Annotated in this window: 67 protein-coding genes, 2 tRNA genes and 1 pseudogene (1 of these 70 cut by a window edge); 49 read left to right on the forward strand and 21 right to left on the reverse strand. The window is 59.4% G+C overall.

Annotated elements, in window-relative coordinates:
- From F8N85_RS22090 to F8N85_RS22115, 6 genes and pseudogenes are all read right to left on the reverse strand, one after another.
- A pseudogene (locus F8N85_RS22090) lies at nt 1–527 on the reverse strand (hypothetical protein); the annotation flags it as partial.
- Nucleotides 528–747: 220 nt separating this feature from the next.
- Entirely contained in the window at nt 748–1,788 is a 1,041-nt protein-coding gene (locus F8N85_RS22095) for an AbrB family transcriptional regulator (RefSeq protein WP_150805642.1), read from the reverse strand.
- Nucleotides 1,781–3,295: a tripartite tricarboxylate transporter permease gene (locus F8N85_RS22100; RefSeq protein WP_150805643.1), complete on the reverse strand. Its 1,515-nt coding sequence runs from the start codon at nt 3,293–3,295 to the stop codon at nt 1,781–1,783. Before F8N85_RS22100 ends, F8N85_RS22095 begins: the two co-directional genes overlap by 8 nt.
- 1 nt (nt 3,296) lies before the next feature.
- On the reverse strand, nt 3,297–3,755 hold the full coding sequence (locus tag F8N85_RS22105; RefSeq protein WP_150805644.1) for a tripartite tricarboxylate transporter TctB family protein: 459 nt from the start codon (nt 3,753–3,755) through the stop codon (nt 3,297–3,299).
- Between the two features lie 55 nt (nt 3,756–3,810).
- A complete protein-coding gene (locus F8N85_RS22110; protein ID WP_150805645.1) occupies nt 3,811–4,788 on the reverse strand; it encodes a Bug family tripartite tricarboxylate transporter substrate binding protein in 978 nt (325 codons plus the stop codon).
- 77 nt (nt 4,789–4,865) lie between these two features.
- On the reverse strand, nt 4,866–6,158 hold the full coding sequence (locus tag F8N85_RS22115) for an OprD family porin (protein WP_150805646.1): 1,293 nt from the start codon (nt 6,156–6,158) through the stop codon (nt 4,866–4,868).
- 234 nt (nt 6,159–6,392) lie between these two features.
- On the opposite strand from F8N85_RS22115, the gene F8N85_RS22120 reads away from it, so the two are divergent.
- Together F8N85_RS22120 and F8N85_RS22125 are read left to right on the forward strand one after the other, a co-directional pair.
- On the forward strand, nt 6,393–7,064 hold the full coding sequence (locus F8N85_RS22120; RefSeq protein WP_150642080.1) for a response regulator: 672 nt from the start codon (nt 6,393–6,395) through the stop codon (nt 7,062–7,064).
- On the forward strand, nt 7,057–8,448 hold the full coding sequence (locus F8N85_RS22125) for a sensor histidine kinase (RefSeq protein ID WP_150805647.1): 1,392 nt from the start codon (nt 7,057–7,059) through the stop codon (nt 8,446–8,448). Before F8N85_RS22120 ends, F8N85_RS22125 begins: the two co-directional genes overlap by 8 nt.
- A 123-nt stretch (nt 8,449–8,571) precedes the next feature.
- On the opposite strand, the gene F8N85_RS22130 is transcribed toward F8N85_RS22125, so the two are convergent.
- Together F8N85_RS22130 and F8N85_RS22135 are read right to left on the reverse strand one after the other, a co-directional pair.
- Nucleotides 8,572–9,393 (reverse strand): HDOD domain-containing protein, encoded by an 822-nt coding sequence (locus F8N85_RS22130; protein WP_150805648.1) that lies wholly within the window; start codon nt 9,391–9,393, stop codon nt 8,572–8,574.
- 83 nt (nt 9,394–9,476) lie between these two features.
- Nucleotides 9,477–10,418, reverse strand: a complete 942-nt coding sequence (locus F8N85_RS22135) for a YgfZ/GcvT domain-containing protein (protein WP_150805649.1) — start codon at nt 10,416–10,418, stop codon at nt 9,477–9,479.
- Between the two features lie 149 nt (nt 10,419–10,567).
- Between F8N85_RS22135 and F8N85_RS22140 the strand changes: the two genes are divergently transcribed.
- Entirely contained in the window at nt 10,568–10,822 is a 255-nt protein-coding gene (locus F8N85_RS22140; RefSeq protein WP_150805650.1) for a succinate dehydrogenase assembly factor 2, read from the forward strand.
- Nucleotides 10,806–11,258 carry a protein YgfX gene (locus F8N85_RS22145; protein WP_150805651.1) on the forward strand — a complete coding sequence of 151 codons (453 nt, stop codon included), beginning with the start codon at nt 10,806–10,808 and terminating at the stop codon, nt 11,256–11,258. The genes F8N85_RS22140 and F8N85_RS22145 overlap by 17 nt, the downstream gene beginning before the upstream one ends.
- Here the strand turns inward: F8N85_RS22145 and nadB are convergent.
- Complete coding sequence (gene nadB / locus F8N85_RS22150; RefSeq protein WP_150805652.1) at nt 11,227–12,843, reverse strand: L-aspartate oxidase; 1,617 nt, start codon at nt 12,841–12,843, stop codon at nt 11,227–11,229. The genes F8N85_RS22145 and nadB overlap by 32 nt on opposite strands.
- Before the next feature lie 569 nt (nt 12,844–13,412).
- Between nadB and rpoE the strand changes: the two genes are divergently transcribed.
- The 4 genes from rpoE to F8N85_RS22175 all read left to right on the forward strand — a co-directional run bounded on the left by rpoE (nt 13,413) and on the right by F8N85_RS22175 (nt 17,274).
- Nucleotides 13,413–13,991, forward strand: coding sequence for an RNA polymerase sigma factor RpoE (gene rpoE, locus F8N85_RS22155; RefSeq protein ID WP_150642086.1), 579 nt, complete (start codon nt 13,413–13,415; stop codon nt 13,989–13,991).
- A 36-nt stretch (nt 13,992–14,027) separates the two neighbouring features.
- Complete coding sequence (locus tag F8N85_RS22160) at nt 14,028–14,615, forward strand: sigma-E factor negative regulatory protein (protein ID WP_150805653.1); 588 nt, start codon at nt 14,028–14,030, stop codon at nt 14,613–14,615.
- Nucleotides 14,616–14,627: 12 nt separating this feature from the next.
- Nucleotides 14,628–15,587 carry a MucB/RseB C-terminal domain-containing protein gene (locus F8N85_RS22165; protein WP_150805654.1) on the forward strand — a complete coding sequence of 320 codons (960 nt, stop codon included), beginning with the start codon at nt 14,628–14,630 and terminating at the stop codon, nt 15,585–15,587.
- Nucleotides 15,588–15,846: 259 nt separating this feature from the next.
- The gene (locus F8N85_RS22175; protein ID WP_150805656.1) at nt 15,847–17,274 is read left to right on the forward strand and encodes a DegQ family serine endoprotease; all 1,428 of its coding nucleotides are present in this window, start codon (nt 15,847–15,849) and stop codon (nt 17,272–17,274) included.
- Nucleotides 17,275–17,466: 192 nt separating this feature from the next.
- Here F8N85_RS22175 and F8N85_RS22180 read toward each other — a convergent pair whose 3' ends face one another.
- On the reverse strand, nt 17,467–18,900 hold the full coding sequence (locus tag F8N85_RS22180; RefSeq protein ID WP_150805657.1) for a M48 family metalloprotease: 1,434 nt from the start codon (nt 18,898–18,900) through the stop codon (nt 17,467–17,469).
- Nucleotides 18,901–18,997: 97 nt separating this feature from the next.
- Between F8N85_RS22180 and F8N85_RS22185 the strand changes: the two genes are divergently transcribed.
- Together F8N85_RS22185 and F8N85_RS22190 are read left to right on the forward strand one after the other, a co-directional pair.
- Nucleotides 18,998–19,237: a sulfurtransferase TusA family protein gene (locus tag F8N85_RS22185; RefSeq protein WP_150805658.1), complete on the forward strand. Its 240-nt coding sequence runs from the start codon at nt 18,998–19,000 to the stop codon at nt 19,235–19,237.
- 31 nt (nt 19,238–19,268) lie between these two features.
- Nucleotides 19,269–20,339, forward strand: coding sequence for an AI-2E family transporter (locus tag F8N85_RS22190; protein ID WP_150805659.1), 1,071 nt, complete (start codon nt 19,269–19,271; stop codon nt 20,337–20,339).
- 162 nt (nt 20,340–20,501) lie between these two features.
- Here F8N85_RS22190 and F8N85_RS22195 read toward each other — a convergent pair whose 3' ends face one another.
- Both F8N85_RS22195 and F8N85_RS22200 read right to left on the reverse strand, forming a co-directional pair.
- Nucleotides 20,502–20,975 (reverse strand): peroxiredoxin, encoded by a 474-nt coding sequence (locus F8N85_RS22195; protein WP_150805660.1) that lies wholly within the window; start codon nt 20,973–20,975, stop codon nt 20,502–20,504.
- A 10-nt stretch (nt 20,976–20,985) separates the two neighbouring features.
- Nucleotides 20,986–21,546: a glycine cleavage system protein R gene (locus F8N85_RS22200; RefSeq protein ID WP_150642094.1), complete on the reverse strand. Its 561-nt coding sequence runs from the start codon at nt 21,544–21,546 to the stop codon at nt 20,986–20,988.
- 327 nt (nt 21,547–21,873) lie between these two features.
- Here F8N85_RS22200 and dapA point away from each other — a divergent pair, with 327 nt between their 5' ends.
- The 5 genes from dapA (at nt 21,874) to F8N85_RS22230 (ending at nt 25,563) form a co-directional block, all read left to right on the forward strand.
- Nucleotides 21,874–22,752 (forward strand): 4-hydroxy-tetrahydrodipicolinate synthase, encoded by an 879-nt coding sequence (gene dapA, locus F8N85_RS22210; RefSeq protein WP_150805661.1) that lies wholly within the window; start codon nt 21,874–21,876, stop codon nt 22,750–22,752.
- A 17-nt stretch (nt 22,753–22,769) separates the two neighbouring features.
- On the forward strand, nt 22,770–23,885 hold the full coding sequence (gene bamC / locus F8N85_RS22215; RefSeq protein ID WP_150805662.1) for an outer membrane protein assembly factor BamC: 1,116 nt from the start codon (nt 22,770–22,772) through the stop codon (nt 23,883–23,885).
- A 4-nt stretch (nt 23,886–23,889) separates the two neighbouring features.
- On the forward strand, nt 23,890–24,648 hold the full coding sequence (locus F8N85_RS22220; protein ID WP_150805663.1) for an MBL fold metallo-hydrolase: 759 nt from the start codon (nt 23,890–23,892) through the stop codon (nt 24,646–24,648).
- A gap of 28 nt (nt 24,649–24,676) precedes the next feature.
- Nucleotides 24,677–25,390, forward strand: a complete 714-nt coding sequence (gene purC / locus F8N85_RS22225; RefSeq protein WP_150805664.1) for a phosphoribosylaminoimidazolesuccinocarboxamide synthase — start codon at nt 24,677–24,679, stop codon at nt 25,388–25,390.
- An 83-nt stretch (nt 25,391–25,473) separates the two neighbouring features.
- Nucleotides 25,474–25,563: transfer RNA gene (locus F8N85_RS22230), tRNA-Ser, on the forward strand.
- Nucleotides 25,564–25,674: 111 nt separating this feature from the next.
- Here the strand turns inward: F8N85_RS22230 and F8N85_RS22235 are convergent.
- The 9 genes from F8N85_RS22235 to F8N85_RS22275 form a co-directional block, all read right to left on the reverse strand.
- Nucleotides 25,675–26,892 carry a site-specific integrase gene (locus F8N85_RS22235; RefSeq protein ID WP_150805665.1) on the reverse strand — a complete coding sequence of 406 codons (1,218 nt, stop codon included), beginning with the start codon at nt 26,890–26,892 and terminating at the stop codon, nt 25,675–25,677.
- Complete coding sequence (gene xisR, locus F8N85_RS22240; protein ID WP_150805666.1) at nt 26,889–27,104, reverse strand: excisionase family protein; 216 nt, start codon at nt 27,102–27,104, stop codon at nt 26,889–26,891. Before xisR ends, F8N85_RS22235 begins: the two co-directional genes overlap by 4 nt.
- Before the next feature lie 53 nt (nt 27,105–27,157).
- Nucleotides 27,158–27,511 carry a hypothetical protein gene (locus tag F8N85_RS22245; protein ID WP_150805667.1) on the reverse strand — a complete coding sequence of 118 codons (354 nt, stop codon included), beginning with the start codon at nt 27,509–27,511 and terminating at the stop codon, nt 27,158–27,160.
- Nucleotides 27,504–28,556 (reverse strand): hypothetical protein, encoded by a 1,053-nt coding sequence (locus F8N85_RS22250; RefSeq protein ID WP_224795727.1) that lies wholly within the window; start codon nt 28,554–28,556, stop codon nt 27,504–27,506. Before F8N85_RS22250 ends, F8N85_RS22245 begins: the two co-directional genes overlap by 8 nt.
- The gene (locus F8N85_RS22255) at nt 28,546–28,749 is read right to left on the reverse strand and encodes a hypothetical protein (RefSeq protein WP_150805668.1); all 204 of its coding nucleotides are present in this window, start codon (nt 28,747–28,749) and stop codon (nt 28,546–28,548) included. The genes F8N85_RS22250 and F8N85_RS22255 overlap by 11 nt, the downstream gene beginning before the upstream one ends.
- A complete protein-coding gene (locus F8N85_RS22260; protein WP_224795728.1) occupies nt 28,746–29,009 on the reverse strand; it encodes a hypothetical protein in 264 nt (87 codons plus the stop codon). The genes F8N85_RS22255 and F8N85_RS22260 overlap by 4 nt, the downstream gene beginning before the upstream one ends.
- Nucleotides 28,997–29,446, reverse strand: a complete 450-nt coding sequence (locus tag F8N85_RS35615) for a carbon storage regulator (RefSeq protein WP_150805669.1) — start codon at nt 29,444–29,446, stop codon at nt 28,997–28,999. The genes F8N85_RS22260 and F8N85_RS35615 overlap by 13 nt, the downstream gene beginning before the upstream one ends.
- An 81-nt stretch (nt 29,447–29,527) precedes the next feature.
- Nucleotides 29,528–29,914, reverse strand: a complete 387-nt coding sequence (locus F8N85_RS22270; RefSeq protein WP_150805670.1) for a LuxR C-terminal-related transcriptional regulator — start codon at nt 29,912–29,914, stop codon at nt 29,528–29,530.
- A gap of 142 nt (nt 29,915–30,056) precedes the next feature.
- Nucleotides 30,057–30,746 (reverse strand): XRE family transcriptional regulator, encoded by a 690-nt coding sequence (locus F8N85_RS22275; RefSeq protein ID WP_150805671.1) that lies wholly within the window; start codon nt 30,744–30,746, stop codon nt 30,057–30,059.
- 104 nt (nt 30,747–30,850) lie between these two features.
- On the opposite strand from F8N85_RS22275, the gene F8N85_RS22280 reads away from it, so the two are divergent.
- The 34 genes from F8N85_RS22280 to F8N85_RS22460 all read left to right on the forward strand — a co-directional run.
- Nucleotides 30,851–31,162 (forward strand): transcriptional regulator, encoded by a 312-nt coding sequence (locus F8N85_RS22280; protein WP_150805672.1) that lies wholly within the window; start codon nt 30,851–30,853, stop codon nt 31,160–31,162.
- A complete protein-coding gene (locus tag F8N85_RS22285; protein WP_150805673.1) occupies nt 31,159–31,371 on the forward strand; it encodes a Cro/CI family transcriptional regulator in 213 nt (70 codons plus the stop codon). Before F8N85_RS22280 ends, F8N85_RS22285 begins: the two co-directional genes overlap by 4 nt.
- Nucleotides 31,372–31,564: 193 nt before the next feature.
- The gene (locus F8N85_RS22290; protein ID WP_150805674.1) at nt 31,565–31,954 is read left to right on the forward strand and encodes a hypothetical protein; all 390 of its coding nucleotides are present in this window, start codon (nt 31,565–31,567) and stop codon (nt 31,952–31,954) included.
- Nucleotides 31,951–32,244 (forward strand): hypothetical protein, encoded by a 294-nt coding sequence (locus tag F8N85_RS22295; protein WP_150805675.1) that lies wholly within the window; start codon nt 31,951–31,953, stop codon nt 32,242–32,244. Before F8N85_RS22290 ends, F8N85_RS22295 begins: the two co-directional genes overlap by 4 nt.
- On the forward strand, nt 32,241–32,537 hold the full coding sequence (locus F8N85_RS22300; RefSeq protein ID WP_150805676.1) for a hypothetical protein: 297 nt from the start codon (nt 32,241–32,243) through the stop codon (nt 32,535–32,537). Before F8N85_RS22295 ends, F8N85_RS22300 begins: the two co-directional genes overlap by 4 nt.
- Entirely contained in the window at nt 32,534–32,881 is a 348-nt protein-coding gene (locus F8N85_RS22305) for a hypothetical protein (RefSeq protein ID WP_150805677.1), read from the forward strand. The genes F8N85_RS22300 and F8N85_RS22305 overlap by 4 nt, the downstream gene beginning before the upstream one ends.
- Entirely contained in the window at nt 32,878–33,633 is a 756-nt protein-coding gene (locus tag F8N85_RS35075) for a Rha family transcriptional regulator (RefSeq protein ID WP_224795729.1), read from the forward strand. The genes F8N85_RS22305 and F8N85_RS35075 overlap by 4 nt, the downstream gene beginning before the upstream one ends.
- Nucleotides 33,627–34,250: a hypothetical protein gene (locus tag F8N85_RS22315; protein ID WP_150805678.1), complete on the forward strand. Its 624-nt coding sequence runs from the start codon at nt 33,627–33,629 to the stop codon at nt 34,248–34,250. The genes F8N85_RS35075 and F8N85_RS22315 overlap by 7 nt, the downstream gene beginning before the upstream one ends.
- On the forward strand, nt 34,247–34,474 hold the full coding sequence (locus tag F8N85_RS22320; RefSeq protein WP_150805679.1) for a hypothetical protein: 228 nt from the start codon (nt 34,247–34,249) through the stop codon (nt 34,472–34,474). The genes F8N85_RS22315 and F8N85_RS22320 overlap by 4 nt, the downstream gene beginning before the upstream one ends.
- A complete protein-coding gene (locus F8N85_RS35080) occupies nt 34,474–35,469 on the forward strand; it encodes a hypothetical protein (protein ID WP_224795730.1) in 996 nt (331 codons plus the stop codon). The genes F8N85_RS22320 and F8N85_RS35080 overlap by 1 nt, the downstream gene beginning before the upstream one ends.
- Entirely contained in the window at nt 35,453–36,250 is a 798-nt protein-coding gene (locus F8N85_RS22335; RefSeq protein ID WP_150805680.1) for an ATP-binding protein, read from the forward strand. Before F8N85_RS35080 ends, F8N85_RS22335 begins: the two co-directional genes overlap by 17 nt.
- Entirely contained in the window at nt 36,247–37,644 is a 1,398-nt protein-coding gene (locus tag F8N85_RS22340; protein ID WP_150805681.1) for a replicative DNA helicase, read from the forward strand. The genes F8N85_RS22335 and F8N85_RS22340 overlap by 4 nt, the downstream gene beginning before the upstream one ends.
- Nucleotides 37,637–37,936 carry a hypothetical protein gene (locus F8N85_RS22345; protein ID WP_150805682.1) on the forward strand — a complete coding sequence of 100 codons (300 nt, stop codon included), beginning with the start codon at nt 37,637–37,639 and terminating at the stop codon, nt 37,934–37,936. The genes F8N85_RS22340 and F8N85_RS22345 overlap by 8 nt, the downstream gene beginning before the upstream one ends.
- Entirely contained in the window at nt 37,936–38,481 is a 546-nt protein-coding gene (locus F8N85_RS22350; RefSeq protein WP_150805683.1) for a hypothetical protein, read from the forward strand. The genes F8N85_RS22345 and F8N85_RS22350 overlap by 1 nt, the downstream gene beginning before the upstream one ends.
- A gap of 151 nt (nt 38,482–38,632) precedes the next feature.
- Nucleotides 38,633–39,100, forward strand: coding sequence for a hypothetical protein (locus tag F8N85_RS22355; RefSeq protein WP_150805684.1), 468 nt, complete (start codon nt 38,633–38,635; stop codon nt 39,098–39,100).
- Nucleotides 39,101–39,318: 218 nt separating this feature from the next.
- A tRNA-Thr gene (locus tag F8N85_RS22360) sits at nt 39,319–39,394 on the forward strand.
- 824 nt (nt 39,395–40,218) lie between these two features.
- The gene (locus F8N85_RS22370) at nt 40,219–40,542 is read left to right on the forward strand and encodes a phage holin family protein (RefSeq protein WP_150805686.1); all 324 of its coding nucleotides are present in this window, start codon (nt 40,219–40,221) and stop codon (nt 40,540–40,542) included.
- A 595-nt stretch (nt 40,543–41,137) separates the two neighbouring features.
- Nucleotides 41,138–41,551 carry a hypothetical protein gene (locus F8N85_RS22380; protein WP_150805687.1) on the forward strand — a complete coding sequence of 138 codons (414 nt, stop codon included), beginning with the start codon at nt 41,138–41,140 and terminating at the stop codon, nt 41,549–41,551.
- Complete coding sequence (locus F8N85_RS22385) at nt 41,544–41,786, forward strand: hypothetical protein (protein WP_150805688.1); 243 nt, start codon at nt 41,544–41,546, stop codon at nt 41,784–41,786. The genes F8N85_RS22380 and F8N85_RS22385 overlap by 8 nt, the downstream gene beginning before the upstream one ends.
- Nucleotides 41,787–41,789: 3 nt before the next feature.
- A complete protein-coding gene (locus tag F8N85_RS22390) occupies nt 41,790–42,119 on the forward strand; it encodes an HNH endonuclease (protein WP_150805689.1) in 330 nt (109 codons plus the stop codon).
- A gap of 155 nt (nt 42,120–42,274) precedes the next feature.
- Nucleotides 42,275–42,751 (forward strand): terminase small subunit, encoded by a 477-nt coding sequence (locus F8N85_RS22395; RefSeq protein ID WP_150805690.1) that lies wholly within the window; start codon nt 42,275–42,277, stop codon nt 42,749–42,751.
- Nucleotides 42,752–44,434, forward strand: a complete 1,683-nt coding sequence (locus F8N85_RS22400) for a terminase large subunit (RefSeq protein WP_150805691.1) — start codon at nt 42,752–42,754, stop codon at nt 44,432–44,434.
- On the forward strand, nt 44,434–45,864 hold the full coding sequence (locus F8N85_RS22405) for a phage portal protein (protein ID WP_150805692.1): 1,431 nt from the start codon (nt 44,434–44,436) through the stop codon (nt 45,862–45,864). Before F8N85_RS22400 ends, F8N85_RS22405 begins: the two co-directional genes overlap by 1 nt.
- 2 nt (nt 45,865–45,866) lie before the next feature.
- A complete protein-coding gene (locus F8N85_RS22410) occupies nt 45,867–46,751 on the forward strand; it encodes a head maturation protease, ClpP-related (RefSeq protein WP_150805693.1) in 885 nt (294 codons plus the stop codon).
- Between the two features lie 3 nt (nt 46,752–46,754).
- Nucleotides 46,755–47,963 (forward strand): phage major capsid protein, encoded by a 1,209-nt coding sequence (locus F8N85_RS22415; RefSeq protein WP_150805694.1) that lies wholly within the window; start codon nt 46,755–46,757, stop codon nt 47,961–47,963.
- Nucleotides 47,964–48,005: 42 nt separating this feature from the next.
- Nucleotides 48,006–48,251: a hypothetical protein gene (locus F8N85_RS22420; RefSeq protein ID WP_150805695.1), complete on the forward strand. Its 246-nt coding sequence runs from the start codon at nt 48,006–48,008 to the stop codon at nt 48,249–48,251.
- 1 nt (nt 48,252) lies between these two features.
- Complete coding sequence (locus tag F8N85_RS22425) at nt 48,253–48,594, forward strand: head-tail connector protein (protein ID WP_150805696.1); 342 nt, start codon at nt 48,253–48,255, stop codon at nt 48,592–48,594.
- A complete protein-coding gene (locus F8N85_RS22430; RefSeq protein ID WP_150805697.1) occupies nt 48,594–48,923 on the forward strand; it encodes a head-tail adaptor protein in 330 nt (109 codons plus the stop codon). The genes F8N85_RS22425 and F8N85_RS22430 overlap by 1 nt, the downstream gene beginning before the upstream one ends.
- 2 nt (nt 48,924–48,925) lie before the next feature.
- A complete protein-coding gene (locus tag F8N85_RS22435) occupies nt 48,926–49,351 on the forward strand; it encodes an HK97-gp10 family putative phage morphogenesis protein (protein ID WP_150805698.1) in 426 nt (141 codons plus the stop codon).
- The gene (locus F8N85_RS22440) at nt 49,348–49,734 is read left to right on the forward strand and encodes a DUF3168 domain-containing protein (protein ID WP_150805699.1); all 387 of its coding nucleotides are present in this window, start codon (nt 49,348–49,350) and stop codon (nt 49,732–49,734) included. Before F8N85_RS22435 ends, F8N85_RS22440 begins: the two co-directional genes overlap by 4 nt.
- A 79-nt stretch (nt 49,735–49,813) precedes the next feature.
- Complete coding sequence (locus F8N85_RS22445; protein ID WP_150805700.1) at nt 49,814–50,296, forward strand: phage tail tube protein; 483 nt, start codon at nt 49,814–49,816, stop codon at nt 50,294–50,296.
- Between the two features lie 62 nt (nt 50,297–50,358).
- Nucleotides 50,359–50,718, forward strand: a complete 360-nt coding sequence (locus tag F8N85_RS22450) for a hypothetical protein (RefSeq protein ID WP_150805701.1) — start codon at nt 50,359–50,361, stop codon at nt 50,716–50,718.
- A gap of 23 nt (nt 50,719–50,741) precedes the next feature.
- Nucleotides 50,742–50,972 carry a hypothetical protein gene (locus F8N85_RS22455; protein WP_150805702.1) on the forward strand — a complete coding sequence of 77 codons (231 nt, stop codon included), beginning with the start codon at nt 50,742–50,744 and terminating at the stop codon, nt 50,970–50,972.
- 131 nt (nt 50,973–51,103) lie between these two features.
- The coding region annotated (locus F8N85_RS22460) for a tape measure protein (protein WP_150805703.1) crosses the window boundary (this coding region is incomplete at its 3' end): on the forward strand, nt 51,104–53,651 show 2,548 of its 3,066 nt. The annotated region continues 518 nt past the right edge of the window.

Consider the following 53,651-nt stretch of genomic DNA (forward strand, 5'->3'; position numbering starts at 1 on the left):
GCAAAGCCCCGGTCCGCAATGAACACATCGCCCTGTTGCACCGAAAACTGTGCCAGCGATTCGCCTGTTTTGGACGGCGTCACTTGCACTTCGCAACAACGCAGCGTTCTGACGTCCATCGTGTAATGCAGTCGCCATGTCGATGTGGCCGCTCCCGGCTCTGCCACGACACTGCCGTCAGCGGCAAGCAATCTGCGCCCCTGCAGCGCCGGACATTTCATCGCCACGGTCGGTGCCTGCTGGATCAACTGTTCAGTGATCCAGCCCAGCCATGCACCCGATTTATTGATCCGTTTGAGCAGGCCAACGTCCGATAGCTCCACCCAGTCCCCAGCGCGCGCGCGTTCCACCGTTTCGACCATCGAGCAATCAGCGCTCAGATACATCAATAACGTGCGCAATAAACTCTCCGGGCCGCTGAAGCGGCGACCGAACTTCAGCGCTCCCAGCTCTTTTGCCTTGGCTTCCCATCCCTGCGGCAATAGCGCCAACAGCTTCGGCCAATCTTCATCCAGTCTTTGTGTCACGCTTGCTTTCCCTGCTGCTCACTTTGCTTGGTGAATCAGATTCTACTATCTCTTGAGATTTGGTTAGCGCCTATGGGGCTTGCCCCCGCCGGCCGGTCCGCGCTCGGGCGCAGCAGTCGTAAAACCTGAGAATGCGGTGTGTCTGACACAACGGGATTGCAGATTTTAGGGCCGCTTCGCGACCCAACGGGAGCAAGCTCCCTCGCCACAAGTGTTCGCCTCAGGTCTTCTCCGGCAATCTTTCCCAATACCTGTACAACGGTTCCGCCAGAAACAACACAAACAGCAATCGCATCACCTGCATCGCCGTTACCAGCGGCACCGACAGTTGCAGGGTTTCGGCGGTCAGGCTCATTTCAGCAATGCCGCCGGGCATCATGCCCAGGGTCAGCGAGCGTAGATCCAGCTGAGTCAGGGCACTCAGACCGAACGCCGCCAGGGCCGCGATCAGCATGGTCAATGCCGTGCCGATCAAGGTCCGACCCATGAACGATGGCGCGCGACGGAAAAACTGCCGATTGAAGTGACAGCCCAGGCCACTGCCGATCAGCCACTGGCCGATCTGGCTGCCACCATTGGGCAAGCCGATATGCAGGTCCCAACCAATGCTCACCGCCGCACTCACCAGCAGCGGTCCGAACAGCCAGGGGTTGGGTTGCCGAAGACGCTGCCAGAGCCAGGCGGCCAGGGCACCCGCGGGGAACAGGGTGGCCAGCCATAACCAGTCGACGGTTGCCGGATGCAAAACCGGCGCACCGTCGCCAAGGAAATACTTGAACGCTGCCGGCACGCACAGCACCACCACCAGCACCCGCAGGCTCTGCCCCGCCGCAACACGGCTGAGCACCGCGCCATTGCGTGCGCCGAGATTGACCATTTCCCCGGAACCGCCGGGCATGCTGGAAAAAAAAGCGGTCGCGCGGTCCTCCCCGCTACGCCGCATCAACCAGACCCCGACCACCGCGGACAGGCTGGTGACCAGTGCACCGAAGAAGATCAGACCGAAGTGGCGCATGACCTGCTCGATCACCACCGGGGTGAAGTGCAGGCCGATGCCGATGCCGACGATCCACTGGCCGCATTTGCGCCCGCCAGGGATTTCCGCCAGTTGCCAGGGTGTCAGGCAGCGCACCAGGATGATCGCCAGCAACGAGCCGACCATCCATGGCAGCGGCCAGCCGATCTCGCTGGCGAGGTAACCGCCCAGCAGACCGACCAGCGGGGTTCCCCACCAGGCTTTGAAGGGTGTTCGATCAGACATCGGCGATAGCGCGCCGGGCGACCGAGCGTTTGCGCCAGATCCGCAGGAGTGGCATCAACAGCATGATCGCCGTCAGCACCCAGACGCCGAAGGTGATTGGACTCGACCAGAGGATCTCCAGCGCACCATTGGAAATCGACAGCGCCCGACGCAGGTTCTGCTCCATCAGGCCTCCGAGGATGAAGCCCAGCAAGACCGGCGACAATGGGAAGTCCAGCTTGCGCAAGATGTAACCGAAGATGCCGATACCGATCATCAGGAACAGGTCGAACGTGGTGGCATGGACCGCGTAGACGCCGATGCCGGTAATGATTGCGATCACTGGCACCAGTGCCCAGTTCGGCACGGCGAGGATGCGAGTGAAGATACGGATCATCGGAATATTGAGGATCACCAGCATGACGTTGGCGACGAACAACGAAGCGATCAGACCCCAGACAATGTCCGGTTGCTGTTGGAACAGCAGCGGGCCCGGGGTGATGTTGTACAGCGACAGCGCGCCGATCATCACCGCAGTGGTGCCGGAGCCTGGAACGCCGAGGGTCAGCATGGGCACCAATGCGCCGCAGGCAGCACCGCCGATGGCGGTTTCAGGTGCCGCGAGGCCACGCTTGTCGCCCTGGCCGAACGTGCCGCTGGCGCCGGCGATACGTTTTTCGGTCATGTAGGCCACGGCACTGGCCAGGGTCGCGCCGGCACCCGGCAACACCCCCATGATGAAGCCCAGAACGCCGCAACGGATGTTCACCGTAAACACCGACGCCGCTTCCTTGAAGTTGAACATCATCCGGCCGGTGGCTTTCACCGCTTCCTGGCCGCGATGGGTTTTTTCCAGCAACAGCAGGATTTCGCTGATGGAGAACAAGCCCAGTACCAGCACCACGAACTGAATGCCGTCGGTGAGGTGGATGTTATCTCCGGTGAAACGGTAGACGCCGCTGTTGGCATCGATTCCGACACTGGACAGAAACAAGCCGATCAGCGCGGCGATGAAGGTCTTCAGCGGACGGTCACCGGCCATGCCGCCGAGGCAGACAATGGCGAAGACCATCAGCACGAAGTATTCCGCCGGGCCGAAGGCAATCGCCCATTTCGCCAGTAGCGGCGCGAACAGCACCATGCCGCAGGTGGCGATAAAGGCGCCGATGAACGAACTCCAGGCCGACAACGACAGTGCAACGCCGGCAAGCCCCTGGCGAGCCATCGGGTAACCGTCCAGGGTGGTCATCACGGTGGAGGCTTCGCCTGGAATGTTCAGCAGGATCGAGCTGATCCGGCCACCGTATTCGCAACCCAGGTACACCGCCGCCAGGAGGATCAGAGCTGACTCCGGTGGCAGGCCAAGGGCGAAGGCGATCGGGATCAATAATGCCACGCCGTTGATCGGGCCCAGGCCCGGCAGCAGGCCGACCACGGTGCCGATCAGGGTGCCGCACAGCGCGGTCACAAGGTTGTACGGTGTCAGTGCAACGCCGAAGCCCTGGCCGAGATAATTCAGGGTATCCATATCAATTCTCCAGAACGTCGAGCAGGCCCAAAGGCAGTGGCACGTCCATCACGCGGTCGAACAGCAGGTACAAACCGATACTCATCAGGCTGATGATCACCACGCTGGGCAACCAGCGACCGCCGTACAGACGCGCCATCGGAATGCCGATCAGGATGCTGGAAATGATGAACCCGAGGGGTTCGAAAGTCCCGGCGAACACCAGCAACAGCACCACACAGATACCGATCTTGGTCAGGGTTTCACGGTCCAGTTGCGGATCGTCTTCACTGTGCACAATGGGGGCCGGGCGAAAGATCATGTACAGCAGGCCCGACCCCATCAGGCCGAGCATCAGCAGGGGAAAGGCCCGAGGGCCGACCGGTTCGTAGGAAAATGCCGCCTGATACGGCCACGCCATCAGCGCCAGGCCAATGCAGGCCAGTAGCAGCACCGAAGCGAAAATGCGTTGTAAGAGCATGGGGAACTCCTGGGCCGCGCCCCTGATGAGGGGCGCAACCGCTAGACAGTGGCGATCACTGGATCAGGCCGAACTCTTTGGCCAGCACTTTGTAGTCGGCGACCTGTTTCTTGACGTAGGTGTCCAGTTCCGGGCCGGTCATGGCGAACGGGAACAGTTCACGCTGATCGCGCAGCTTGGCGAAGTCTTCCGAGGCCAGCAGTTTGTCGAAGGCGTCTTTCCACCAGGCGTAGTCTTCGTCGCTGACCTTTGGCCCCAGGTAGAAACCACGCACCACCGGCCAGACGATGTCGTAGCCCTGTTCCCTGGCGGTCGGGATGTCTTTCATTTCCGGCTCGTCCAGACGCTTGTCGGAGAACACTGCGAGCAGGCGCATGTCACCGCTCTGGATGTGCGGCATGGAGTCGGAGATGTCGGTACTGCCGACCTGGATGTGGCCGCCAAGCAGGGCGGTGGCGATTTCACCGCCGCCTTCGAGGGCGACATAGCGCAGGTCGCGCGGGTTGATCCCGGCGGCCTTGGCGATCAGCGCGGTCTGCATCCAGTCCTGGCTGCCGACGGTGCCGCCGGAGCCGATCACCACTTTGCTCGGATCTTTCTTCAACGCCTGGACCAGATCGTCGAGGTTTTTGTAGGGCGAGTCGCTTTTCACGGCGATGGCGCCATAGCTGGTGCCGACTGCTGCCAGCCAGCGCACGGCGCTCTCATCGAAGCGGCCGAACTTGCCTTGGGCCAGGTTCAGCAGCGAACCGCTGGACCAGGCCACCAGGGTGCCGGCATCGGCCGGACGCTGAGCGACCACCGCGTTGTAAGCCACCGCACCGACTCCGCCGGGCATGTAGGTCACGCGCATCGGTTTGCTCAGCAGTTTTTCGTTGACCAGCGCGCTTTGCACCAGTTTGCAGGTCAGGTCGAAACCGCCGCCCGGCGAGGCCGGGGCGATGCATTCCGGGCGCTTTGGCTCGGCAAGTAATTGGCCGGCAAACAGTAGGCAGCTGGCGGCTAGAGCAACTTTACGCAGTGATAAATTCATTGTGGTCTCCAGAGAAATTTTTGTTTTGGTTGGAGCTGCCGCAGGCTGCGATCTTCTGCCCTTGGCGATCGAATCAATTACCAAAGGGCAACGCTATAGCTGACCAGCAAACGCACTTCATCCGCGTCGCGGGCCGAGTAGTTGGAGCGGTAGGTGGCATTGCGCAGGCGCACCGCAACGTCCTTGAGGGTGCCGCTTTGCACGACATATTTGATCTCGCTGTTACGCTCCCACTCTTTGCCCGAGTCACCGTTTTTCAGCTTGATGTTGTCACCGCTGATGTAACGGCTCATGAAACTCAGACCGGGAATGCCGAGCTTGACGAAGTCATAATCGTAACGGGCTTGCCAGGAGCGTTCTTCGGCTTCGGCGAAGTCGTTGATCTGCACGAAGTTGACCAGGTACGGATCGCTGCCATCGACATAGGGGAAGGCGCTGTCGCCGGACATGTGCTGATAACCGGCGCTGAGTTTATGCCCGTTCAAGGCATAACTGACCAGGCCGTTAAGGGATTTGTTGTCGATGTTGCCGCCACGGGCCGCGCCCTGGTCGTCACTGATGGCCAGGCGCAGGTCGGTGGCGAACGTACCGGGACCGAAGGGTTGCGAGGCGACGACGCCAAGGAAATGCTGGTTATAGACGTCATCGAGTTGGGCATAGTGGTAGCTGCCGGTGATCTTGTCGGTGAACGTGTAATCCAGGCCGCCGAAATCGAAATGCTCGCCGGTCGCACCGGATACGAAGCGGCCGTTCTTGTTGTTGAGGGCGATCTCCTCGTAATTGCTGTCATCGCGATCCTTGGCCTTGTTCAGACGCCCGCCGGTAAAGGTCAGGTTCTTGAATTCTTTGGAGGTCAGCAGACCGCCCTCGAAGGTCTGCGGCAGGATGCGCCCATCGTTGGCCTTGAGGATCGGCAACTCCGGGATCAGGCTGCCGATCTTCAGCTCGGTGGCGGAGATCTTCACCTTGCCGGTCAGGCCGAGCTTGGAGTACTCGTCGGCGGCACGCCCGTCATCGTGGGTCGGCAACAGGCCGGTGCCGGTGCGGTCGGGGCTGGAGTCGAGCTTGACGCCGAGCATGCCCAGCGCGTCGACGCCGAAGCCTACAGCCCCCTCGGTGTAACCCGATTGCAGGTTGAGCATGAAGCCCTGGGCCCATTCGTCACGTTTGGATTGCTGGGCGCTGGTGCCATCGCGAAAATCGCGGTTGAAATACATGTTGCGGGTTTCCAGCGTGGCGCTACTGTCTTCGAAGAAGGCGGCGTGGCTGAGCGGCGAAAAGCTCGCGAGGGCGGTGGCGCTGGCAAGGGCGGTCTGGCTGAGGCGGGATAAGCGGGCAGGCGGGCGAGCCTGTGGCTGCATGGACAGCATGGTGAAATACTCCGTTATTGTTCTTATTGGCGAAAACGCTTCGAGGCGTTTTTCGGTCACTACCCTTCAAATGGTCACGGCAGTCGAAACTGTCCGTAGCTGGACTCTAACGGGCCAACCTTTCGCTAACCTTTCAACAGACTTTGAATATTTCCAGGCTTCACAGCGACGGATGCGGCTGTAAACTCCGCGCCAAAGAGTGGCGTCGTCCATCCCTGAACGAGGTACAAATCCATGCGTGTTCTTCTCGTCGAAGACCATCTGCAGCTGGCCGAAAGTGTCGCCCAGGCGCTGAAAAGCACCGGCCTGACCGTCGATGTGCTGCACGATGGGGTGGCCGCCGACCTGGCCCTGAGCAGCGAGGAATACGCGGTGGTTATCCTCGACGTCGGCTTGCCGCGCATGGATGGTTTCGAGGTGCTGGCGCGATTGCGCGGGCGCGGGAAAAACCTGCCGGTGCTGATGTTGACTGCCCGCAGCGACGTCAAGGATCGGGTCCATGGGCTCAACCTCGGTGCCGACGATTACCTGGCCAAACCCTTCGAACTCACTGAGCTGGAAGCGCGGGTCAAGGCACTGCTGCGTCGCAGTGTGCTCGGCGGCGAGCGGCAGCAGCGTTGCGGGGGCCTGGTGTATGACCTGGACACCCGACGCTTCACCCTGGGTGATGACTTGCTCACGCTGACCTCCCGTGAGCAGGCGGTGCTTGAAGCCTTGATCGCCAGGCCCGGTCGGGTGATGAGCAAAGAGCAACTGGCCTCCCAGGTGTTTGGCCTCGACGAAGAGGCCAGCCCCGATGCGATCGAAATCTACGTCCACCGCCTGCGCAAGAAACTCGATGGTCAGTCGGTGGCAATCGTCACCTTCAGAGGGCTTGGCTACTTGCTGGAAACCCGCGATGCATAAGCCCAGCAGTCTGCGTTGGCGATTGCTGTGGAACCTCGCGCTGCTGCTGGTGGTATTGATGCTGGCCAGTGGTTTGAGCGCTTACTGGAATGGTCGGGAAGCCGCCGACACCGCCTATGACCGAACCTTGCTGGCCTCGGCGCGAACCATTGCCGCCGGCCTGTCCCAGCGCGACGGCAGCCTCAGCGCCGATGTGCCCTATGTCGCGCTCGACACCTTTGCCTACGACAGCGCCGGGCGGATTTATTACCAGGTCAACGACATTCACCAGAAGCTGATTTCCGGCTACGAAAACCTGCCCGGGCCGCCGCCCGGTACGCCGCGCACTGATGATTATCCGGCGCTGGCGCGTTTTTATAACGCCAAATACCAAGGGCAGAACGTGCGGGTGGTGAGCCTGCTCAAGGCTGTCAGCGAGCCGAATATGAACGGCATGGCGGAAATTCGTGTGGCGGAGACGGACGAGGCACGGGTCAGTATGGCCCGCAGTCTGGCGGCCGATACCTTACTGCGCCTGGGCATGCTGGCGATCGGCGCCCTGATGCTGGTGTGGTTTGCGGTCAGCGCGGCGTTGCGGCCGCTGGAGCGCTTGCGCACGGCGGTGGAAGAGCGCCAGCCGGATGATTTACGGCCTCTGCCGCTGGTGGAGGTGCAACACGAGCTGTGGCCGCTGGTGCGTGCGCTGAACCATTTTACCGAGCGCTTGCGCGGGCAGTTCGAGCGTCAGGCGCAGTTCATTGCCGATGCTGCCCATGAGCTGCGCACGCCATTGGCGGCGCTCAAGGCGCGGCTGGAGTTGGGTCTGCGCGCGACGGAACCCGGGACCTGGCGCAGCACACTGGAAAGCGCCGCCCAGGGCACCGACCGGCTGACTAATCTGGCCAACCAATTACTCTCGCTGGCCCGAATCGAAAACGGTGCCCGGGCGATTGCCGAAGGCGGCGCGCAATTGCTCGACCTCAGCCAATTGGCCCGTGAATTGGGGATGGCGATGGCGCCGCTGGCTCACGCCCGTGGCGTTGCCTTGGCGCTCGAGGCGGATGAACCGGTGTGGTTGCGGGGCGAGCCGACCTTGCTCAATGAGCTCTTGAGCAACCTGGTGGATAACGCCTTGGCCCATACCCCGCCGGGCGGCAATGTGATCCTGCGGGTGACAGCCCCGGCGGTGCTCGAGGTCGAAGATGACGGGCCGGGGATTCCTCAGGGGGAGCGTGATCGGGTGTTCGAGCGTTTTTACCGAAGCAGCCGGCAGGGTGCGGGTTCAGGCCTGGGCCTGGCGATTGTCGGGGAAATCTGCCGCGCCCATCTGGCACAGATCAGCCTGCACGATGGCGCGCAGGCAGGGTTGAAGGTGCGGGTGAGTTTTGTTGCAAGGGAGGACTGAGGTTTTACGGTATTAGTGAGGGCCTCTTCGCGGGCAAGCCCGCTCCCCACAAGGATTGTGCAAGACCTGTGGGAGCGGGCTTGCCCGCGAAATCGACAGAAGCCTTGATGCAAAAGTCCGGTGTTAATAAAACATCGACCGCGCCTCTTCCAGATCGCTGCACATCACTTTGTTTTCGGGGTCAATGCCGAGCTTTTTGACGGCCGGCACGTTGATAACGTCGATCCTGGCCAGCGGGTGCCCGGTATTTTTATGGCAGTACAGCGTCGCGATCTGCACCAGATCGACATAGTCGAGCTGCTCTGACTGGCGCTGGAAGTCCAGGTATTGTCCGGGCAACTTCACCAGCATTTCCGGAAACTCCCAGACGCTGAGCAGCTTGTCGCCAAGCAATGGATGAATGTGTTCGATCACATGGTTGAGGCTGATCGGGTCCGAGAGCAGCTCATAGTGATCTTCGGCGTAGGTCAGGATCGGCAGTACACCGATCTGGTGCACCAGTCCGCCGAGCGCCGCTTGATCCGGTTTCAATTGGGTATGGCTGCGGCACAGGGCATAACTGACCCCGGCCACCTCCAGGCTGTTGCGCCAGACTTCGCGCATTTTCTGTTCCACTACCTCCGAGCGGGCATGGAAAATCTGCTCCATGACCAGGCCGATGGCGAGGTTGCTGCTGTAGTTGACGCCCAGCCGGTTGACCGCGGTATGCAGGTCGGTCACTTCCTGGGCCGCCCGCAGCAACGGACTGTTGACCACTTTGATCAGGCGCGCCGACAGCGCGGTATCGCGGCCAATCACCTTGCTCAGGGTGCTGACGCTGATGTCCGGATCTTCAGCGGCCTGGCGAATCCTCAGGGCCACTTCCGGTAACGTTGGCAGAACCAGGTCATCGTTATAGATGGCCTTAACCAAATCCTGTTGGACTTTTTCCGCCAGCTCGCTCATTTCTGTTCTCTAGGGTCTGTTGACCCGTCGCGGTCGTCACCAAACGTCAACAGACCCTTGGGTGGTGCAAAAGGGTGCTGCAATTAACGCTGGATTTCGCGATCACGGTCCAGCTGGTAAGGCAGATCGAGCAGTTGCAGGGCAGGCCCCTCTAGCGCGCCAAGATGGATGATGCCACCTTCAGCCGCTTCGGCTTGCAGCACGGCCAGCAGTTCAATGCCTTGCCCGGCCTGGGCGGCAATCACCACTTCGCCGATGGAACTGCCGTGGGTCGGGGAAAACAACTGGGCACCGGGCTCTGGCAGTTCGCTGGCGTCCAGTTGCAGTCGATACAGCCGACGCTTGAGTTTGCCCAGGTACTGCATGCGCGCGACGATTTCCTGGCCGGTGTAGCAGCCTTTCTTGAAGCTCACGCCGCCGACGGCTTGCAGGTTGAGCATCTGCGGGATGAACAATTCGCGGGTAGTGGCCATGACCTGGCCAATGCCCGCGCGAACCTGCCCCAGCAGCCACTGATTCAGATCGCCCTCGACCAGTTGCGCGGACAATTGGTCGCGCAGGGTTTGGGCTTGATCTGCCGCCGCCCAGAGCTCGGCTCTGTCAGGGGATACGCGAATCGCGATCAGGCCATTGGCGCGTACTACGGCATCGGTTTCCGCTGGCAGCTCAAGCCCCAGCGCGCTCAGTGCGGCATCCGCCTGGCCGAGGCCGAAGCGAACCCAGGCAGCACTTTCGTCAGTCAATTTCGATTTGGAGAACACCGCGTACTTTTTCAGGTCGGCCAGTTGCGGCTCCAGCAGCTCGGTGACCATCGCCAGCAGGTAGCCATCGCCTTGCGCCAGGATGCGAAAGCTCGACTGCATGCGACCTTTCTGAGTACAACGGGCACCCAAGCTGGCCTGGGTGTCGCTCAGGTAATTGAGGTTGCAGGTCAGTTGCCCCTGAAGGAACTTGCTGGCGTCCGGGCCACGAACGGCGAGAACGCCTTCATGAGACAAGGTGCAGAAAAAAGCAGAATCAGCCATGGGTCATCGCAGGTCAAAAAGTCTGGAGGACATCATAAGGGGGCGCCCTTGAAATGGGTAGTTAACAAAGGATAGCGGATGGCCGACCAACGCCGAGTGTTCGTCTGCGCCTCGGGCTGTATACTTGCGCTCTATTTGAGGAGCGCTCCATGGTCGAAGATGTTGAACTGAATCGCCTCTATTGGCACAGCCGCCGCGGCATGCTTGAGCTGGACGTATTGCTGGTGCCATTCGTGAAAGAGGTCTATCCACACCTGAATGCCATAGACCGCGAATGCTACACCCGGCTGCTCGAATGCGAAGATCAGGACATGTTCGGCTGGTTCATGGAACGCGCCGAATCGGAAGATCCTGAGCTGCAGCGCATGGTCCGAATGATTCTGGATCGTGTCCAGCCCAAGTAATCATTTCGAATGCCGCTGGCATGCCTCAAGGCAGTTGCTGGCGGCTTATCTCCTGGCCCAGCTGTTCGCGCTGGGTTCGCTGTGGCTGCTATCCATACCGATCTGGGCGAGCCTGCCCGGGGTTGCCTTGTGCCTGACCCATGGCCTGTGGGCGCTGCCTCGGCAGATTCTGTTGACTCATCCTTCGTCTTTGCGCGGTTTGCGCCGGGATGCCGACGGCTGGCAACTGTGGAGTGTCGCCCATGGCTGGCAGCCGGTGCAGCTGCGCCCCGACAGCCTGGCCTTGCCGCTGATCGTGGTGTTGCGCTTTCGTCTGCGTGGTGAGCGGCGGGTGCGGGCGATCTGCGTGCCACATGACTCGCAGACGGCGGATGTGCACCGACGCCTGCGGGTTCGACTCAAGTTCAGTCGGCGTAGGTGGGCGGCACCAGAATAGTGTCGAGGGCGACCGGCAGCATGTCCGGGTAATCGAGGGTGTAGTGCAGGCCGCGGCTTTCCTTGCGCTCCATGGCTGAGCGAATCATCAGCTCGGCAACCTGGGCCAGGTTGCGCAACTCGATCAAATCGCGGCTGACTTTATAGTTGCTATAGAACTCATCGATCTCATCCAGCAGCAGGCGCACCCGATGCTCGGCCCGTTGCAGGCGCTTGTTGGTGCGCACGATCCCGACGTAGTCCCACATGAAACGGCGTAACTCATCCCAGTTGTGCGCAATGATCACGTCTTCGTCGGAATCGGTAACCTGGCTGGCATCCCAGGCGGGCAGGGCGAGAGAGTCCCGAATATGCGGCAGTTGCTCAAGAATGTCTGCCGCTGCCGAGCGGGCATAGACGAAACACTCCAGCAACGAGTTGCTGGCCATGCGGTTGGCGCCGTGCAGGCCGGTGAAGCTGGTTTCGCCGATTGCGTACAGACCTGGCACATCGGTACGACCCTGTTGATCGACCATCACCCCGCCGCAGGTATAGTGCGCCGCCGGAACAACCGGGATCGGCTGTTTGGTGATGTCGATGGAAAATTCCAGGCAGCGCTCATACACGGTCGGAAAGTGGCTCTTGATGAACGCTTCCGGTTTGTGGCTGATGTCCAGGTACACACAATCAACGCCCAGGCGTTTCATCTCATGGTCGATGGCGCGGGCGACGATGTCCCGCGGCGCCAGTTCGGCTCGAGGGTCGAAGCGCTGCATGAAGCGTTCGCCGTTGGGCAGCTTCAGGTGCGCACCTTCACCACGCAGGGCCTCGGTGATCAGAAAGCTCTTGGCTTGCGGGTGATACAGGCAGGTTGGGTGGAACTGGTTGAATTCCAGGTTCGCCACCCGGCAACCCGAACGCCAGGCCATGGCGATGCCATCACCGCACGCTCCGTCGGGGTTGCTGGTATAGAGATAGACTTTCGCCGCGCCACCGGAGGCCAGGATGGTGAATCGTGCCCCGTAAGTGTCGACTTCGCCGGTGCCGCGGTTGAGTACGTAGGCGCCGAGGCAGCGATCGCCCTTCAGGCCCAGGCGTTTTTTGGTGATCAGATCGACGGCGACCCGCTGTTCCAGCAGTTCGATATTCGGCCGTTGTTTTGCCTGGTCCAGCAACGTCTTGAAAATGGCCGCGCCGGTGGCATCGGCGGCATGGATAATGCGCCGGTGACTGTGACCGCCTTCGCGGGTCAGGTGGAACTCGAATCCGCCGTCTTCGGTGCCGGATTGTTCGTCGCGGGTGAAGGGCACGCCCTGATCGATCAGCCACTGAATGGCCTCGCGGCTATGCTCGACGGTAAAGCGCACTGCATCTTCATGGCACAGGCCGCCACCGGCATTGAGGGTGTCATCGACATGGGACTCAATGGTGTCGGTGTCATCCAATACGGCGGCAACACCGCCCTGGGCCCAGAAAGTCGAGCCGTTGGCGAGGTTGCCCTTGCTCAGTACGGCAATGCGCAGGTGACCGGGCAAGGTCAGCGCAAGGCTCAAACCGGCAGCGCCGCTGCCAATCACCAGAACATCGTGTTGAAACTGTTGGCTCATTTCAGGATTCCGCTCAATGCGACCCGGGTCGGGGTTGGCGCAAGACACCTGGATCGGCGAGTCAGGCAGCCACACAGCCCACTAGTATATAGAGGGGTGGATCGGCACAATAGCCAGGCAGTCGTGGCATTGTGAGACTACTGTGGCTGAAAGGATGTTCTCAGCTTGAGCAGGCGCCGGTCGATTTACCAGTTAAATCGACGATTACACGACTGTATCGAGGACGAACCAACTCTTTTCTCTTCTTGATTTCACACTATACGTACCGCAAGGCTATAAATAATGGGAACTTTTGCTGATCCGACAGGCTCAATAGAAGGTTGCCCGAAGGAAGGGGGCAGCGTCGAAATCATGCGGGACCGGCATACCAGTCCTTGCAGCTGAATTCGACGACAAGATTATTCGCGCAGCCGGCTTTTTGTCCGAGCTGCGCTTTTCGTGCGTGCCAAATCAGAGCGCGCAGGAAACTTGCTTGGAGGGGGAGAACTTTTGCGAAAAGCCCGAGTCTATGTTTGCAAGGTTGATCGATTGGGAATGCAAGCCTCCTGCGGGTTTAACGAGGAGTGTTCATGCTAACCCAGGAAGAGGATCAGCAGCTTGTAGAGCGCGTTCAGCGTGGCGACAAGCGAGCTTTCGATCTGTTAGTGCTGAAATATCAGCACAAAATTCTCGGGTTGATCGTGCGTTTCGTGCACGACACCCATGAAGCCCAGGATGTCGCACAGGAAGCCTTTATCAAGGCATACCGTGCACTTGGTAATTTTCGCGGCGACAGTGCGTTTTATACGTGGCTGTACCGCATCGCCATCAATACGGCGAAGAACTATCTGGTTTCACGCGGCCGCCGGCCGCCGGATAGCGATGTCAGTTCTGAAGATGCGGAGTTTTACGACGGCGATCATGGCCTCAAGGATCTCGAGTCACCAGAGCGTGCATTGCTGCGGGATGAGATCGAAGGCACCGTCCATCGAACCATTCAGCAACTGCCAGAAGATTTACGTACGGCCTTAACTTTACGTGAATTCGATGGTCTGAGTTACGAGGACATTGCGAGCGTCATGCAGTGTCCGGTGGGTACCGTGCGCTCCCGGATTTTCCGCGCTCGGGAAGCCATCGATAAAGCCCTGCAGCCATTGTTGCAGGATTAACCGAGACAGCGGCGACAGCCAAGAGAGGAAACCGCCATGAGTCGTGAAGCCCTGCAGGAATCGCTGTCCGCAGTGATGGATAACGAAGCGGACGAACTTGAATTACGTCGGGTATTGAATGCCTTTGACGATGTGGAAACCCGTGATACCTGGGCTCGCTACCAAGTCGCTCGTGCGGTCATGCACAAAGATTTGTTGCTCCCTCGTCTGGACATCGCTGCGGCCGTTTCTGCCGCTCTGGCTGACGAAGCCGTGCCTGCCAAGGCAACACGCGGTCCATGGCGCAGCCTCGGTCGTCTGGCGGTTGCCGCTTCGGTGACTGTTGCAGTACTGGCCGGTGTGCGTCTGTACAACCAGGATGAGATCGCCGGCGTCGAACTGGCTCAGCAATCGGCTCAACCAGGCCTGGCTGTTCCACAAGTCAAGGGTCCGGCTGTGTTGGCAGGCTATAGTGAGGGTTCGGAAGCCACTGGTCCTATGGCCAACGGCGTACTTCAAGCTCAGCCAGGCTGGCACAATCAGCGTTTGCCAGGTTACTTGCGCCAACATGCGCAACAAGCTGCACTCAAAGGCACTGAAAGCGCTCTGCCTTATGCCCGTGCGGCAAGCCTGGAAAATCGCTAATTAAGGAGGATCATGCGCGCCATACCTCTACTTACGCTTCTGCTCGGTGGCTGGTTCATTGTTCCAGCCCATGCCGACGAAGCCCAGGACTGGTTGACCCGTCTGGGCCAGGCCGAGCAACAGCAAAGTTTCCACGGTACTTTCGTCTACGAGCGTAACGGTAGTTTTTCTACCCATAACATCTGGCATCGCGTCCAGGATGGCAAGGTCCGCGAGCGTTTGCTTCAGCTCGACGGCTCGGCTCAGGAAGTCGTGCGCATTGATGGGCATACTCAATGCGTCAGCGGCACTCTGATAGCAGGGCTTGGGGATACCCCCAGCTCCTCCTCTCGCACAATGGATCCTCAAAAGCTCAAGAATTGGTATGACCTTGCCGTTATCGGCAAGTCGCGCGTGGCCGGTCGAACGGCGGTGATTGTCTCGCTGAAGCCTCGCGATCAGCATCGATACGGGTTTGAACTGCACCTGGACCGTGAAACGGGTCTGCCGTTGAAGTCATTGCTGTTGAATGACAAGGGTCAGTTGCTTGAACGCTTCCAGTTTACCCAGCTCAATACAGCCGACGTGCCCAGCGACAATCAACTGCAGGCCAGTGCCGAGTGCAAGCCATTAGCCCTGGACAGTGACAAGGCTGCCGCGGTGAAGGTTACCCAGGTCTGGCATTCCGAATGGCTACCGCCAGGGTTTGAACTGACCAGTAGCTCTGCACACAGGGATTCGGAGACCAAGACCCTGGTCAATAGTCTGATGTATGACGATGGCCTGGCGCGGTTCTCGGTGTTCCTCGAGCCTTTGAACGGTGAGGTGGTCACCGATACTCGAACGCAGTTGGGGCCGACTGCCGCGGTCTCGCGGCGCCTGACCACCGCGCAAGGTGTGGTGATGGTGACCGTGGTCGGTGAAATTCCGATTGGCACTGCTGAACGGATTGCGCTTTCGATGCGCAACGATGCCACTGCGTCCAAGCAGTGAGCTGTTGAATTAATGCTCACCAAAACGCTTGTCGGTTGTGCAAGAGGTCGTCAATGCCGACTCCACAATTGAGCGCTCGATTGAGCTGGCGAAATGTTTGGTGAGCATTTCAATTTGCAAAAAACCCGGAATTTTTTTATAGGTCAGAGTCCCTCGGCTCTGGCCTTGTTTGTTGTTTCCGGAACAAAAGTACCGGCGTATATTTCCTCGGTGTTCTTGCTCCATATCGCTTAACCATGCTCGTCGTAACGGGAGCCGTATGTCGATTCCATGCTTGAAGTCTTATTTATCCATTGTCGCCACCGTGTTGTTGCTCGGTCAGACGCTCGCCGCCCAGGCGGCTGAGCTGCCGGACTTCACGCAATTGGTCGAACAAGCCTCGCCCGCGGTAGTTAATATCAGCACCACGCAAAAACTGCCCGATCGCAAGGTCTCAGGTTCTCAGATGCCTGATCTGGAAGGCCTGCCGCCGATGTTGCGGGAGTTTTTCGAGCGCGGTATGCCCCCGCAGCCACGTTCGCCCCGTGATCGTCAACGCGAAGCTCAATCCTTGGGCTCGGGTTTCATTATCTCGAATGACGGCTACATCCTGACCAACAACCATGTGATCGCCGATGCCGATGAAATCATCGTGCGTCTTGCCGATCGCAGTGAATTGAAGGCCAGGTTGATCGGCACTGACCCACGTTCCGACGTGGCGCTGTTGAAAATCGAAGGCAAGGACCTGCCGGTGCTGAAACTGGGCAAATCCCAGGACCTGAAAGCCGGGCAGTGGGTAGTGGCAATCGGCTCGCCGTTTGGTTTCGACCATACCGTGACCCAGGGCATCATCAGCGCCATCGGTCGTAGCCTGCCGAATGAAAACTATGTGCCGTTCATCCAGACCGACGTGCCGATCAACCCGGGCAACTCCGGCGGTCCGCTGTTCAACCTGGCGGGTGAAGTGGTCGGCATCAACTCGCAGATCTATACCCGTTCCGGCGGTTTCATGGGCGTGTCGTTCGCCATTCCGATCGATGTGGCGATGGACGTTTCCAATCAGTTGAAGAGCGGCGGCAAAGTCAGCCGCGGCTGGCTGGGTGTGGTGATCCAGGAAGTGAGTAAAGACCTGGCCGAGTCCTTCGGTCTGGAGAAGCCGGCCGGTGCGCTGGTGGCGCAGATCCAGGATGACGGTCCGGCAGCCAAGGGCGGTCTGCAAGTGGGTGACGTGATCCTGAGCATGAATGATCAACCGATCGTCATGTCTGCGGATCTGCCGCACCTGGTGGGTGCACTCAAGGCCGGCGCCAAGGCCAATCTCGAAGTCATCCGTGAGGGTAAACGTAAAAGCGTCGAGCTGACCGTCGGCGCAATTCCGGAAGAAGGCAAAGAACTGGACGCCCTGCCTAAATCCGGCGTCGAGCGCAGCAGTAACCGTCTGGGTGTTGCGGTGGCTGAACTGACCGAAGAACAGAAGAAGGCCAACGACCTCAAGGGTGGCGTTGTCATCAAGGAAATTCAGGACGGTCCTGCTGCCTTGATCGGCCTGCAGCCGGGCGATGTGATCACTCACCTGAACAATCAGGCGATCACTTCGACCAAGAACTTCACCGAGATCGCCAAGGCGTTGCCGAAGAATCGTTCGGTATCGATGCGCGTTCTGCGTCAGGGTCGGGCCAGCTTCATCACCTTCAAACTGGCGGAATAACCGGGTAACTGTTTATTTGCGACATTAAAAAGCCCGTCTCGAAAGAGACGGGCTTTTTTGTGGGCTTTGACGCGAGTCAGTCAAGGTTCGGGTGGCTCGAAAAGATCGTCCGAACGCGGCCCGAACCTGCGGCAGCTCCTACACCAACCCGGTACAGCCTCGATATCGTGGTAAGCCACGCTCCCACAACACTCAACGCATCATGTCTTTGACTATTTGCTCCTGCTCCATCAACTCCCGCTGCCGCGCATCGATTCTTGAAGACAGCGGGAAGTTGGTGCCGGCCCGGCGCTTGGCGAAATCGAGTTGCTGGAGGGCCTGACGATAGTCGCCGACCAGCGCGAAGTATTCGGCCCGGGCCTGATGCAGGCCGATGATATTGCCGGACAGCCCGCGGGTTTCCGCCACCATGTACCAGACATCCGGATCATCCGGGCGACTCTTGAGCAGATTATCGAGCGCTTTCTCAGCATCGGCGGGGCGGTTCTGCTTGAGCAGCAAGTCGACTCGCACATCGTTCAGCGGGTAGTTGCCGGGATATTGCGTCAGCATCCGATCCACCCGCGACTGGGCATCCGGCAGGCGATTGTTGGTGATGTCCAGGTCGACCTGCGCCAGGTTATAGGTGATGTCATTCGGTGACTTGGCCAGCAGCTGCTTGAGGTTCTCGCGAGCCTCATTCAATTGTCCGCCCTTGATCTGGGCGATCGCCAAGCCGTAGCGCGCGATGTCGTCCTTCGGATTTTCATCGAGCTGGGCGCGAAAGCGTTTGGCACCCAGGCCAGGGGTTTCTTCATAGACCAGCTGGACCCGTGCACGAATCAGCTGATAGCGCAGGCTGTCTTCGGTGCCGCCCGGCCTGGCTTGTTCAGCGCGGTTGCGGGTGTCGGCGATCCGCGATTCGGTGACTGGGTGAGTCAGCAGGAATTCTGGTGGCTTGGCGTCGAAGCGGTACTGGCGCATCAACCGTTCGAACATGGTTGGCATGGAGCGCGGGTTGTAACCGGCTTTTTCCAGGTTGAGAATGCCGATCCGGTCGGCTTCTTGCTCGTTCTGTCGCGAGAAACGCCGTTGTTCCTGAATCGCGGCGGCCTGAGTACCGGCGATCGCGGCGATGCCTGCGTCACCGGCGCCGGCGGCGGCGATTACGATCCCTGCCAGTAACGCGGCCATCATCGGCACCTGCATGCGCTGCTGGGCTTCTACGCCGCGAGCAAAGTGGCGTTGCGACAAGTGAGCCAATTCGTGAGCCAGTACCGAGGCGTATTCGCCTTCGGTCTGAGCGCTGAGGAACAGCCCGCCATTGACTCCGACAATTCCGCCCGGCGCCGCAAAGGCGTTGAGTTGCGGGCTGTTGATCAGAATGAATTCCAGGCGCCGATCGTTGAGTTGGCTGGTCTCTACCAATTTATAGACGCTGGTTTCGACGTAATCCTTGAGTTGCGGGTCGTTGAGCTGAGACACCTGGCTGCGCAACAGCGCCAGCCAGGCACGGCCCAATTGGTGTTCCTGTTGCGGCGAGACGATGGCAGAACTGGCGTCGCCGAGTGACGGCAGGTCGTCGGCGAAGCCCGGTGAGGCGAGCAGGCAAGCGAGCGTCAGCAGGGTAGGGCGCAAAAAAGTCATGCACAAAGCCTTAGTCGACAAAGAGCTTACTGTAGCCGGACACTTGGCCCGGGACCAGATATTCTAGGCAGCTCTAACACCCGCACGGAGTGAAGCAATGACCGAAGCTGTAGAGTACGACGCCGAACTGGACGCCAGTGGTTTGAACTGCCCGCTGCCATTGCTCAAGGCCAAGCTGGAACTCAATCGCCTGCCCAGCGGTGCGGTACTCAAGGTAATTGCCACGGACGCTGGTTCTCAGCGCGATTTTCGCACCTTTGCCCGTTTGGCCGGTCATACCCTGCTTCACGAAGAAGATGAAGCAGGCGTCTATCGCTACTGGTTGCGCAAAGCCTGAGTTCTGCCTGGCCGCTATATAAGGATTATTGATGTTCAAGGTGTTACGCGACTGGATTCAGCGCTATTTCTCCGACGAGGAGGCGGTGGTACTGGCCGTTCTCCTGTTCCTGGCTTTTACCGCGGTGCTGACCCTGGGTGGGATGCTCGCGCCGGTCCTGGCGGGGATGGTCCTGGCCTATCTGATGCAGGGGCTGGTGAGCACCCTTGAGCGCCTGCGCTTGCCCGGTGGCGCAGCGGTTGGCCTGGTGTTCGCCTTGTTCATGGGTGTTTTGATGGTGTTCATCGTGGTGGTGGTGCCGTTGCTCTGGCATCAGTTGATCACCTTGTTCAACGAATTGCCGGGCATGCTCGTCAAGTGGCAATCCTTGCTGTTGCTGCTGCCGGAGCGTTATCCGCACCTGGTGTCCGATGAGCAGGTGTTGCAGGCGATCGAAGTGGCACGCGGTGAAATCGGCAAGTTCGGCCAATGGGCGCTGACGTTCTCGCTGTCCAGCCTGCCGTTGCTGGTCAACATCATGATCTACCTGGTGCTGGTACCGATCCTGGTGTTTTTCTTCCTCAAGGACCGGGAAATGATCGGGCAATGGGTCCGAGGTTATCTGCCTCGTGAACGCGCATTGATTACCCGGGTTGCGCAGGAAATGAACCGCCAGATCGCCAACTACATTCGCGGCAAGGTGATCGAGATCTTCATTTGCGGCGGGGTGACGTACATTGCCTTTGTCGCGCTGGGCCTGAACTACTCGGCATTGCTCGCGTTGTTGGTCGGGGTTTCGGTGGTGGTGCCGTACGTCGGGGCGGTGGTGGTCACCGTGCCGGTGCTACTGATTGCGCTGTTCCAGTGGGGCTGGAGTGATCAGTTCATCTATCTGATGGCGGTCTACGGAATCATCCAGACGCTGGATGGCAACGTACTGGTGCCGCTGCTGTTCTCCGAGGCAGTCAACCTGCATCCGGTGGCGATCATCTGCGCGGTGCTGTTGTTTGGCGGGCTGTGGGGCTTCTGGGGGATATTCTTTGCGATTCCGCTGGCGACCCTGTTCAAGGCAGTACTGGATGCCTGGCCGCGCAAGGAGCCGATGGTGGCGCCGTTGTTGTAGATGTCATTGTCAGGCAGAAAATCGGTGGTGTCGTTCAAAAGATCGCAGCCTCGCTTCGCTCGGCAGCTCCTACGGATTTGCGTCCGCTCGTCCATCGGGTTGATCCGGTCGGCGTAGGAGCTGCCGCAGGCTGCGATCTTTTTGGGGCGCCGCTTATTCGGATCAGGCCTTGTTCACGGCCTGAGCCGCAGCCAGCACCGCATCCACATGCCCCGGTACTTTCACGCCGCGCCATTCCTGACGCAGGATGCCATCCTTGTCGATCAGGAAGGTGCTGCGGTCGACGCCCATGTATTCCTTGCCGTAGAGCTTCTTCAGCTTGATCACATCAAACAGCTGGCAGATGGCTTCATCCTTGTCGCTGATCAGCTCGAAGGGAAACTCCTGCTTGCACTTGAAGTTCTCGTGGGACTTAAGGCTGTCGCGCGATAGGCCGAAGACTTCGGTGTTGGCTGCCTTGAATTCCGCGTACTGATCACGAAAGCCCTGGCCTTCGGTGGTGCAGCCAGGGGTGCTGTCCTTCGGATAGAAGTAGATCACCACTTGCTTGCCCTTGAGCCCGGCGAGGCTGACGGATTGCCCGCTGGTGGCAGGCGCTTCGAAGTCGGCGACAGGTTGGTCGATGGCAACGGCCATGAAAGCTTCCTTACATTGGGTTCTGTGGGCGCCACGGTTCGATCAGCGCGTCGAGGTTCAGCGCGTCGGCGAAATCCAGGAACTGGTCGCGCAGCCAGCTGATCTGCACGCCGGCCGGCAGGGTCACGGTGAAGGTCGCATTGAGCATGGTGCCGCCGGTCTGTGGTGCCTGATAGGTGTCGCAGGTCAGGTTCTCCAGCTCGACGTTATGGTCGATGAAAAACTGGCACAGCTCGTTGACGATGTCCGAGCGATAGGCCGAACTGACATACGCCACATAAGGCAGCGCCTCAGGGCGATTTTCCAGCGCGGCGCTACGCACCACGTTGACCGTGAAGGCATGTTTCTTGGCCAGAGAGGGCAAGCCGGCCTCGAGGCGCGCCAACGCGTCCCAGGTGCCGGAAATCTGCAGGACCAGCGCACTGCATTCGCCGTGGCGAGTCAGGCGGGAGGTCACCACGGCACAGCGATTTTCATGGCTGGCGCGGCACAGGACGTTAGTCAGCTCCATGGGGTTGGCGCCGAGGGCACTGATGACAAGGAATTGTTCGCGGACTGTGGGGGTGGACATGCAGCATTCCTAAAACGATGAGCGGTCGATACTTTTACCGGCCCGAGCGCGGGGAGCAAGCGTCCGGATACGAATTCGGAAACCCTGAACCAGAGGTTGCGACGAGCTCCAGTAAGGCGAGAGCGAAGGGCGGCAACGCAGGATCGGGGCTTCGGAGGCCGAAAAGGGAGGCTCAAACCTGGCGTACAAGCTTATCAGTACCGATCAAAGTCTGAAGGGTAGCGAAAACCATCGCTCAGGGGAATGGCGCGAGCGCAGTACTTCGCTTGTACAAGCATCTTGGCGCCAGTACCATTACCGCTCTCTTTTTCCGGCAGGAGCGGTTGCATGATTGCGGGCAGTATGGTGGCACTGGTCACACCCATGGATGCACAGGGTCGTCTCGATTGGGACAGCCTGAGCAAACTGGTGGACTTCCACCTGCAAGAGGGCACCAACGCCATCGTGGCGGTCGGCACTACAGGTGAGTCGGCCACCCTCGATGTGAACGAACACATTGAAGTGATTCGTCGCGTGGTAGCTCAAGTTGCAGGGCGTATTCCGGTGATCGCCGGTACCGGCGCCAATTCGACGCGTGAAGCGATCGAACTGACCACCAATGCGAAAAACGCCGGCGCCGACGCGTGCCTGCTGGTAACCCCTTACTACAACAAGCCGACCCAGGAAGGCTTGTATCAGCATTTCCGTGCGATCGCCGAAGCGGTCGACATTCCGCAGATTCTCTACAACGTACCCGGCCGTACTGCGTGTGACATGCAGGCCGAGACCGTGATCCGTCTGTCGACCGTGCCGAATATCATCGGTATCAAGGAAGCCACGGGTGATCTGCAACGCGCCAAGGACATCCTGGCCGGCGTCAGCAGCGACTTCCTGGTGTACTCCGGTGACGACGCAACTGCAGTCGAGCTGATGCTGCTCGGCGGCAAAGGCAACATCTCGGTGACCGCCAACGTTGCTCCGCGTGCCATGAGCGACCTGTGCGCCGCCGCCATGCGTGGCGACGCCGTGACCGCCCGGGCGATCCACGAAAAGCTGATGCCACTCAATAAAACCCTGTTTATCGAATCCAACCCGATCCCCGTGAAATGGGCCCTGCACGAAATGGGCTTGATGCCGGACGGTATCCGTCTGCCGCTCACCTGGCTCAGTGCTGCCTGTCACGAACCGCTGCGGCAGGCCATGCGCCAGTCCGGCGTATTGGTTTAATTGAGGAAGTACTACGCATGAAGCGAATGGCCGGACTTTCCGCACTTGCCTTGATTATCTCCAGCACCAGTGGCTGTGGGTGGCTTTGGGGCCCGGAAGGTTACTTCCGCGACCGTGGCAGCGACTACCTGGAGGCGCAACAGACTGCGCCGATGCAATTGCCACCGGATGTCAGCACTTCCAAGCGCCTCGACCCGCTGTTGCCGATCCCGCGTAACGTGGCCGACGATAGCGTCAAGGGCGAATACCAAGTGCCGCGTCCGCAGCCGTTGACGGCCAGCGCCGATGCCAGCGCCTACAGCCTGCAGAAAACCGGCGAGTCGCGCTGGGTCACGGCGCAGCGTCCGCCCGCGGAAGTCTGGCCAGTGGCCGTGCAGTTCTTCCAGGACAACGGTTTCCGCCTTGACGAACAACGCCCGCAGACCGGCGAGTTCACCACCACGTGGCAGCGCTCCGACGAGCTCTCCGCGTCGATGGCCAAACGCCTGGGCAGCACCACAACGGCGTCCGACAACGAATTGCGGGTACGGGTCCGGATCGAGCCAGGTGTGCAGCGCAACACCAGTGAAGTCTATGTGGTCAGTGCCGAGCGTCCTGCCGGCAGTACCGCCAATACCGAATTCACCAACCGCTCGGTCAACACCGGGCTGGACGCCGCGCTGGTCGATGAAATGCTCGCGAGCATGAGCCGTATCTCCGAGAAGGGCGGTTCGGTCTCCCTGTTGGCCGCACGTGATTTCGATACGCCTAACCGTGTCAGCCTCACTGAGGACGGCAGCGGCAACGTGGTGCTTAACCTCGGTGAAGACCTCGATCGCGCCTGGTCGAGTGTCGGTCGCGCGCTGGAGCAGGGCGAATGGCGGGTTGAAGACATCAACCGCAGTCTGGGCCTGTACTACATCAACCTCGCTGAAAAAGCCGAGACCAAAGACAACGAGCCAGGTTTCTTCGGCAAACTGTTTGGCAGCAAACCGGCGAAAGAAGAAGTTGAAGCCCGCGCCGAGCGTTATCAGGTTCGCCTGAGCAAGGTGGGCGACACCGTGCAAGTCACCGTCGAGAAAAACATCAACACCGTTGCGCCGCCAGAAGTGGCTCGCAAAGTGTTGAGCGTGATTCAGGACAACCTGGGCTGATCACATGCGTTTTGCCGTTCTCGGCAGTGGTAGCCAAGGGAATGGCACGCTGATAGCCAGTAATGACACGTACATTCTGGTGGATTGTGGTTTCTCCCTGCGCGAAACCGAGCGACGCCTGCTGCGTCTGGGTGTAAGCCCGACGCAGCTGAGCGCGATTCTGGTCACCCATGAACATGCCGACCACGTGCATGGCGTGGGTTTGCTGTCTCGGCGCTACAATCTACCGGTCTACCTCAGTCGCGGTACCTTGCGCGGGATGCGCAAACCGGTTGAACCCGCGGCTTTTCTGGCCGGTGGCGAGCAATTGCAGATCGGCTCGTTGAGCATCGGCGTGATTGCCGTAGCTCATGATGCACAGGAGCCGACGCAGTATGTGTTCAGCGACGGTGAGCGGCGTTTTGGCCTGTTGACCGACCTGGGTTCGTATTGCAACAAGGTGCTGGACGGCTATCGGGACCTCGATGCGTTGATGATCGAGTCCAATCATTGCCGTGACATGCTGGCTCGCGGTCACTACCCGTACTTCTTGAAGCAGCGGGTAGGCGGTGAACTGGGACATTTGAACAACCACCAGGCGGCATTCCTGGTGTCCGAGTTGGGCTGGCAAGGCCTGCAACACCTGGTCCTGGCCCATCTGAGCAGCAAGAACAACCTGCCGCAGCTGGCCCGGCAATGTTTTGTCGACACCCTTGGGTGCGACCCGGACTGGCTGCAACTGGCCGATCAAGATTCAGGGCTCGACTGGCGACATATCGCCTAGCCCACCTACTTAGCAAGCGGAGCCCATCATGGAAAAACGTGAAGAACTCTACCGCGGCAAAGCCAAATCGGTTTACAAGACCGACGACGCTGACCGCTTGATCCTGCTGTTTCGCAACGACACCTCGGCGTTCGACGGCAAGCGCATCGAGCAGCTCGACCGCAAAGGCATGGTGAACAACAAGTTCAACGCCTTCATCATGCAGAAACTCGAAGAAGCCGGCGTGCCGACCCAATTCGACAAACTGCTGGGCGACAACGAATGCCTGGTGAAGAAACTCGACATGATCCCGGTCGAGTGCGTCGTGCGTAACTACGCCGCCGGCAGCCTGGTCAAACGCCTGGGCGTCGAAGAAGGCATCAAGCTCGAGCCTTACACCTTCGAACTGTTCCTCAAGGACGACGCCAAGGGCGACCCGTTCATCAACGAATCCCACGTCGTGGCATTCGGTTGGGGCACGGCCGAGCAACTGGTGCGCATGAAAGAACTGTCGCTCAAGGTCAACGAAGTGCTGAGCAAACTGTTCGACGATGCAGGCCTCTTGTTGGTCGACTTCAAACTTGAATTCGGTGTGTTCCACGACGGCACCATCGTCCTGGGCGACGAATTCAGCCCGGACGGCTGCCGCCTGTGGGACAAGGATACCCGCAAGAAAATGGACAAAGACCGCTTCCGCCAGGGCCTCGGTGACGTTATCGAAGCCTACGAAGAAGTCGCCAAACGTCTGGGCGTACCGCTTTAACCGACGCAAGCGACTGATAGCACGGAAAAATTTTGCTCAGGGGCTTCGCTTCTGGCAAAGGTGCTGTTATGATGCGCGCCGTTGGAGAGATGCCAGAGTGGCCGAATGGGACGGATTCGAAATCCGTTGTACCTTCACCGGTACCTAGGGTTCGAATCCCTATCTCTCCGCCATTATTGAATAAGACTAAGCCCCTGTAATCGTTGAAGATTACAGGGGCTTTTTCGTTTCTGTCATATTGTTTAGGGCATTTTTAGGGCATAAACCATGCCCTACATGCCGCTCTAGTCCGCTCTAAACCCCAACATTTTCGACACGATACCCGCCATGCTCTTGGTGTCCTTCGGTATCCATCTTCCGTAATGTTTCCTCACCATCGTTGTATCTGCATGCCCGAGCTGTCGGGCCACCCACTCAACTGGGACATAACTCGACAGCATCTGGCTGGCAAATGTGTGGCGACACTGGTTGGCGCCTCTATGGCGGACTTCCGCCTTTTTGAGATGGGCGGTAAACCAGTTGCTCAATGTTTTTCCGCTCCAGAGCAATCCACTGGTGGAGCTGCGAAAAAGAAACCTGACTTTCATCTTCTTCGAGGAGATGTTGTCGCGCTGGATCACCGTGATCTCAACGGGGGGTGCTTCTTTGGCTGCGGCTACAATCCCCCTCATCAGTTCGAGCGCGGGATCTATCAGTTCGATGGCCCTCACCCTGGAGCGTTCTTTGGGGACTTTGAATTCGCCGACTACCAGTGCCCGCCGGACGTGCACTAGGCCGGCATCAAGGTCGATATCTTCAACGGCAAGTGCGATGACTTCGGATAGCGATAGTCCGGCCCAGCAATTGAACTCGATCATTCTGGCATCGGCGCGCCGGGCGGGATCTGCTCTGCCGATCAATTCGATCTCAGCGCGGCTGAACGGGTCAGCGTGTTCTAGGTCCGCATCCGATCCCACGTTGCTGATCCTGTCGAGCGGGTTAGCCTTCAGGATTCCGTCCCCGAAGGCGTCGGCCCAGACCCCGCGGACAACGGTGAAAATATCGTTCACTGTCTTGGGTGCTAAGCCTTGCTTGAGTAGTTGCGCTTGAAACAACTCAATGTCGCTTTTACTGATGTCGACGATCCGGTACTTCCCGAACTTATTTGCAACGTGCACAGCTTTGCTCACGTAGTTGACTACTGTGCTCGATGCTTTAAGCGCTCGCTGGACCTCTAGCCATCGGTCAATGCCTTCCTTTACGGTGCGCTTCGTCGATGCTCCGCCGGTGCCGCAGAACATTGCTGCACGTGGCGAGTTGGGGAAGTGGGCTGCGTAGTCGAAGCGGCTCTCCTTTATTTCAGCAAGGATCGTCCGGCGCTTGTTGTCGGCATACGCAATAGACGCTTTGTTGACCTTGACGATTCCGTCAAGAGGCTCCCTGCAGCGCTGCCCGTTAAAGATGAACCAGATCCGCAATTGCTTGCCGTTCATCTCGACGCCGGTCGGCATCTTGCCTGTCATGGCTTGCCTTCCATCCAGCGCTCAATCGCGGCACGGTTGTAAACGATGACGTTGGCCGGGTCCCAGCGCCATTGTTTGCCTTCCAGCCATAGGCCTTTGGCTCGGTATTTGCGGACAGCCTCGGTGCTGAGTCCGAACACCGGGTACAGCAACTCCTGGCGGAACCAGGCACCTGGGGTGATTTGAAAATCGATCTTCTCTGCTGCTGCCATGATGGCTACCTTTGGGTGTGACTATTCAGGCGTCGCATATGACACGACACGTTTTAATCATTGCTGGACCGTGTCGCGACATGCCCCGTCGTTGCTCGAGCTGGAAAAGCCTCTCCCTCCCACTTTCCGGCCATGCCTCGAATGCCGCCATGCTGGTAGTGCGGCTTTCGCGGCTTGATTTCGAACAGAGTTGTGCAGGCTTTGAACAGCTCAGACTCGCCTACGATCGACTCAAGCGCTGTGCACTCGGTAGCATTGAGCTTTACCCAGCCTTCCTTTACACCGCTGTACTGGCTGGTTTTGCTCAAGGCGAAGCGTCTTCCACCGCCAGTGGAGGATCCGGTCGACACCTGGTTGACGTAAAAGGCCACGCCCTCAAAGCGCACCCGCAGGATTGTCTTAGCCACGGCGCACCCCCGATATCAGGTTGCGAGCGATGGCGATCAGTTGGCCATGCTCAATGCTGTCTGCGTAAGCTGCATAGTCAAGAACCTGTTGCGCTTCCTTGTCGTTCTGAGGCGGGATGACCGCAAGCAGGCCTTCCACGAACCATTCCCGGGCAATCGCTTCATGCATGCCGTCGCCCCATTCGCCAGCGGCATTACGCAGCCTGTATAGGTGCTGCCAGTAGGCGAGTTCGTGCAGACAGTCGGAAAGCGTGTGCGGCATAAGGTCGGCGCGCTTCCGGAATCGCTTGGATACCTCAGTCTTGTCGTTGTTGATGTAGTCTTTGAACCCCTTGCAACGCTTAAGGGCCTTTTCGCAGAACTGCTCAGCCGACGTGTCCTGCCAGATCGTGTCACCGCCGAACCGCGCTTCAGCTTCGACCTTGAGACGAAGCGTCTCGATTGAATTGGCGGCCAGGCTTTCTAGATCGCCAAACCCGAACGATGCGAACGTAGCGAAAAAATGCCCCGGATTGGCCTCGCTGAGGTGATGGCTATACCGCTTCTCCAGGTCTTTCATTGGCGTGGTTATCTTCTTTGCCGCTTCCATAGCCGCCGCGATTGGGCCGGGTTGACCGGTCCTGATTACTTCGCGAAGCCAGAGCACCGCGTCGACTTCTTTGTCGCCCGTGACAGACTGCTGTGACGGCAGCACCTGAACAGATGGCAGCGTCTCGGAGCTAGCCCGGATCGGTGGCAGAGTGAAGAGGGCGCGGTGGACTTCGTTGTCCTCGATCAACTCTGCCTCCGGGACAGAATAGAAGTAGTGCGGCTGGCCGCCGATATCGAGCGTGCAAGCGTTGTGGTCTGCAGACAGGCTGAACAGATAAGGGTGGCCCTGGAATTCATCTTCCATTGCTACGCGTGCCGCCTGCATTGCGTTAAGCATGAACCCTGGCTCTTTCATCGAGCACGCATGGAGATAGCCGTGGTATGCCTCAAGGCCTGCGGATAACACGGCTTCTTCCCTCTCTGCCCTGATAGTGATTTGAGGATCATTCGGCATCGTCACGCTCTCCCGACTCGGCCACGGCGCGCAGCTTCAGCGCGACACCGCAGGCGTTGGCCAGTGAAGTGAGTTGCCCCACGGTGGTTTCGGGGTTCTGCAGGGCCTGGCCGAAACGGATCAGGCGATCCCCTAGCCTGCTCAGGTCATTCCCTATGTGAAGCCGTGTCCCAGCGTGTGTGTTTACGCTCATAGCTGAAACCTCTCATCCTGTGGGAGCGGGGCAGGGGTGGTCGCTGGGGTTGGTTGGTCCTCGCTGGCGGCACTGGTTTGCTGGCGCTGGAGCTGGGCGTCGGGCAGACAGCTGATGCCGCCCTGATTGACGCCTACGTAATGCCAGCAGGTGACGCTGCGAGCATCGTCATGGATTACGCGCACGCCCCAGGGCAGGCTGTCGGCACTGGCGCTACCAGCCATAGTCAGCAGCAGGGCGATAGCGATCATTGCTCGCATGGTTCGGCCTCCAGCTCACTCGAGTACGCTTTCATTGCCCGATCGATCTCGCTATCAAGGTCTTGCTCGATCAGCATGTTCTGGTGGCGATCACGCGGCACCAAGTCCTGGCGGGGAGTGTCGAATGCGACGTCACGCAACCAGCGATACCGTCGAGCATCGGCGGCCATCCGGACATGATCGTCGATGCAGAACTCTGCCTCTTGGTTGACGTTTTCGCCTTCGCGGGCAATTTGGTTGACTTGATGCGTGTCACCCGGTCGCTCCTGGCGCGGGTTGGCCAGCTTGCGAGCACGGATCTCCGCGCGGTCGACAGAGACTTCCTTCGGCGCTTCAATGGCGAGACGGACCTGGCTACCGCTGACGTTGCTGATGGTGACGCTGATGTCGTTCCCGATCAGAATGGCCTCGCCTATGTTTCGACTGAGAATAAGCACTGGTAAAACTCCTTTTTCAGGCAAGCCGATGGCCTGCCGCGTTGTTGGCTTTCGCAAAAATATGGGCTGGTTAGTTAGCGGTTACGCCGCCAATCGAATGTCGTCCATGCGACGGCCAGTCAGGCGCTGCTCCATCCGCCGCTCACCAACGCGTCTGTTCCGGATTCCTTGGTCGTCGCCGAGCACGGTATGTGCCGCAACTATGGCGATAAGGCCGATTGCAACCGGAGCAATGATCTGGCGCTTGAACGCCTCCATCACCAAACCCCGAACAGTTCGCACGCCAAGTTTGAAGCGAGCGTCGTCGAGTCGTTTAGAAACCGTGCCAGGGGCAACCCCCATCAACCGTGCGATCTCTTTGCAGGTCAAGTCGGCGGCGGCCCAGAGCGTAGCTTCCAGTTCGCGAGGAGCCAGGCCTTGGCCTAGGTTGCCCTGCCAAGCACCAGCGGTGATGGTTGATGTTGTCATGGTTCAGCTCCGTGCTTTTGTTAATAACATTTGTATGGGGCAATCATAACGTAGCTACCGAATCAGTCAATAACGAAAGTTATTTATTTTTCTCCTGGCGAAAAAAAACCGTCCTGAGACGGCTTCATGAACACACTTAGATCTAAATTTTCCCGCCTCGCCAAAGCACTTGGCCGAGGATGTTGATGGAGCTCAGAGCTTCGCCACTGAGCTTAAGCTCTGGATATCTGCCTTTGTCCGGATTATCAGAGGAGACGATCCATCCGCCGAATAGATCCGAAACTAGACGCTTTATGATGATGTCATCACCCGGCGTCATGACTGCGAACAGCTTACCGTTTCGAGGCTCCAGTTGGCTCCTGTCAACAAGGAGCGCGTCCCCAGCTGACATTGTGGGCTCGTTCGAGTCGTCGGGAGCGTAGATTACCCGCAGATTACTAGCGTCCAACCCCTCGCGCTTCAGCCATGACTTTTTAAACGCAAGCCCCGCAGATACTTCAGATTCATCACCCGGCCCGTTCCTAGATGAAAAAGTAGCCGTCAGAAGGTCGATCACAGCATAAGGGTCGGCGGGAGGCCGCTGTACAGAGATGGGCCCTTCGACCATAGGATTAGCACCGGTAAATAGCCACTCTGGCCTGACCCCGACCGCTTTCGCCACACTCACTAAGTGACGAGAGTTCTCATTCCGCCCTGATTCTAGATGCTGAATGGAAACCTGGCTCAATCCCGCTCGTTCCGCGACTTGAGACTGGCTCAAGCCGAGCAGGAGCCGCGCGGCTCTTAATCGCGTTCCGACAGTTTCGGATTTTTGTTGATCATCGTTATTCATAACGAAAGCCTATAGCGGGTGTTATTGAGAGGCAAATAACATTTGTTTGACTAGTGGATAACATGAGTTATTATCTGCCGCATTCCCATATGAGGACGTGAGCGATGAGCTGCGTTGAAACCCCACTCGAAGCGGCTGTGCGGATCGCTGGAAGCCAGGCCGAGCTTGCAAGGCGCTGCGACACGAGTCAGCCAAGAATTTGGCAATGTCTCAACCGCAACCGGATCGTTCCCGCTGATCTTGTTTTGCCAATTGAGCGGGCTACCGGAGTCTCGCGTCATCACTTGCGTCCGGACTTGTATCCCTCGTCTGAGCTGTCGCCCACCTTGGAGCGAACGATAACCGTGCAATTGAGCCGTAAACAGTCGTTCGATTCCGCTGTGAATCCATCCAGTATCCAAGGCGCAGCGTCATGACCGCCCATTCCGCAATCGAAGCTGGCCATATCAACATTACCCTTGCTGAATTCATCGAGCAGAAAGGTCGCACGAATGCAGCCATCTTGATCGGCTGCACAGGACCGGCACTGTTAAAAGCGGTGATCGCAGGTCGGGCAATTTCAGTGGAGTTGGCGGAAGACGGAACCGTGAGGGCGACCGAAACAAAAGCTTTTCCCGCCCGTTAGCGAGTGTGGGGAGGGGTGCGGATAAGTACCGGATACCTGACGTATTCTTATGACACTGGCTGTAAATACAGCGGTTTAGAGATTTAACCGATGACTGTCACCGACAAAAAAGAGCAACAAAGCGCGGACCCCCCATAGCGGTAGCCTTGCTCTACATCTGACTTTCTGAATCCCAGAAAGCAGAAAACCCGCTATGGAGGCGGGTTCTCAATCGGCACTTGCTTCAACAAGTGCTTTGTTACTCATCGTCTTCTGGAAGGACGAAACAATGTCGCACCCAAAAAATAGCACCAGTAAAGCCCTAGCGCAAGTAGCAGTCACCCAGCCTTTTGAGGTGGTTGACCATATGAAAGACGAATTTCTACAAGTTCGCCACGACGTCGCCGTAACTGACGCCCTGGAGCTAAGTTCGGCCCGGCTATCCGAAGTCCTGCTTTTCATTCGCGACCATACGGACGAAGAGTCCGGACTTAGAAATAGCGGAGTCCATCTGATCCAAGAGCATCTTGCCGGGGCTAAAGCTCTGCTTGATTCGTCGGTGAACGGGATCATCGCTGCTCAGCGAGCCGGAGGTGCCCAATGACCACTCCAGCCCGCACCGCAGAGAAAATCGCAGCTGATGCAATAGCAACTCTTGGCTGCGTCCGTAACCAGCTGGAAATCTTTGGCGCTCAATTCCGAGCCATCAAGGACGCAGCTGTCGAGGATGCATCCTTGCTCGCCATTCTCGGTGCCACAAGCGCCTGCGACTGGGAAAATCATTTGGACGCTGAGGAGTCGCGGCTTCGCGAAGAGCTCGCCGAATTCGAAGCCGCGACACAAAACGCTGTATCCGAAATCGTGTCGCGTACTTCGACGGAGGGGCGGCCATGAGTACTTCACTGTCACTCATCGACCTTGATGTTATTGAGGGTGAAGTCTTGTGCGACGTGCTCGTCAGTCCCGAAGACATGGCTCGCACGAACGAAGCCCGCGCCGCCTTTAAAGAGCTTAGGTCGATCCTGCTCGCACAAGTCGTTCCAGCGCTCGGCGGCTTCGGCCATCCGCTCTCGACCGAGATCGAGCGCCATCTCGAGATGGTTACCTTTCGCAGCCACAACTTCCTGTGGCCACATCGTCACGCTGGCGCGGCACATGACGCGATTGATGCAGGAGGCTTCCAATGACCGCCACCATCGCAAAGTCAGCTCGCAAGCCAATCCCAAAATCCAAACGCCCACTTCCAAGTTCGCCTTGGCGGCTATACGGCTCATTCAACGCTGGCTGCATTAAACGCCCGTCTGCGCTCGAAGTGATCGACGAGTTCCTGCGACGTACCGAGCTTACTGTCGACCCCGCACAGAAGCTCGCACAAGCGCAGCGCGTGATAGGCGCATTGATGGCGCTGCACGCGTTCGATGCCGAAGGGGCCAGTTCCGCCGACATCCACCAATACGTCTTCGGCCGCCTTTCCGTTCTCACAGGTGAGACGCCTGAAGCCCTCGTTACCATGGCAGGAGTCGCGATATGAGCATCGTCATCATCAAAGACGGCGATGCCGTCACGCCAACAACAGCCATCGCGGCCGGTACGGAGAACGAGCACGCGAGCGTTATCAAGCTTGTTCGCACGTATCAGGCCGATCTCGAAGAGTTCGGAAGGGTGCTATTTGAGGTCGAACCCTTTGAGACCGCTGGCGGAGTGCAGTCGCGCGAGATAGCGCTTCTGACTGAGCCCCAAGCCACGCTCCTGCTGACCTTCATGCGCAATACGGACATCGTCCGGGCATTCAAGAAAAAGCTGGTGCGCGAGTTCTGGGAAATGGTCAGGGAGCGCAACAAACCCGCGCCCACCTCGGCCTTGCCGCAGGACTACATCCAGGCCCTGGAGCACCTGCTCGACTCAAAGCGCTCCGAGCAGTTGGCTATCGAGCAACGTGACCATGCTGTTGCAACCAAGGCCGAGATCGGCTCCCGCCGCGAAGCGACCGCAATGGCCACCGCCAGCGCCGCCGTTCGCGAATCTCGCCAGCTTAAGGAGCAGCTGGGCCTGGGCATCACCCAGGCGACCATCCTCGCCGTCGAGAAGGCTCTCGGCCGCAAGTTCGGCGCTAGTGGCTGGCGCCCGCTCAAGAAGTGGTGCGAAGCCCGCTCCATCAAAGCTCCCCGCGTCAACCATCCCACCTTCGGCTGGGTTATCGCCTGGCCCGCTGGCGCCTGGCTGCACGCTTATCAAATTGAACTGGCTGACCTTTTTGGCGCCGATGGAGAATTCGCATGCTAAAAATGACCGTTGAAATCGCCCGCAAAATCGCCGACATCAGCGCTAAACCCGGCGTATCGAACCGTACGCAATTCATTTTGGTTCTGCACGCAGTTAGAAACCTCGTTCGCCACCGCAAAGAGATACGGCATGAGCGCAACGTGTTCCGGCGCGAGGCCGCGATACTTGAGGCGTGCACGCCATCCGCGGCCCCCCAGATAGAAGAGCTCAAATCCAAGGCCAGAAGCCACCGAGCGGAAGAGTTTGACGGCAATAAGCAGGTGTTGATCGGTATGGGCAACATGCTGCTTCACGATCGCGAAGGCTCGTATGACTCGCTCGGCTTTGATGCCGTCTGCGACTTGATTGGCGTGAACCCTGTCCACCGCGCAGGCATTGATCTGCGCGGGGGCAGTCGTGGCCTGGCCGAACTGATTTACGTGTCTCGAATGGAAAACAGCTCAGGTCCTAATCCGGACGGCTGGGGTGAGGGTGGCCCGCTGTACGAAGCTTGTTTTGCGGCTACCTGCCACTGGATACGCACAGCTCCCAAAGAGGACTTGCCTGATCTTTTCGGCCCTGGCTCGCCGTTCTACGGTGCAAAGCTGGTGGAAGTGAAAGCGGGGGTGCTCCATTGAACGCCATCCGACCTCACACCCCCCCCCAGGAGCTCGGTACAGCCCCGGTAATCGCCGGGCCATGGCCGAGCTACACCAACTGCCGTCACCTGCCCAAGCGCGACCGCTGGGAGATCTATGCCTTGGCGAAAGCCGGTCGGCTGGCGCTGCAAGATCGGGGAATCGTCATGGATGAGCTCTACGACGACTTTGTCCGCCGCGTGACCGGGGAGCTCGATATCTGATGGCCCGCATTCGCACAATCAAGCCAGAGTTCTGGACCAGTGAGCAGGTTATGGAGTGTCGGCCCCTGGCGCGCCTCCTGTTCATCGGCATCTGGAACTTCTGCGATGACGGCGGTAATCATCCGGCGTCAGAGAAGACCATCAAGGCCCAGGTGTTTCCGGGTGACGACATCGACTCGACTAGCGTTCGACTACTCCTCGACGAGCTATCGAATAACGATCTTTTGTCGTTCTACGACCATTCTGGCAAGACATACCTTCACGTCAACGGATGGCGCCACCAGAAGATAGACAAGCCGACCATCAAGTTTCCTGCATTTGCGAATTCTGAGGCGTCCGCAAGCCGCAGGACGTCGAAGGCTGTTTCAAGCGAAGCAGTAAAACCGGGGCTTTCAGGTGATTTTATAAGCGATCAGTCGTCGCCCACTCATGTAGCGGTAGGCGATAACTCGTCGAGCGCTAGCGTAGCCCTCACCCCCGGAAGGGAAGGGGAAGGGATAGGTAAAGGAGAAGAGATAAATCAAGAGCATGTCCTCCAAGGCTCCGCCTCGGAAGACGTGCCTCTGGAAAATGACCTGGAGGAACCGGAAGCGAAAAGCCCCTTCGATCCTGATCAACCCGCTTTACCGAATGTCGAGCCAGGCGCTAAGCCGACCAGGATGCGCAAACCAGATCCGCTGGATGGGTTCGACCAGTTCTATCGGATGTACCCCCGCAAGCATAAGCGTGCCGATGCCGAGAAGGCCTGGGGCAAGCTTGCTCCGAACAGTGAGCTCCAGACCACAATGGTTATCGCTCTCGGGCACCACTGCCTGCAGCCGGAGTGGCGCAAGGACGGCGGGCAATTCATCCCGCTGCCTGCGTCTTGGATTAACGGCCGGCGCTGGGAGGACGAGCTGACGCCAGCTACCGCCTCCAAGGCCTCGGCCTACACCAACCTGCCAACCCACACCCCCGACATGTACCAAGGAGGCGCAAATGGCCCAGCGTTCTAATTTCAGCCGCCAGCCTGAGCTGCGCACCTTCACCAGCGAATGCCCTGTTCACGGCCTGGTTGATCGCTCCGAGGTCGAGCAGTTCGACGGCTCGATGCTGGTTCGCCCCTGCAAGAAATGCCAGTGGCAGGCCCTCCGCGTGGAGCCAGTAGGCAGTGATGCGCACATTCAGGCCTTGGATCACGTCATCGCCGAACGCGTCAACAGCGCGCTTGTGGGCTCTGGAATCACTCCTCGGTTCGCTGGAAGCATGTTTGCCAATTACCGCGCCACAAGCTCGGCCATGACCCAGGCCCTGGCGATCTGCCAGGGATACGCCGATAACTTCGACGATCACTACCGTGATGGTCGGAACCTGTTGCTGTGCGGCAACCTCGGTACCGGGAAAACGCACTTGGCCAGCAGCATTGTTCAGCAGGTCATTCGCAAGCTGGGCGCCGTTGCGGTTATCACGTCGGCGGCCGAGATTATCCGGGTGTTCAAGCGGTCGATGGATCGCAATGCCGGGTACACCGAGGGTGAGGTGATCTCTGAGCTGGCCGACGTCGACTTGTTGGTCATCGACGAGGTTGGGGCCCAGGCCGGTACCGCCTACGAGCTGGGAGTGCTGCATGAGGTGATCGACAAGAGGTATCAGTTGATCAGGCCTACGGTGGTCGTCTCCAACTTGGATGCCAAGGGCCTCGGCCAATACATTGGCGAGCGAGCTCTCGACCGGCTGCGCGAGAACAAGGCGTTGCTGGCCGGGTTCACTTGGACCTCTGAGCGGAGGCGCGCATGAGCCAGGAGACTCCGTTCTATCGGTCAGAGTCAGAGCAGGGCGTCCTCGGCGCAATCATGCTGGCCTCGCTCCAGGGTGACACCGGAATGGTCGAGGATATCGTCTCGCAGATGACCTCGGGCGACTTCTGGCACCAGGACAACGCAGCACTGTTCGACGCCATACACGATTGTCTGGGTCGGGATATGCCGGTGGATGCGGTGACGGTCGGCTCGGTCCAACGGCTATTGCCGAGCGGGCAAACCACCATGGCCTACGCCGCCACCCTGTGCCGTGACGTGCCATCCACTGCTAACTGGAGGGCTTACGTCCGCCAAGTCAAGCAGTGGGCGGTCCTGCGCCAGTTCAAGGACATGGGCGAGATCGTCATCGATGGCGTTGCCGATGATCTTCCTGCGGACGATATCCTCGACGCTTGCCACCAGGCGCTGGCTGACCTGCGCGACCTGCAGAGTGGCGGGAAGGTCGGCTACAAGCGTATGGCCGACGTGCTGCCGAAAGTCCTCGACACCATGGATGACGTGCTGAACGACAAGGCGCCGCCGAAGCTTTCCACCGGCCTCACAGACTTGGACAAGCTGATTGGCTTCCTGCGACCCAAGTCCATGGTCGTGATCGCCGGACGACCTGGCAGCGGCAAGACCATGCTCGGGCTGCAGATCGTCAATAACATCGCCATCCGCGGCGCCGGGGTGGGCCTGATCATCAGTTTGGAGATGGGCGAAGAGGAGTTGACCGTCCGGACTATCGCCTCTCAGGGCGGGATCGATCTGCGCCGGATGGAGGAGGTCAAGTGCCTGGACCAGGAGGAGTGGACCCGTATCGGGATGGCGGCGGGAAAGATCAAGGGTGCCGAGCTTTATCTGAACGACACCCCGGGCCTGACGATGTCAGGGATTCGCTCGGAGGCCCTCAAGCTTCAGCGGGAGCGCGGCCTCGACATCCTGATGGTCGACTACCTGGGGCTGGTGGGTGCCGACGGCAAGACCATGAACCGCAGTGAGGCCGTCGCGAAGATCTCGATCTCGATGAAGAACCTGAGCAAGGAGCTGGGCGTACCAGTACTGGTGCTGGCGCAACTGAACCGCAACCCGGCAAGCCGGCCCGGTAAGAAGCCGCAAGCCAGTGACCTGCGCGACTCTGGACAGGTCGAGCAGGACGCCGACGCGGTGATCCTGGTGCATCACGATCCTGAATCAGAAATGGGCGAGCAGGGCGTCACCGAGTTGATATTGGACAAAGGCCGGCAGGCGCCACCCGGGTCGTGCCTGGTTCAGCGGCAGGGGCAATTCGCCCGCTTCGTCAATTTTGCAGGTCGAGAGCCAACGCAGGAGGAGGTCGAAGCAAATCGCCCCTTCGCAGGTCGAGCTAAGGGGAGCAAAACTTATGAGTAACGCGACAGCGGCATTGCCGCGCAAGAGCTTGATGGAGCATGAGCGTAAGTTCCTGAAGATCTCAGGGGAGGGCCTGGCCCAGGAGAAAGTCGGTGGCGCCGCCGCTATGGCCTGTCTGCTGGACATGGTCGCCAGTTGGCACGCTACCCGGATGAGCATCGAGTTCGGGGATTACTGCAAGCGCTGGGTAGCCGAAGGGAACGCCAAGAGCAAACCCGCCGACCGCCTGCTGCGCAATCTGCTGGGTCTCGACGACAATCCACCGCCACGCCGAATCCGGAGAGCTGCTTGATGAGCGTTTATCGTGATGCCGCACATTGCATAAGCCGGGTCATGTCGATCGAGATCCATGACGGGACCAAGAAAGCGTCATGGCAACGCCATTACAAGGCAAGTTTTGATGACGAGCTTCCGGGGCGATCGGTAAGTGACGACCTGTCCCCGGAGGAGCGATTGACTCAGGACTCGATGACCCGGGCGACCATCAAGCGGGCATTGCCTGAGGTTCAGTGGCAGGCGCTGGTAGGCAAGTACTCGATCAACCAGAACGAGGTGAGGGCCGCTGCTGCATTCCTCACGCCTCGGGTGGTCAGTCCAGCACACCAGTTGTTCAAGACGAAGTCCGTGATGGCGTGGATGGTTCCCGAGCGGCGCAATAGCCTGCCAGCATCGTTCTATGTCCTTCACAGCTGGGACGCGGACGGGACACCCGACAGGACGCTGCGGCGCTGGAGGACAATCACCAGGCGATGGCTCGACGACCAAGTGAGTGCAGCGCACCTGTCGGTGGAGGCGTTGTTGGAGGAGCGCGGTCTTTTACATCAACTGGCCGCTTGACTGTGGCCAAGTGACCACGTAGATTTCCAACCTGCGGTTTGGTGCATCACAGGATGACCACCAGACAAAGAAAGCCCGGCCATTGTGTCGGGCTTTTTGTTTTTCTCATGCTATGGCAATCTGCCACTTTCGCAAAAATGGAAGCGGTTCGATGTCGAAGTTTGATGAAATTCAAAAGCAATATATTTCGCTGCGCGATGCCGAAGACGCCTACTGGGAAAAGCTTGATACAGCCCGCGAAACAGTTCGGACGGGATTTGCTGATTACCTCGGCGTTGCCGCTGACGAGAAGGTGGGCCTCTCTGGAGAACCTCGCATTTGGTTTGGAGGGAAATTAAATTTTTCTGGTAAGTCTGGGCACGAAACGGAGCGGGAATCCAACGAGCTTGTATTCACATTGAACCTGATTTTGGATCGAGCAGACCGGTCTTTTCCGCCAAACACTCTGAAATTTCGGTGCCGTCTCAAGTACGCCGCTGAGAACTTCATGATCCACTTAGTGGACTCGGAAAAAAGCTATTTCACCGCCAAGAGCGACTTCACTCCTTTTTACGAATACATGTACGCAGAAGGGCAAAAACGGCTTTCTGTATTTGTCCAGCCGTTCAGCGTCGATTGAGCGACACATGCGAAGTCCAACGCTAATCGGGTAGAAACCGGTTAGCCGGGCACACAGCCCGCGATCAGCGATTTGTACTGATCCGTGACGCATTTAAAGCCCAGCATAACGCTGGGTTTTTTGTTTCTGGAAGGTGGCGCTCAGAGGTGGGCAATCCGGTTTGAACCCGGAGCTGCTGGAAACGGTAAGGGTTCGACTCCTTCGCCTTCCGCCAATTCGCCGTCATAGCTCAGTTGGCAGAGCGGCTGCCTTGTAAGTAGCGGGTCAAGGGTTCGATTCCTTTTGACGGCACCAATTACCAAAAACCCTCAGAGTCTCTGATCATCCAGCTCATCGAAGACGCGCAAGCACTGCGGGTGCAAGGCCCTCAATCCGAGGCGGTTATCCAGCCACGCATTCAATTCATAGAGCGCCACGCGCACAGCGCAGGGGTAATCCTCTAGGGCTGCGAGCAAGCTCTGCCGAGCGCCGTCAGTGGACTCAATATCTCTGGTTTGAATGTATTGCGTAATGAAATGCTCAATACCGCAGTGCTCTGACGATGACAGATAGATCTGGCCTAGCTTCGTTGAGCGGTTTGTAGCGAGAGAGGGCATCCATGATTCCTTACTTGTGCGTGTTGAGACTTCAGCTACCGATTAATGCGGTCCCGGCGCGAGCGGGAAAATGCGGGGCGAATAATACTTATGTCCATGCGTCGCGTGCGTATAGCATGGCGCCATCATCGACGAACGGTGTACGACTTTCGTCTAATCTGTTGCGGCGATATGCCGCAGTCAATGCGTTTCAGGGCTGACCGCTCACTCATTCAGAGCCTCGCATTGCGCGGGGCTTTTTCGTTTTTGTTGTTGACCACAGCCAGGGTGGCCCTCGGGAATGCCTGGACACCGATAAGCCGGTAGTACGGTGGTGCGATAAACACCGGCAGTTAGCGTGCTCTTGCTCCATCACTCTGGAGTGGCGCTGACGGACAGGAGGGGAAAGACCCTCACACCTATTTCAAGGGCTCGCCATATCGGTGGGCCTTTTTCGTTTTCGGCCCCGCCACACCCGTCGCTCTAAGCCGGGAGTGCTGTGGGGGCCGAACCTATTACTCTCCCCGCAAGGGAGGACAGCGGATGAAACTCATGCCGGAAAAAGACCCGTCGTTCTGGGTGTTGGTGCTGACCGCCCTGAGAGAGAACGGCTTAGCCATGGGGCTGACCTTCGCCCTGACATGGCTCCGCATTCAGTACGACGGCAAGGAGACCAAGCCTTTTCGCCAGCTGATTGAAGCGTTGCTTGGATCGCTGATCGTGATGGTGGTCGGGCTGACGGTTAAGGAGTTCGGCTTCAGCATTGCCTGGTCATTCGCCACCGCCGGCTTCCTGGGCATCCTCGGTGTCGAGTACGCACGTCAGCTGGCCAAGCGCTGGGCCGAACGCAAGGCAGACGAGATCTAGGTCGCGACACGTTTCGTGAATCAGCAAATTGTGTCGCGGACTGCGGCTCGAACTTTCACTCAGATATTGGGCAGTTACTCCAACCGACCGAAGTTAGTATTTGCACCGCGTTACGCCTTTCGCACTCTGCCTGCGCTTCTGCCTTGGTGGGGTAAGTAGGCTGCAAGCGCTGCTTATCTCGATTGTCGTAGATACTGAAGCTGACCGCAGCCGTCCAAGAACTGCGCTTTCCGCAGCGAACTGATCCGGTCCCGATAGGGATCGCAGGCACAACCACGTATCTCGGGAGCATCTGCGCCTCTCTGAGCAAAGTTGAGCGAAGTTCTATTTTAGTTGTACGCATTTGAGCTAATTAATAGTAGCAACGATTGCCAAGCCTGCTGATCCATTTAGCAAAGGTGAGGCTGACCAAAAAGAACTGGTCAGTCTCAACCCCCCGGCTACCCGTCATTCCCAATGATCATGCCGGAGACAGCGACCACGCTGGTGCCCTGGCATTCGTAAGGGCCATCTGGCCGAGCGCAACTGTTGAGTGAGCTTAATGAATAACCATCGCCCACCCTTTCGCAACCCATCAGCCAGTCCGGAGAGCGCAATGAGCCAACCCGATAACGAGCATGTCGTTCGACGCAATAGCGCCGCCCAGGCTGTGGAGTTCAGTGTTGAGGTCCGGCAGGCCATGATTCTGCTTGAAGGCTTGATCAACACCGGTGACCTCGTGCTTGTACCCGATCAGTACATAGGCAACCGGCTAATGTTTCGTCCTGCCTGCCGCGCACCTGCAGTTGAGACTGTCACTGCCACTCTGGGCGAAGTCGTCGGCTTTAGTCTCGATCCGCTGGAACAGGCCATTGAATCAACGGTGCGGATGCTGCGCGAAGAAGCAACCAGCCTGTTGCCTGATGTCACGGGCGACACACTGGCTGCCATGGCTGTATATGGCCGCATGGTCAATCACCTCGACGCACTGCTGGCTGAGCAGCTGAAGCGAGTGACTGCTCATGGGTAGCGCCATCTCAGAGGCCGACTACTTCAGCCAGGAGCACGTCCATACCATGGCTGATGGGCGAGGTCCGCGCCGAGTGTTCATCGATGGTGCTGAGTGCGATGTTGTCACTTACGCCGACACCAAGCTGGGTATTGCCGTCATGGCCAACCAACCGCTGCGGGTATTGCCTGGCACTGAGTACATTGACGAGAGCGTTGTGATGGGTGACATCCGCGTCGAGCCAATGGAGGGCTGACTCATGACTCGATTGAAGTCTTTAGGTAATCGGGTCGGCACGCAAGACAACAAGCTGCCGATCATGCAGCCAGGGTCTTGGCGCACCGACAAGACGTCATCCAGCCAGCGAGGCTACACGTACGCATGGCAGAAGGCGCGGGCTGGCCATCTGCGAAGCCATCCGCTGTGCGTCCTGTGCGAACGCGCTGGTCGCGTCACTGCTGCTGATGTAGTCGACCACAAAGAGCCGCACCGTGGCGACATGACGCTGTTCTGGGACCGCACCAACTGGCAATCGCTTTGCACCAACTGCCACTCCTCCGTGAAGCAGCGGGAAGAGCAGGGCGGCTGAATTAGGCATCTGCCCGAAGCCGCCAGAAATGATAAATATTCCCATCTGAAATGAGATCGATTCGCGGGGGGTGCCTCGAAAGTCTGGAGCCTTCTTGCTCTAGACCACTTGGGACCGCACGCGTAGTTTTTTTCCCTTTTTGAGGTTTTTTGTTAATGGCTTTAACACCTAAAAAGCGCGCATTCGCCGACGCTTTGAGGGGAGGTGCGTCCAATAAAGAAGCAGCGATTGCCGCTGGCTACAGCGCTTCCAGCGCATCTGCTGCCGGATCGAGGCTCGCGAAAGATCCGCATGTTTTGGCCGCACTGGCCACCGGCACCATTAACAAAAATGTTAAAGGCAAGTCGGCCGCCAAGCCTGTGACCAACGAGCAGCAAATAGCGCCTGAGGAATTTTCGGATGCCTCCAGCGGCGGCGCGCTCAAATTCTCTGACCCTGTTCAGTTCCTGCTCAAGAAAATGAACTCAGCCGCTGACGAAAAGCTACAGATCGACGCTGCCAAGGCGCTGCTGCCGTATCTGCACCAACGCAAAGGCGAGACCGGCAAAAAGGAAGAGAAGCTGGAGGCTGCGGAAAAGGCGGCCGCTGGGATGTACGGGACGGGCAAGCCGCCGCTCCGGTCGGTGAAGTAGATGGAGTGGACGACAGCCTGTCCTGACTGGGAGCGGCGGATACTTTCGCGCCAGTCCTTGATTCCGTTCCCGCCCCTTTTCAAATCAGAGGCCGACGCCGCGCTCGAGCTGTTCAAATCGTTGCGTGTCGTCGACGTGCCAGGTCAGCCCACCTTCGGGGAGTGCTGCGAGCAGTGGGTGTTCGATTTCGTCGCCGCAATCTTCGGCGCATACGACGCCGAGACCGGCAAGCAGATGATCCGGGAATACTTCCTGCTGATCAGCAAGAAGAACGCGAAATCGACGATTGCCGCCGGGATCATGGTCACCGCCCTGGTGCGCAACTGGCGCGACAACGAAGAGCTTTTGATTCTGGCGCCGACCATCGAGGTCGCCCAGAACAGTTACAAGCCCGCCGCCGCGATGGTGCGGGCCAATCCGGTTTTGGAAAAGATGCTGCACGTCCAGGATCACATCCGGACGATCACGCACCTGACCACCAAGGCTGCTCTCAAGGTCGTGGCGGCTGACTCCGACACGGTGTCCGGCAAAAAGTCCGGCAAGATCCTGGTTGATGAGCTTTGGGTGTTCGGCAAGCGGCCCAACGCCGATGCCATGCTCATGGAAGCCACGGGCGGCCAGATCTCGCGGGATGAAGGGTTCGTTATTTTCCTTTCAACCCAGAGCGATGAGCCGCCGGCGGGTGTGTTCAAGGAAAAGGTCGATTATTACCGCGACGTGCGGGACGGCAAGATCAAGGACAAAAAGTCGCTCGGGGTTCTGTATGAATTCCCGGCGGCAATGGTTGAGACCGAGGAGTACCTCAAGCCCGAAAACTTCTACGTCACCAACCCGAACATGGGGCGATCGGTCAGCCGTGAATGGCTGGAAGATCAGATGGTCAAGGAAGCCCAGAAGGAGCCAGGCGCTCAGCGGAAGTTTCTCGCCAAACATTTGAACGTCGAAATCGGCATGAACCTGCGGGCTAACCGGTGGGCCGGTGCCGAGTTCTGGATCAACCAGGCGAAAATCAAGCGGCTGTCGCTTGAGCTGCTGATCGAGCGGTGCGAAGTCATTGACGTCGGGATCGACGGCGGCGGCCTCGACGACTTGCTCGGCATGGCGGTTGTGGGGCGTGACGCGAAAACTCGCGAGTGGCTGGTCTGGACGCGGGCATGGGCTCACCCGACCGTGCTGGAGCGCCGCAAAAGTGAAGCGCCCCGGTTCCTCGACTTCGCCAAAGACGGCGATCTGATCCTGGTGGATTACATCGGCAAGGATGTTGAGGAAGTCGCTGAGCTGGTTTCGCTGATCTACGTGTCCGGGCTGCTGGACATGATCGGTGTCGACCCGGCCGGTGTGGGTGGAATTCTCGACGCGCTGATCGCGGCGGAAATCCCGAAAGAGATGGTCATCGGCATTTCCCAGGGCTGGAAGTTGGGCGGTTCGATTAAGACCGCCGAGCGCAAGTTGGCCGAGGGCGGCATCGTCCACGGTGGCCAGCCGATGATGTCCTGGTGCTGCGGCAACGCCAAGGTGGTGCCGGTCGGTAACTCGATCCTAATCACCAAGCAGGCGTCGGGCACTGCGAAAATTGACCCATTGATGGCCTTCTTCAACGCCGTGGCGCTAATGTCGCTGAACCCCATGGCGCGGGGCAACGTGGACGACTTCTTTGATAACCCAATAATGGCGGGCCTCTGATGGCGAGCAAAAAGAAACCGGGGCGGATTCGCTCCGCTCTCCAGAGCTGGCTCGGCGTCCCTGTTGGGCTCACCAGTGAAGCGTTTTGGCAGGAATGGTTTGGTACTTCCACCAGCGGGAAAAACGTCACCGTCGACGGCGCAGTGCGGCTTTCGACGGTCTGGGCCTGCGTCCGGCTGTTGTCCGAGTCGGTCTCGACTCTGCCGCTGAAACTTTACCGCCGCATGCCCGACGGATCGCGGGAATCTGCGAAGGATCACCCGCTTTTCCGAGTGTTGTGCCGTACGCCCAATGCGGAGATGACCCCGCAACGCTTCATGCTCATGGTGGTGGCGAGTATCTGCCTTCGCGGAAACGCCTTCATAGAGAAAAAATACATCGGCTCGCGGATCGTGGCGCTGGATCCACTGATGCCTCAGTGCATGACGGTCAAACGCCTGGCCAACGGCCGACTGAAGTACACCTACAGCGATAACGGGACAGAGCGGGACATTCCCGAAAAGAACCTGATGCACATTCGCGGTTTCGGCCTCGATGGTGTCTGCGGAATGTTGCCCGTGACGACTGGGCGTGACGTGATCGGCGCTGCGATGTCGGCCGAGGAAGCCGCGGCGAAGGTGTTTGCCAACGGCCTGCAGGCTTCTGGCTTTCTCACTGTTGAAGGCGGCGCTGCGCAGGGCTCTGGCACGCTCACCCCGAAACAGCGCGAGCAACTTCGGGCCAGCCTGGCGGCGTTCAGCAGCTCGAAGAACGCCGGCAAGACCATGGTGCTCGAAGCCGGCCTGAAGTACCAAAGCGTCACGATGAACCCGGAAGCCGCGCAGATGCTGGAAACCCGGGCGTTCAACGTCGAAGAAATCTGCCGCTGGTTTCGCGTACCACCGTTCATGGTCGGGCACATGGACAAGCAGAGCAGCTGGGCGGCCAGTGTCGAGGCGCAAAACCTGCACTTCCTGACCAACAGCCTGCGGCCGCTGCTGGTGAATATCGAGCAGGAAATCACGCGCTGCCTGATTGGCGATGCAGATGCCGATGAATTCTTCGCCGAGTTCTCCGTTGAGGGCTTGTTGCGTGCCGACAGTGCTGGCCGTGGTGCTTGGTACAACACGGCGCTGATGAATGGCTGGATGAGTCGCAACGAGGTTCGCCGGCTGGAAAATCTGCCGCCGATCCCGGGCGGGGACATTTTCACCGTCCAGGCGGCCATGGTGGCGCTGGAAAGCCTCGAGCAGGGGGCGGACATTTCCGCCAAGTTTAACCGCTTCATGTCCAAGGCGCTTACCGCGCACAAGGACGGTGACCGGGAGGCCACGCGGGAGCTGCTGAGCGATATCTGTGCAGCGCTCGATGGTGGCGACCCAGACGCGCCGACCATGGCCCACGCCCTTATCTCTATATCGCGCCTCAGCATCACTGAGCCCACGGAGTAACCATGACGATCAGAACACTGCCGGCGGCGCCGGCGGGTCGCCCGTGCGCGAGCGCTTCATCGGACCTCTTGCCGATGGCGCTTGAGCGTTGGAACCCGGACATTCGCGCCGCGACCGAAGAAGAGAACACCATCTCGATGTTCGATGCCGTCGGCTACGACTACTGGACTGGAGAAGGGGTGACCGCCAAGCGGGTCAGCGGGATTTTGCGATCCCTCAACGGCGCAGATGTCACCGTCAACATCAACTCGCCAGGCGGCGACATGTTTGAAGGCCTGGCGATCTACAACATCCTGCGCGAATACAAGGGCAAGGTGACCGTCAAGATTCTGGGTATTGCCGCCTCGGCCGCGTCCGTCATTGCGATGGCTGGCGATGAGATCCGAATGGGACTCGGCGCGTTCCTGATGATCCACAACTGCTGGGTCGGCATCGCGGCAAATCGGCTGGGTCTTCGTGAGATGGCCGACAGCCTTGAGCCGTTTGACAAGGCAATGGCTGACATCTACGCCGCGCGCACTGGCGACAATGTCGAAGCCATGCAAAAGCTGATGGATGCTGAAAGCTGGATCGGCGGCACTGATGCCGTCGAGCAGGGTTTCGCCGATGGTCTGCTGGATAGCGCCGAAGCCAAGGAGGGTGCCAAGGCATCAACGCCACAGCAAATTGCGGCCCACCGCCTGGACGTGATCCTGGCCAAGCAGGGCATGCCTCGCGCTGAGCGCCGGGCAATGATCCAAGAACTCAAAACCGGCACGCCCAGCGCTGCCGGCTCTGGTACGCCGAGCGCTACCGAACCAAAGGCCCTTCCGGCCGACGCCATTGCTGATCTCGAAAAGGCCCTTGCCTCGTTCAAGTCGGCAGCCTCAACTGTACCTGGAGTTTGACCCATGACCGATACAACCGAACTGCTCAAGAACGTCTCCGCCGAACTGGCCAAGGCGACCAGCGAGTTCAGCCAGAAGGCTGAGGCCGCACTGGGTGAAGCCAGAAAAGCGGGCACCTTGTCCGCGGAAACCAAGGCCGTCGTCGATGAGCTGGCGTTGAAATTCAACTCGCTGACCGAGGCTGAAAAGCAGCTGAAGTCGCAGCTGGGCGAAATCGAACAGGAGTTCGCTCGCCTGCCATCGCAAGCCACTGCACAGGCCCGCGACGGCCTGGGTGGGACGGTGGTGAAAAGCGAGGCACTGAAAGCGTTCGCTGCCAGCGTCGAAGGCGGCAAGCGCATCAACATCCCGGTGAATGCCGCTCTGCTGTCTACTGGCGTCGCAACCGGCGTAGTTGAGCCACAGCGCCTGCCCGGCATCGACGTGCAGCCAAAGCAGCGCCTGTTCATTCGCGACCTGATTGCGCCTGGCCGAACCGGTGCCCCTGCAATCTTCTGGGTGCAACAGACTGGCTTTACCAACGCCGCCCGCGTTGTCGCCGAGAACACTGCCAAGCCTTACAGCGACATTCAGTTCAACACCAAAATCACCCCGGTGACCACCATTGCGCACATGTTCAAGGCGGCCAAGCAGATCCTCGACGACTTCGCGCAGCTGCAGTCCACCGTCGACGTGGAAATGCGTTACGGCCTGAAATACGCAGAAGAGGGTGAAATCCTTTTCGGTGACGGTACTGGCGTACACCTGCCTGGCATCGTTCCGCAGGCGTCCGTTTACGATCCAGCGTTCGAGCCGGAAGGCATGACGCAGATCGATCAGTTGCGTTTGGCCATGCTGCAAGCGCAACTGGCTCGATTGCCCGCCAGTGGTCATGTCCTGCACTTCACTGACTGGGCCAAGATCGAGCTGACCAAAGACACCTTGGGTCGCTACATCATCGGTAATCCACTGAGTCTGGCTGGCCCAACCCTGTGGGGCTTGCCGGTCGTTGCTACCGAGCTGGCTGCATTCCTGGGCAAGTTCCTCACCGGTGCTTTCCAGGCTGGCGCGCAGATCTTCGATCGTGAAGAGGCCAACGTGGTCATTTCGACCGAAAACGTCGACGACTTCGAGAAAAACATGATCTCGATCCGCTGCGAAGAGCGCCTGGCGCTGGCGGTGAAGCGTCCTGAAGCGTTCATCTACGGCACCTTCGCCGTACCTGCGCCTTAACTCGGTTGAGGGCCGTCGATCTGGCGGCCCATTGGAGGCAGCATGAAACTGAAAACTCTAAAGCCGCTCTACCTGGCCGGGCAGACGCTGACCGAGGGTCGATCGTTCGAAACCATCGAGCAGCACGGGCGTGAGTTGATCCAAAAGGGTTACGCCGAGCTGGACACCTCTGACGATGAGCCGACGGTGACACTGGAAAACGAGGCGGGATCGGCCACTGAAGCACTGACAAGCGCCTCGCTGGCGGCTGGCAAGGCAGTTGGCCTGGTCAAGAAAAAGGACAAGTGACATGTCGGTGATCGATATCGAGGTGGCCATGCGGCATTGCCGGGCAGAAGAGGCTGATCGTGAGCACGTCCAGCTTCTGCTGGATGCTGCTGAAAACTCGGCGGCCCAGTTCATTCAGCGGCAGTTTTACGCCGATGCTAACGGCTTGGCCGCCGCTGTACTGGATGGCTCGGCAGGCGATGAACCGATGGTCATCGAAAAATCGATCATCGCGGCCTGTCTGCTGATTCTGGGCAGCCTGTATGCCAACCGCGAAGATGTGATTGTCGGAGTCAGTGCAACTGACCTGACGCTCGGATCGCGCGCTTTGCTGAGCCCGTACCGGGTGCAATTGGGGGTGTGATGAGAGCTGGATCACTGCGACACCAGTGTGCGATTCAGGCTTTCCAGTCATCTCCAGACGGCTATGGCGGCAGTACAGGAGAGGCGTGGGTCGAGCTGCGCAAGGTCTGGGCGGAAATCACCATGCCGACCGGCCGTACCGCAGTCGTCGCTCAGCAGGTCACTGCCCTGGTCACCACCGAAATTCGCGTTCGTCCTGCAGCTGATTTGATTGTCGGGGTGCGCATTGTCCACGGGGCGGATCGCTATCTGGTTGAGGCCGCGTTGCCCAACAACGAGAACTCCATGCTCCGGCTGCTGTGTTCTCTCGTAAAAGCCCAGGAGGCGTAGCGATGACCAGACGATCGAGCGTACAAGGGGATTTCAAGTTGCGCGGTTTGCTGCGGCGAATTGGCAATCAGGTCGAAAGCGACCTGCGGCCTGCAATGGTTCAGGCCGCCAACCTGGTGCTTGAGACCCAGACTTACTTAATCCCTCGCGACACAGGTGACTCGGCGGAAGCCCTGACGGCTTTTGTATCGAAGAGCGGTCTTGATGCAGAGATCGGGATCAGAGGGAAAAAGGACAACAGCCGCTACTTCTACACCAGGTTCAGCGAGTACGGGACCAAGGGTTACACCATGGGCGATACAGCCATACCGGCCCGTCCGGCACATCCGTGGCTTCGTCCGTCGTACGACATGAACCGCGACCAGATCGTCGACCTGATCACGAAGACGATCGCTTCAACCTTGAGCAAGGCCGCGGAGGCCAAATGAGTGACCCAGGCTTGGCGCTGCAAAAGGCGCTGTTCGACAAGCTGTCAGCGAGCCTGACGGTCCCGGTGTTCGATGCGGTGCCCGCAGGCACCATGTATCCGTACGTCACGCTGGATTATGAAGCGGTCGATAACACCACTCCAGTGTCCGGCAAGAAGCGCGAAAACCGCCTGTTCTATCTGAGCGTCTGGTCCAACTACAAAGGCCAGGCCGAAGTGAAGCGCATCAACAGCGAGATCGCTGCTGCCCTGGACGAGATTCCGCTCCCGCTAAGCACCGGTACAGCTGTTTCAGTCCGTGTTGTGCACACCGGCACCCACCGCGAGCCGGACGGTGTCACCTACATGGGCAGCGTCACGCTTCGAATCATCACCCAACACTGATTCCGCCGCGCACCACCAGCACCCGCCATTGAGCGGGTTTTTTATTGCTTGAAAACCACCCGCGCCCTGGAGGGCAACCATGACTATCAAAACATCCGCCGGCGTCACGCTTCTGATCGGCCCGGCACATAACGTCAGTTATGGCGAGGATGCGGCTGGTATTGCCGCTGCCATCCTGGCCTTGAAGGCGCTCACCTACGTCGAGGTCGGCGAAGTTGAAGACGCCGGCGAAATTGGCGACGAGGTGAGCACTGCCGATTTCACCGCGCTGGCCAACCGCCGCAAGCGCAAAGTCAAAGGCACCTTCGATGCCGGCTCCCAGAGCGTCACCCTGGGTGAAGACCCGAGCGATGCGGGCCAGGCGGCCGTGAAAGCGGCGCTGCGCAGCGACTCGAACTACGCCGTCCAAATGGATTACGGCGACGGCTCGTCGGACTTCTATCTGGTCCAGGTGCTGAGTTTCCGCAAACAGATCGGCACCGCTGATTCGATCCGCAAGGCGTCGGTCAATCTGGCGATCAACTCCGCCATTTACGAAGAGCTGGCCCCGGTCGCGCCGTAAGGCTTTCGCTTCAACAGGCGCAGCGCCTGATCCCCCTCTTTTTTTTCAAGGAATACCGAACCATGTCCAAGACTGACCACGGCACCGTTGATGTTGAAGTTGGCAGCGAGATCCACACCCTGAATTTCAACCTGAAGGCGGTGCGCAGCATCGAGCGCTTTTTTGGCGGCATCAACCCGGCCTTGGCCGAGCTGCAGAAGTTCAGCCTGACCGCGGCGGCCAAGGTGATCATCGCCGGCGCCAACCTGACCTTGAAGCCCAAAGAGGTCGAGGCGCTCGAAGAAGCCATCTACGAGCAGGGCGTGGGTGAAGTGACCGTGCCGCTGATTACCTTCGTCGTGGCGCTGCTGAATCCGGCGGCCAAGACCGAGGAAGAGCTGGAAAAGGTGGCTGAAACGGGCGCGGCCAAAGGAAAAAAGTAAGCCGTCCCGGCAACGGTAGCTATGTGGATGAGCTGTTCTGCATCGCCACCGGCAGCCTCTATTGGTCGCCTCGGGATGCCTGGGAGACGCCGGTGCCGCAGATCCTCATGGCCTGGGAGGCGCGGGTCGAATTTCTGCGGGCGACCAACCCCACTGGCCAGCCGCCTGCCCCGACGGGGCCGCCGGCGCATGAAACCCCAGAAGAGAAACGCCAACGGATCAAGGATCAGATGCGCTCGCGTAAGGAGTCCTGAGGGTCCGTCCAGAGCGCCCGCGCCACCGGCCTGGCGGAACCCCCATCCTCTGAAATGAGCCCGCCCCGTGCGGGTTTTTTTACGTTCCCCAACCGGCCCCGTGGCCGGTTTTTTTTTGCCGGGAGAATCACATGTCAGGTCAAGAAGTCCAGGGGCTGCTGATCCGTCTCGAAGCCACTACCGCGCAGATGCGCCAAGAGCTGGCGCGTGCCGACTCGTCGGTGGCGCAGGTTTCCGGACGTATTGACCGGCAGTTGGCGCAGGTGGATGCCGCGTTTGATCGCGTGGGGCTCAGCGCGCAACGAGCAGGGGGCCTGCTCGCGGGCGCCCTGTCCCTGGGGATTGGCGGTGCCGGGATCGGCGCCTTGATCCACCAGGCCGAGGTCTACACGCAAATTGCCAACCGGCTGAAACTGGTCACCTCGAACAGCGCCGAGTTCACCGCCGCGCAAAACGCGGTGTTCAGCATTGCGCAGAAAGCCGGCCAGCCGCTGAGTGCCACCGCGGAGCTGTATCAGCGCATCGCGCAAAACCAAGACGCGCTCAAGCTGAGCGGTAAGGGGGTGGCCAGCATCGTCGAGACCATCAGCAAAACGATGGTGATCAGCGGGGCTTCGGCCGCGTCGTCGAGCGCGGCGCTGGTGCAGCTCGGCCAGGCCTTCGCCTCGGGCACGCTGCGCGGCGAAGAACTGAACTCGATCATGGAGCAAGCGCCCGCGCTCAGTCAGGCCATCGCCAAAGGCATGGGCGTCTCGGTGGGTGCGCTGCGCGCCCTGGGTGCTGAGGGTCAGCTGACCGCGGAATCGGTGGTGCAGGCCCTGCAAGCGCAACAGGGCGCGGTGGATGCGTTGTTCGGCAAGATGCAGGACACCATCGGCACCGGCCTGACCCGGGTGCAAAGCTCGTTCACCAAGCTGATCGGCGAGGGCGATAAGCTCGGCGGCATGAGCGTCCGGATCTCCGCGGCGCTGACCTCCGCCTCCCGGGCCATGGACGCCCTCACGGCGGATGGCGATGCCTTCGCGGAAACCATGCACAACGTCGGCAGCGCCTTGGAGAGTGTGGCGTATGTGGGGGCGGCCGCGCTCGCGCTGGGCTCCGCGAAGCTGGTGGTCTCGTTTTTGCAGGCCGCCGATGCCTCTATTGTGCAAGCGGGCGCCTTAGCGCTGTCGACCAAGGCCAGCCTGGAGGCGCTGACGGCCGAAGCGGCGCTGGCCCGGCAATCGTTGCTCACCGCCCAGACCCGGCAACTGGAAGCCAAGGGCTTGGTCGAGCGTGCAGCCTTGGAGCTGGCGGCCGCTCAAGGCAAGGTCGCTTCTGACCGGGTGCGCCAAGCGTCCGAGCTGGGCAATCTTAAGCTGGTTCAGACCACGCTAACGGCGGAGCGCGAACTGGAGGGGCAGCGCCTTAAATCGCAGATCACCGATCAGGGCCGTGGCCTGTCCATTGCGCGCATCGCCGAACTTCGCATCGCCGAAGCCGGGGCGATCAAACTGGTGCAGGCCGCCGAAGTGTCGTTGGCCGCGACGACCGTGGCGACCTCCGCCTCGATCACCGCCGCCCTGGGCGCGCAGACCGCCGCCCGCGGGGTGCTGGCGGAAACCACCGCGGCGACCAACGCCGCCATGGTGGCGTCTGATCGGGCCGCTGGCGCGGCGAGCGCGGGCGCCAAGGCCGCCCTGGTGCTCTCCACGGCCAGCCGCGGCTTGCTGGCCCTGCTGAGTGGCCCGGTGGGCTTGATCGCGATGACCGGCCTGGTGGCCGCGTCCTTCATTGACTTCGGCGACAGTGCCGACAGCGCGACCGCCGCCCTGATAGACCAAAATTCGACAGTAGATGAGTCGATCAAGAAGTTTGATGAGCTTGGTGCAGCTCAGCGCCGCTATCAGTCCATCACGTGGGCAGAGGAGCAAATTAAAGCCACCGAGTCGGCCAACGCAGCGCTCAATAAGTATTCCGCAGATGGTGCCGAAGCTTTTTTGCAGATTGGCTATGACGCCAATGAATACCGGGCCAAGTTCAAGGAAATGATCGAGGAGGTGCGAAAAGGCCAGCGCACCCTGGATAGCGTCACTGAGTGGGCCAAAAAAGATGCAGGCCTCACCGATGACAAAATCAAGAAGCTGTCCGAGTCTTCCAGCGCCTACGAAGAGACCTCTAAAAAGGCAGGAGATCTTGGCAAAATTCTAGGCGCGGTCAGCGGCGCAACCGTTGCTGTGACTTCCAGCACCGAAAAACTGAAAGTCGCTCAAAAAGACTCAGGCCAGACCGACGCCGTCAAAGCGTCGTGGGACAAGTACGTCGAGCAGTTGACCAAAACCCGCGATCTGCTCGGCGCGAACACGGCGGCCGAGACGGCCTATACGGCGGCCAAGATGGGCGCCACGCCCGCGCAAGTGGCCCAGGCGAAATTGATCGCCGAGCAAACGGATGCGCTGAAAAAGTACCAGGCCGCGATCAAGGACGGCGACAAGGTCCAGCAGGCCAGCCTCAAACTGCAGTTGGTGGCGCTCTACACGGCCGAGGCGGCCACGACTCAAGCCGCCGCCACACAAAGCAAGGCCTACGCCGACACGGCCACCGCCGCCGAAAACAGCGCGCGGCGGCAGATCACCGCCATCGAACAGGCCGCCAACTTCGCGGTGGTGGCGGCCACCCGCGTGGCCCTGGGCGCTGCTA

Source organism: Pseudomonas fluorescens (assembly GCF_902497875.1).
Taxonomy (GTDB): Bacteria; Pseudomonadota; Gammaproteobacteria; order Pseudomonadales; family Pseudomonadaceae; genus Aquipseudomonas; species Aquipseudomonas fluorescens_BR.

Coding starts and splice junctions, on each gene's coding strand:
- F8N85_RS22095 (WP_150805642.1), bottom strand. CDS start 1,788: ATGTCTGATCGAACACCCTTCAAAGCCTGGTGGGGAACCCCGCTGGTC.
- F8N85_RS22100 (WP_150805643.1), bottom strand. CDS start 3,295: ATGGATACCCTGAATTATCTCGGCCAGGGCTTCGGCGTTGCACTGACA.
- F8N85_RS22105 (WP_150805644.1), bottom strand. CDS start 3,755: ATGCTCTTACAACGCATTTTCGCTTCGGTGCTGCTACTGGCCTGCATT.
- F8N85_RS22110 (WP_150805645.1), bottom strand. CDS start 4,788: ATGAATTTATCACTGCGTAAAGTTGCTCTAGCCGCCAGCTGCCTACTG.
- F8N85_RS22115 (WP_150805646.1), bottom strand. CDS start 6,158: ATGCTGTCCATGCAGCCACAGGCTCGCCCGCCTGCCCGCTTATCCCGC.
- F8N85_RS22120 (WP_150642080.1), top strand. CDS start 6,393: ATGCGTGTTCTTCTCGTCGAAGACCATCTGCAGCTGGCCGAAAGTGTC.
- F8N85_RS22125 (WP_150805647.1), top strand. CDS start 7,057: ATGCATAAGCCCAGCAGTCTGCGTTGGCGATTGCTGTGGAACCTCGCG.
- F8N85_RS22130 (WP_150805648.1), bottom strand. CDS start 9,393: ATGAGCGAGCTGGCGGAAAAAGTCCAACAGGATTTGGTTAAGGCCATC.
- F8N85_RS22135 (WP_150805649.1), bottom strand. CDS start 10,418: ATGGCTGATTCTGCTTTTTTCTGCACCTTGTCTCATGAAGGCGTTCTC.
- F8N85_RS22140 (WP_150805650.1), top strand. CDS start 10,568: ATGGTCGAAGATGTTGAACTGAATCGCCTCTATTGGCACAGCCGCCGC.
- nadB (WP_150805652.1), bottom strand. CDS start 12,843: ATGAGCCAACAGTTTCAACACGATGTTCTGGTGATTGGCAGCGGCGCT.
- rpoE (WP_150642086.1), top strand. CDS start 13,413: ATGCTAACCCAGGAAGAGGATCAGCAGCTTGTAGAGCGCGTTCAGCGT.
- F8N85_RS22160 (WP_150805653.1), top strand. CDS start 14,028: ATGAGTCGTGAAGCCCTGCAGGAATCGCTGTCCGCAGTGATGGATAAC.
- F8N85_RS22165 (WP_150805654.1), top strand. CDS start 14,628: ATGCGCGCCATACCTCTACTTACGCTTCTGCTCGGTGGCTGGTTCATT.
- F8N85_RS22175 (WP_150805656.1), top strand. CDS start 15,847: ATGTCGATTCCATGCTTGAAGTCTTATTTATCCATTGTCGCCACCGTG.
- F8N85_RS22180 (WP_150805657.1), bottom strand. CDS start 18,900: ATGACTTTTTTGCGCCCTACCCTGCTGACGCTCGCTTGCCTGCTCGCC.
- F8N85_RS22185 (WP_150805658.1), top strand. CDS start 18,998: ATGACCGAAGCTGTAGAGTACGACGCCGAACTGGACGCCAGTGGTTTG.
- F8N85_RS22190 (WP_150805659.1), top strand. CDS start 19,269: ATGTTCAAGGTGTTACGCGACTGGATTCAGCGCTATTTCTCCGACGAG.
- F8N85_RS22195 (WP_150805660.1), bottom strand. CDS start 20,975: ATGGCCGTTGCCATCGACCAACCTGTCGCCGACTTCGAAGCGCCTGCC.
- F8N85_RS22200 (WP_150642094.1), bottom strand. CDS start 21,546: ATGTCCACCCCCACAGTCCGCGAACAATTCCTTGTCATCAGTGCCCTC.
- dapA (WP_150805661.1), top strand. CDS start 21,874: ATGATTGCGGGCAGTATGGTGGCACTGGTCACACCCATGGATGCACAG.
- bamC (WP_150805662.1), top strand. CDS start 22,770: ATGAAGCGAATGGCCGGACTTTCCGCACTTGCCTTGATTATCTCCAGC.
- F8N85_RS22220 (WP_150805663.1), top strand. CDS start 23,890: ATGCGTTTTGCCGTTCTCGGCAGTGGTAGCCAAGGGAATGGCACGCTG.
- purC (WP_150805664.1), top strand. CDS start 24,677: ATGGAAAAACGTGAAGAACTCTACCGCGGCAAAGCCAAATCGGTTTAC.
- F8N85_RS22235 (WP_150805665.1), bottom strand. CDS start 26,892: ATGACAGGCAAGATGCCGACCGGCGTCGAGATGAACGGCAAGCAATTG.
- xisR (WP_150805666.1), bottom strand. CDS start 27,104: ATGGCAGCAGCAGAGAAGATCGATTTTCAAATCACCCCAGGTGCCTGG.
- F8N85_RS22250 (WP_224795727.1), bottom strand. CDS start 28,556: ATGCCGAATGATCCTCAAATCACTATCAGGGCAGAGAGGGAAGAAGCC.
- F8N85_RS22255 (WP_150805668.1), bottom strand. CDS start 28,749: ATGAGCGTAAACACACACGCTGGGACACGGCTTCACATAGGGAATGAC.
- F8N85_RS22260 (WP_224795728.1), bottom strand. CDS start 29,009: ATGCGAGCAATGATCGCTATCGCCCTGCTGCTGACTATGGCTGGTAGC.
- F8N85_RS22270 (WP_150805670.1), bottom strand. CDS start 29,914: ATGACAACATCAACCATCACCGCTGGTGCTTGGCAGGGCAACCTAGGC.
- F8N85_RS22275 (WP_150805671.1), bottom strand. CDS start 30,746: ATGAATAACGATGATCAACAAAAATCCGAAACTGTCGGAACGCGATTA.
- F8N85_RS22280 (WP_150805672.1), top strand. CDS start 30,851: ATGAGCTGCGTTGAAACCCCACTCGAAGCGGCTGTGCGGATCGCTGGA.
- F8N85_RS22285 (WP_150805673.1), top strand. CDS start 31,159: ATGACCGCCCATTCCGCAATCGAAGCTGGCCATATCAACATTACCCTT.
- F8N85_RS22290 (WP_150805674.1), top strand. CDS start 31,565: ATGGAGGCGGGTTCTCAATCGGCACTTGCTTCAACAAGTGCTTTGTTA.
- F8N85_RS22295 (WP_150805675.1), top strand. CDS start 31,951: ATGACCACTCCAGCCCGCACCGCAGAGAAAATCGCAGCTGATGCAATA.
- F8N85_RS22300 (WP_150805676.1), top strand. CDS start 32,241: ATGAGTACTTCACTGTCACTCATCGACCTTGATGTTATTGAGGGTGAA.
- F8N85_RS22305 (WP_150805677.1), top strand. CDS start 32,534: ATGACCGCCACCATCGCAAAGTCAGCTCGCAAGCCAATCCCAAAATCC.
- F8N85_RS35075 (WP_224795729.1), top strand. CDS start 32,878: ATGAGCATCGTCATCATCAAAGACGGCGATGCCGTCACGCCAACAACA.
- F8N85_RS22315 (WP_150805678.1), top strand. CDS start 33,627: ATGCTAAAAATGACCGTTGAAATCGCCCGCAAAATCGCCGACATCAGC.
- F8N85_RS35080 (WP_224795730.1), top strand. CDS start 34,474: ATGGCCCGCATTCGCACAATCAAGCCAGAGTTCTGGACCAGTGAGCAG.
- F8N85_RS22335 (WP_150805680.1), top strand. CDS start 35,453: ATGGCCCAGCGTTCTAATTTCAGCCGCCAGCCTGAGCTGCGCACCTTC.
- F8N85_RS22340 (WP_150805681.1), top strand. CDS start 36,247: ATGAGCCAGGAGACTCCGTTCTATCGGTCAGAGTCAGAGCAGGGCGTC.
- F8N85_RS22345 (WP_150805682.1), top strand. CDS start 37,637: ATGAGTAACGCGACAGCGGCATTGCCGCGCAAGAGCTTGATGGAGCAT.
- F8N85_RS22350 (WP_150805683.1), top strand. CDS start 37,936: ATGAGCGTTTATCGTGATGCCGCACATTGCATAAGCCGGGTCATGTCG.
- F8N85_RS22355 (WP_150805684.1), top strand. CDS start 38,633: ATGTCGAAGTTTGATGAAATTCAAAAGCAATATATTTCGCTGCGCGAT.
- F8N85_RS22370 (WP_150805686.1), top strand. CDS start 40,219: ATGAAACTCATGCCGGAAAAAGACCCGTCGTTCTGGGTGTTGGTGCTG.
- F8N85_RS22380 (WP_150805687.1), top strand. CDS start 41,138: ATGAGCCAACCCGATAACGAGCATGTCGTTCGACGCAATAGCGCCGCC.
- F8N85_RS22385 (WP_150805688.1), top strand. CDS start 41,544: ATGGGTAGCGCCATCTCAGAGGCCGACTACTTCAGCCAGGAGCACGTC.
- F8N85_RS22390 (WP_150805689.1), top strand. CDS start 41,790: ATGACTCGATTGAAGTCTTTAGGTAATCGGGTCGGCACGCAAGACAAC.
- F8N85_RS22395 (WP_150805690.1), top strand. CDS start 42,275: ATGGCTTTAACACCTAAAAAGCGCGCATTCGCCGACGCTTTGAGGGGA.
- F8N85_RS22400 (WP_150805691.1), top strand. CDS start 42,752: ATGGAGTGGACGACAGCCTGTCCTGACTGGGAGCGGCGGATACTTTCG.
- F8N85_RS22405 (WP_150805692.1), top strand. CDS start 44,434: ATGGCGAGCAAAAAGAAACCGGGGCGGATTCGCTCCGCTCTCCAGAGC.
- F8N85_RS22410 (WP_150805693.1), top strand. CDS start 45,867: ATGACGATCAGAACACTGCCGGCGGCGCCGGCGGGTCGCCCGTGCGCG.
- F8N85_RS22415 (WP_150805694.1), top strand. CDS start 46,755: ATGACCGATACAACCGAACTGCTCAAGAACGTCTCCGCCGAACTGGCC.
- F8N85_RS22420 (WP_150805695.1), top strand. CDS start 48,006: ATGAAACTGAAAACTCTAAAGCCGCTCTACCTGGCCGGGCAGACGCTG.
- F8N85_RS22425 (WP_150805696.1), top strand. CDS start 48,253: ATGTCGGTGATCGATATCGAGGTGGCCATGCGGCATTGCCGGGCAGAA.
- F8N85_RS22430 (WP_150805697.1), top strand. CDS start 48,594: ATGAGAGCTGGATCACTGCGACACCAGTGTGCGATTCAGGCTTTCCAG.
- F8N85_RS22435 (WP_150805698.1), top strand. CDS start 48,926: ATGACCAGACGATCGAGCGTACAAGGGGATTTCAAGTTGCGCGGTTTG.
- F8N85_RS22440 (WP_150805699.1), top strand. CDS start 49,348: ATGAGTGACCCAGGCTTGGCGCTGCAAAAGGCGCTGTTCGACAAGCTG.
- F8N85_RS22445 (WP_150805700.1), top strand. CDS start 49,814: ATGACTATCAAAACATCCGCCGGCGTCACGCTTCTGATCGGCCCGGCA.
- F8N85_RS22450 (WP_150805701.1), top strand. CDS start 50,359: ATGTCCAAGACTGACCACGGCACCGTTGATGTTGAAGTTGGCAGCGAG.